Genomic DNA, 55,954 nt, shown 5'->3' with positions numbered 1-55,954 from the left:
AGGGCATCACGTCGGGGAACATCGCCAGGAAGAGCGAGGCGACTCCGAACGCGATCGCCGCCGCAGTGCCGGCGAAAGCCCAGCCTTCCCGCCCAACCCGATTGGCTACCAGCGCAGCGACAAGAGCGACAGCGGCAAACCCCGCGACAACTACGGATCCGGTGTCACCTTGCATCCCGTGCGCCCACACCAAGAAGCCGACCACCAGCACCGCCGCGGCCAGCCCCGTCGCTGCCGCCATCCGGTTCGCCCGCTCGCGCAGCTCGCCCGTCGTCTTCAGCGCCAGGAAGATCGCCCCGTGCGCCACGAACAACGCTGTGAAGGCGACTCCGCCCAACAACGCAAAGGGATTGAGCAGCGTCCCAAGACTGCCCACGAACTCGTGCGAGGCATCGATCGGCAACCCCCGGACCAGGTTGGCGAAGGTGATCCCCCACAGCAGCGCGGGCACCAACGACCCCACGGTGATGAGCGTGTCCATCCGGCTGCGCCACGGCAAGTCGTCGCGTTTGCCGCGGTACTCCAGCGCCACCCCGCGCAGGATCAGCGACACCAGCACCGCGAACAGCGGCAGGTAGAACCCGCTGAAGAGCGTCGCGTACCACTCCGGGAACGCCGCGAACGTCATCGCCCCGGCGACGATCAGCCAGACCTCGTTGCCGTCCCAGACCGGCCCGATGGTGGTGATCACCGCCCGCCGCTCCGGCTCGTCCCGGCCCAGCACGCGGAGCAGGATGCCCACCCCGAAGTCGAAGCCCTCGAGCACGAAGTACCCGATCCACAGCCCCGCGATGACGAGGAACCAGACCGTCGTGAGTTCCATTCAGTTCACCCCTAGTACGCGAAGGAGAGCGGCTTGGCGGCCTCGTCGTCCGGTGATTCCTCGGGCGGGTCACCCGGCGCCGGCGAGGTACCGGCGAGCCCGGCCCGGATCGACTTGAGCATCAACTTCACCTCGACCACCCCCAGTACGCCGTACAGGAGGGTGAAGCCGATCAGCGAGATGAGCACCTCGGTCATCGTGGTGCCGGGCGAGACCCCGGCCGAGGTGGGCAGCAGCCCGAACACCAGCCACGGTTGGCGTCCGGTCTCGGTGAAGACCCAGCCGAAGACGTTCGCGAGCAACGGCAGCAGGGGCAGCGGCACCGCCAGCCAGATCAGCAGCCGATGCGGCGCCCGCCCCTTCCTCGTTGCCCAGAGCAACAGGACGGCGATGGCGGCGGCCGACATGCCGACCCCGATCATCAGCCGGAAGGTCCAGTAGGTGAGCGGCACGTTCGGCTTGTACGAGCCGGGGCCGTAGAGCTTCTCGTACGACGCCTGCAGGTTGTCGATGCCCTGCACCTCGCCGTCGAAGTGCCCGGTGGCGAGGAAGGAGAGTAGGTAGGGCACCTTCACGGAGTACAGCTCGCGCGATCCGTCGAGGGTCCCGACGGTGAAGATCGAGAACGACGCCGGCTTCTCCGACTCGTACAGCGCCTCGGCCGCGGCCATCTTCATCGGCTGCACCTCGGTCATCACCTTGCCCTGCTGGTCACCGCTCAGCGCCACCCCGGCGCCGGCCACGATCACCATCACCGCGCCGAGGCGCAACGCGGTACGGAAGGCGCCGGTGTCGACGTCGGGCCGGCGGACCAGGTGCCAGATCGCCACCGCGGCGACGAACGCGCCGCCGACCATGAAGGCGGCGAAGATCGTGTGCGGGTAGGTGACCAGGACGACCTTGTTGGTCAGCACCGCCCCGATGTCGGTCAGCTCGGCGCGGCCGCGCTCGGCGTTGTAGCGGAAGCCGACCGGGTTCTGCATCCAGGAGTTGGCGGCCAGGATGAAGTACGCCGAGAGCTGGGTGCCGAGCACCACCATCCAGATGCAGGCCAGGTGCACCTTCTTCGGCAGCCGGTCCCAGCCGAAGATCCACAGCCCGATGAACGTCGACTCGAGGAAGAACGCGAGCAGTCCCTCCAGCGCCAGCGGGGCGCCGAAGACGTCGCCGACGAAGCGCGAGTAGTCGCTCCAGTTCATCCCGAACTGGAACTCCTGGACCAAGCCGGTGACCACGCCCATCGCGATGTTGATCAGGAACAACTTGCCGTAGAACTTGGTCAGCCGCAGGTATTTGTCCTTGCCGGTCCGGTACCAGGCGGTCTGCAGGCCGGCCGTCACGGCGACCAGCGACAGCGTCACCGGGACGAAGAAGAAGTGGTAGACGGTGGTGATGGCGAACTGCCAGCGGGCCAGGTCGAGCGTGTCCATCGGAGCCCTCCCGGGCGATCTACGACGTTACGTAGTAGATGCTAGCGCAGATCTACTACAACGCGTAGTTATACTGGCCACATGCCCCCCGACGAGAAGGCTCCCCGCCCCCTTGGAGACCTCGAGCGGCTGGTGATGGAGCAGCTCTGGGCCGCCGACGGCGCGCTCACCGTGCGCGAGGTGCACGAGCGGCTGTCCGGCACCCGGGAGCTCGCCTACACCACCGTGATGACCGTGCTGGACCGGCTGGCGAAGAAGCAGCTGACCGAGCGCGAGCGGGCCGGCAAGGCCTGGCAGTACAAGGCCGCCGCGCCGCGTGAGGAGATGGCTGCCGACCTGATGCGGGACGCGCTCGACCGGGCCGGCGACCGGCGCGAGGCGCTGGTCAGGTTCGTTGGGCAGGTCAGCGACGAGGAGGCCGCGCTGCTCCGCGACGCGCTGGCCCGGCTGGAGGAGCGGGAGGGGTGATCACTCCCCTGCTGCTCGCCGCCCTGGCTCTGGTGCTGGCCGGGCCGGTGCCGGCGTTCATGGCTCGGGCAGCCTGGCCCTACCTGATCCCCCGGGCGGCTGTTGCGTTGTGGCAGTCGATCTCGATCGCAGCGGTGCTGGCGGCCTTCGGGGCCGGACTCGCCTTGTCTTACTCGACCGCAGGTGAGCCAGGTGAGCCGCGGTTCGACCCGTCGTCGGCTCGCGACCTGGCGGCGGCGCTGGTGCTCGCTCTGACCGTCATCGTGGGCCTCCGGCTGGTGTGGTCGTTCGGGCGAGTCGCTATCGGGACCAGAGCGCGTAGGCGGCGACACCGGGACCTGGTCGACGTACTGGCGACACCCGATGGGCTGATCCCTGGTCTCCGGGTGCTGGCCGAGGAGACGCCACTTGCCTACTGCCTGCCAGCGATCCGGGGCTCCCGGGTGGTCGTGTCGGTGGGTGCTCTCGACAGACTCGACGACGGTGAGCTCCGCGCAGTACTGGCTCATGAGCAGGCGCATCTACGGGCGCGGCACGACCTGGTACTGGAGGCCTTCACCGCACTCCACCTGGCGTTCCCCCGGTTCGTGCGGAGCGATGTGGCGCTGGACCAGGCCCGCACGCTGGTGGAGCTACTCGCCGACGACGAGGCGCGTCGCCGCAACGGTCCGCTGCCGCTGGCCCGTGCACTGGTCGCTCTGGCCGGCTCCCCAGCCCCGGAAGCCGGCCTGGCCATGGCGAAGTCCGCCACGGTCCTCCGGGTCCAGCGCCTCGCCGACCCTGCTCCCAACGCGTCCCTGCTGTCTGCCGCGACCTATACCGCCGCCGTGCTGCTCCTGGTCGTCCCAACCTTCACCGTCGCCGCACCCATCGTGAAGGCCGTCGTCGACGCAGTCAGCTGACAGGCCGGTAGCGCAACAGGACCCCGTTGGTCGCCCACGGCCCGGCGTCGATCAGGTCCATCGCGAACTCCCCTTGGGGGAACACCGGCTTCCCCGCGCCGATCACAGTCGGGCAGACGCGCAACTGCACCTCGTCAACCAACCCAGCCGCCAGCAGCGTGTGGAAGAGCGAAATGCTCCCCCACAACACGATGTCCTTGCCGTCCTCGGCCTTGAGCGCGGTGACGTCGGCGACGGCATCGGTGACGACCTCGCCGGGCTCCCACTCACCCCACGGGGCAGCGTCCAGCGTCGACGAGACCACCACCTTGCGCAGCGCGTTCAGCCCCGGCGCCAGCGGATCGGTTGCCGTCGGCCAGTAATCGACGAAGATCCGGTACGTCGCCGCGCCGAGCAGCATGGTGTCGACACTCTCCAGCAACGCCAGGTTGTCCTGATCGTCCTGGTCGGTCACAGTGCCGAAGAAGTCGAGCGAGCCGTCCGCGGCGGCGGCGTACCCGTCGAGGGTGACGAATTCCTGGAAGATGAGTCGTCTCATCCCAACCAGGTTAGTGGCCTATCCCCTTACCTTCACCTCGTGCGACTGCCAGCAGGACGAGCCCTGACAGGACCAGCAGAATGACCATGGTGATGACGAACGTCAGCACTGAATTACTTCTCCCCGTTGCGTTGCCGTGCAAAGAACCTCACACCGGGTGCGACGAACTCAGGAGTCGAGAAGTTCCCCGAAGGCCTTGGCCACCTCGTCGACCCGCCACTGCAGCGTGCCGGGGGTGACGACCAACTCGGACCACGACCAGCCCGGGACGTCGGCGGCGCGCCACATCCAGCCGAGTGACTCGTGCGTCGCCTCCATCCGGCGTACTGCGGCGAGCTCCATCTCAGCGGCCGGTCGCGGCGCGAAGAGCCGGAACGAGTTGGTGTGCGGCGGCTCGGGGAAGACCCGGAACCCCTTGTCCTGCAAGGCTTTCGCCAGCTCGACAGCACGCTGGTGAAGGTCGCCCATCTGCGGCAGCACGGTCCGCAAACCTTCGCGCGCGGAGACGGCGTACGGGAAGAGCGTGTAGACGTTGCCACCGAGCCGCCGCTGCCAGCGGCGTACCTCGGCGATCACGTCCTCCGGTCCGGCGAGCGCAGCTCCACTCAGCCCGCCCAGGCCCTTGTAGAACGACACGTAGACCGTGGAAGCGAGGGCGGCGATCTCTGCCAGGCTGTGCTCCAGGTACGGCGTGCTCTCCCACAGGCGGGCGCCGTCCAGATGCAGCGGCACCCCACGCGCGTCGCAAGCCGCAGCGAACACCACCAGCTCGTCCCAGGTCGGCAGCACGAACCCACCGTCCCGCAGCGGCAGCTCCAACGTGACAGCCGCCAGCTTGCCCGGGATGGCCGCCAACTCGTCCGGCCGCGGCTGCCGCGGCTCGGACGTCATCCGCTCCAGCCGCAGGTGGTGCACCTCTTCCAGCGCGTTCAACTCGTGCACCAGCAAGTGCGACAGCCCGTGTACTGCGACGCGCTGCGTCCCGGCGCGGTCCGCGAAGACTCGGAGTACAGCCTGCTGAGCCAGGATCCCGGTGGGCACGAATACGGCTGCCGGCTTGCCGAGCAGCTCGGCAACCTCCTGCTCGAGCAGCGCGACCTCACCACCGTTGCCGTAGCCGTCCCGCTCGTCCTCGGTCGCCACGTCGGCGAGCGCCCGCAGCGCATCGGCCGACGGTAACCGGCGACCGGACAACCAGCGAGTGCACTCGGCGGCAGCTGCCTTGCGGCGCGCGCCGAGATCTTCGGTGGTGTCGGTGGTCGGGTAGTTCACGCTGTGCATCCTCAGACCGGAGTGGTGACCACGTGCTCGCCTTGGACAGTCTTGATCTCGACCGACTTCACCTGGTCGAGCGGCACCAGTACCCCGCCGCCGAACCGGCTACCCTCGCGAGCAGCCTTCTCCGAGATCACCCAGCTACCGGCAACGTAGACCTTGCCGGCCTTGTCGGTCACCAGCATTTCGCAGACGGCGCCGGCCTTCATGTTGGTCAGCTGCACGTTGACCCAGGCCCACCCGGCCCGCGGCTCGACAGTGGTCGCCATCGTCACGTTGGTGGCCTTGTCGGTCGCCGTCACCTGCTTGGAGCCGGCCGGCGGCGTAGTACTGGCTACTTCGACGTCGACGGACTGGCGGCCGATCACTACGCCGCCGCCCAGCGCTCCGGCGATCACCACGACGGCAGCGGCGACCAGTAGCCACGGCGCTCGCTTCCGGGAGCCACCGGCGGCATGCGCCGGACCAGTGTGAGTATCTGCGGGCGTCTCGACCGCTGCGACCGAGCGGACCTCGCGCAGCGTGCGCTGCAGCAGCAGGTCGCCGTCGACCGGCGGACCGTCCAGGAACGCCTCGGGCGGCACCTCGCCGAGGAACTCCTTCATCTCCTCGAGCTCGGCCAGTTCGTCGCGCGCCTCGACGCAACCGGCCAGGTGCTCTTCGACCTCGCGAACCTCGTCCGGCTCCAGCCCACCCAGCACGTAGGCGCCGAGCTGCGAGTGATCGTGCTCGCTCATCGGGACACCTCCGCTTCCGGTCCGGCCATCACCGTGCGGAGCGCTCGGAGGGCGTAATACGATCTCGATTTCACGGTACCCGGCGGGAGACCGAGCTCCTTCGCGGCCTCGGTCACGGTCCGGCCCCGGTAGTACAGCTGCACCAGGACCTCACGGTGCTCGGCCGACACCTGGTCGAGCGCGTCGAGCACCACCATCGTGTTCACCACCGACTCGGAGTGATCCCCCTCGACCGGCGGACGGTCCTCGACCTCGGCCACCTCGGCAGGCCGAACAGCGCGCGCCCGGGCCCGGTCGGTGACCAGGTTCCGCGCGACCGTGAGCAACCAGCCCCGGACCGATCCCTTGCCGGCGACCAGGTCATCGGCATGCTTCCACGCCCGGACCAGAGTCTCCTGTACTACGTCCTCCGCGGCCGCGCGGTCGCCGGTCAACCGGGTCGCGTAGGCGAGCAGAGCACGACCGTGCTCGGCGTACAGCGAACGGATCAACGCCTCGGCCGCGTCGGGCCGGCGGTCCGTGTCAGCCACCGCGGTCCTCCCGGCCTCGATCAACGTGGTCGATCGTACGATAGGGGATCTGCGCGCGACGGGCACGGCAGGGCCCCAGCCGGGACCTCGCAGTACGCCGGTCGCTTCCATTGGACGGATCAGTACCCGTAGCCGTCGCCGGAGCCCGACGAGACCTCGGCGGTGATCTTCTTGCCGTCCGCGCCGACCACCCACCAGATCCCGCCGACCGCCTGCCCCTTGGCGTCCCCGGCCTTGCTGTCCTGGGCGAACTGGTAGAGCGGCAGTCCTGCCAGCGTGACCTGCTTGCTGCCGTCGGCGCGCGCCACGGTGCCGACGAGAGAGGCGTCGACGCCGTCGAGTTTCGGCGTACCGGATCCGGCGAGTACCGGCGGCCACTTGGCGGCGCACTCACCGGCACAGTTGGACTTCGACGGGTCGGCGGTGTCCTTGTCGAACACGTAGAGCGTCCGACCGGTGCCGTCCACAACGACCTTGCCGAAGTTGCCGACCTGCGCCGTAGCCAGCTTGCCTTCCGCCGATTGACTGGCGTTGTTGACCGCAGCAGCAGGCTGCTCGTCGCCACCACCGCAAGCAGTGAGAGCAGACAGCCCGAGAACGGCCGTACCGACGACGACGGCGAAGCGCTTCATGATCGATCTCCCTTGACTGGTTGACGTTCGACACCACCCACACGGACGGCCGAACGAATCGGTTCAAGGAGAAACGCTGGTTATCTTTGCGTCATGAGCACTCAGGAAAACCTGCCCGCAGCTGTCCAGCGCGTACTGACCGCCGTCGACGACCTCGACGCCGGCGCCTTCGTCGCGGCATTCGCCCCGGACGGCTACGTCGACGACTGGGGCCGCCAGTTCCGCGGACCGGAGCAGCTCCGCTCCTGGAGCGACGCCGAGTTCATCGGCAAGAACGTCAAATTCACCGGCACCGAGGTCTCCACCCCGGGCAACCCGCTCACCATCGCCACCCAGGTAGGCGGCGACGGCTACAACGGCCCGTCCCACTTCACGTTCGACGTACAGAACGACCAGATCGCGTCGATGACCATCACAGCCTGAAGTAGGCTCCTCGACCGTGACTTATGGGTGGGGACCCGGCGAGGGTGACGAAGGATCCGGACAGTGGTGGTCCGACGAGGGTGTCAACCTGCTGATGGGCGTCGGCCAGTACGACAAGGCGAGGACGGCGATCTATCGGGTACTGGAGAAGGACCCGGCGGACGTCCGGGCCCTCTGCGTGCTGATGCGCTGCCAGTACGCCCTGGACGAGCCGTCGATGCAGACAGCGGCCGAGATCACCCGGCTCGACCCGGCCCACGGCTGCGCCTGGATCCATCGCTCGTTGCTCTACGAGGACGTCGAGCAGTGGGCCGAGGCGGAGTCGAACGCCCGCGAGGCGATCAGGCTCGACCCGCAGCGCGTCGACGCGGTGACCCGGCTCGCGGTGCTGCTCGTCGCTCAGCCGGATCGCCGGAAGGAAGCCCTCGAGGTCGCCCGCGAGGCGGTCCGGCTGGAGCCGGAGAACACGAAAGCGCTGTCCATCCTTTGCTATGCGGCTCTACCGCTCGGCAAAACCAAGGAAGCGGAGAAGGCGATCCGCGCCGTCCTCGCCCTCGAGCCCGAGAACGGCTGGGCGATGCAACGCCTCGCGGTGATCAAGGTCGAACGCGGCCAGTACGACGAGGCGCGCCGCCTGCTCAAGGCCGGGGTGGCCGCCGACCCGACGGACGAGGATCTCCGCGAGGCCTACGAAAGCTTCGAGCGGCAGTTCTACGGCTCCCCGGCACGGGAGGTGCTCACGACCGTCAGCGGACTCACCTGGTTCGGTCCGCTGTCCGATCCGGACTGGCGCAAGGCTAAGCAGGCTCGGATTCGCGGATTCGTTGAGAGATCACGGTTGATACTCCGTCGCCTCTCATCGTGACGCCGTAGAGCGCGTCGGCGACCTCCATGGTGCGCTTCTGGTGGGTGATGACCAGGAGCTGGCTGTTCTCGCGGAGCTCTTCGTAGATCTGCAGCAGCCGGCCGAGGTTGGTGTCGTCCAGGGCTGCCTCGACCTCGTCGAGGATGTAGAACGGCGACGGGCGCGCCTTGAACAGGGCCACCAGGAACGCCACCGCGACCAGGGAGCGCTCGCCGCCGGAGAGCAGCGACAGGCGCTTGACCTTCTTGCCGGGTGGGCGGGCCTCGACGTCGATGCCGGTGTTGAGCATGTCGCTGGGGTCGGTCAGCACCAGCCGGCCCTCACCGCCGGGGAACAGCCGGCTGAAGACGTGCTCGAAGGCGATCTCGACGTCGCGGTAGGCCTCGGTGAAGACCTGCTCGACCCGGTCGTCGACCTCCTTGACGATGTCCATCAGGTCACGCCGCGACTTCTTCAGGTCCTCGAGCTGCTCGGCGAGGAAGCGGTGCCGCTCCTCCATCGCGTCGAACTCCTCCAGCGCCAGCGGGTTGATCCGGCCCAGCTGGCCGAGGGCCCGCTCGGCGGCCTTCAGCCGCTTCTGCACCTTCACCCGATCGAACGGCTCACCCTCGAGCTCCAGGGTGTTCTCGTCGCCGTCCTTGACCAGCGGAGGCACCAACTGATCCGGCCCGTACTCCGCGACCAGCGCCTCCACCTCGGTGCCCAGCTCGCCGAGCGCCTTCTCGTACAGGGCCTCCAGGCGCATCTTCTGCTCGGCCCGGGCCAGCGCGTCGCGGTGCACGGTGTTGGTGAGCTGCTCCAGCTCGCTGCTCAGGTTGCGGGTGGCAGAGCGAGCCTGCGCCAGCCCCTGCTCGCGTTCGGCGCGCTGAGCCTGGATGGCCGACCGCTCGGTGGCTGCCGCCTGCAGCGAAGTCTCCAAGCGAGCCAGGACGTGCCCAGCCGCCAGGTGAACCGCCTGCGCGGCCTCGGACTGCCGAGCCCGCCGGGTCGCCCGGGCGATGGCACGAGCCCGCGCCTCCCGCTCCTGGCGAGCCGCACGCTCCAGCGAGTCTGCACGGCCGGACAGTGCCCGGGCCCGCTCCTCAGTGGTCCGCAGCGCGAGCCGCGCCTCCATCTCGCCCGCACGACCGGCCTTGGCCGCCTCGGCCAGGCGGTCACGCTCAGCCGGGTCGGGCTCGTCGCCGTCGTCATCGCCGTACTGCTCGACGTCGCTGAGCCGCTTCTCCAGGTCAGCAAGGCCGGACAGGTTCCGGTCGCGCTCCTCCTCGGCCGCAGCGATCGCCTCAGCCATCCGCTGCGCCTCACCACGGGATGCCTTCGCCAGCGACCCGAACTGGGCCAGCTGCTCAGCGACAGCCGCCATCGACGCATCCGACTCGTGCAGCCGGGCCAGCGCGATCTCGACGGACTGCTTCTGGCTCTCCCGCTCGCGCTCCATCTGCGCCAGCTCGAACCGCAGCCGCTCGCTGCGGGCCGTGGCCTCGATCAGCTTCTCGGAGGCCTCGTCGACCGCCGACTGCACCTCGATCAGGCTCGGCGCCGCGTCAGAACCGCCGTACGCGAAGTGCGCACCCAGTACGTCGCCCGCTCGGGTGGCCGTCGTGATGTCGGGCAGGTGCTGCACCAGGTCGCGGGCGGCCGGTACGTCCTCGACCACGGCGACCTTGCGGAGCAGCCGGCGCAGCGCCGGGCGCAGCGTCTCGGGGCAGTCGACCACATCGACCGCGTACGTCGCGCCGCCAGGCAGCGAGGGCCAGCTCGAGTAGTCGTCGGCTGGGGCGTCTCCGAGGAGCATGCCCGCGCGGCCGAGGTCGTGTTCCTTCAGGTGCCCAACAGCATTGAGCGCGGCCTGCGTGTGCGTCACCGCGACCGCGTCGGCAGCCTCACCGAGCGCTGCGGCGATAGCGGTCTCGTAGCCGGCGGGAACACTCAGCAGCGCGGCGACGGAGCCCATCAGACCGGTGATCTGTTCGGAGGCGGCCAGCAGCGCGCCGGCGCCGTCCTTGCGGTTGAGGCCCATCTCCAGAGCGTCCTTGCGAGCGGTCAGCCCGGCTCGCTCCCGCTCGGCGTCCCGCTCCTCGGCGCGCAGCTTGGTGAGGCGCTCCTCCAGCTCGTCCAGGACGCTCTGGGCCGCCTCGTACTCCTCGTCCAGCCCACGCTCACCGGCGTCGAGGCCGGCCACCTGGGTCTCGAGCGCGGTGAAGTCGTGCTGCGCCTTGGCTGCGCGCGCCTCGGCCTCGCTCCGGTTGCTGGCCAGCCGGCCGATCTCGGACTCGGCGGCGGACGCGCGGCTCTTCAGCGCGTTCACCTGGCCGGTCAGCCGGGCCATGCCCTCACGACGGTCGGCGGCAGCGCGGATCAGCGCCGCGATCCGGCGCTCCTCCTCGGCGTGCTGGGACTCCAGTTGCTGCCGGTGCTCGATCGCCTGCTGCAGCAGCTCGGAGTGCACCTCGACCTCGGCCTCGATCTGCGCCTCGGTCTCGCGGACCCGGGCCGCCTCCAGCTCGAGCTCGTCGGGGTCGCGCCCACTGCGGGACTCCTCGGCCTCGTCGGTCAGCGAGCGGATCCGGTCGGCGGCGATCCGGGCGGTGCCCTTGATCTTCTCGCCGAAGCCGGACAGCGAGTACCACGTGTCCTGCGCGGCCTGCAGAGCCGGTGCATCGGTCCGGAGCGCGTCCTCCAGCTCGGCTTCCATGTCCCGCGCCTCGCGCAGGGCCGCCTCGAGCTGGGACCGCTTCTCGGTCAGGGCCGCCTCGTCCTTGAGCTCGGCCTCGAGCGCGGACTGGGCCTGGACGATGTCGTCGGCGAGCAGCCGGGAGCGGCCGTCGCGTACTTCGGCCTGGATCGTCACCGCCCGGCGCGCCACCTCCGCCTGGCGTCCGAGCGGCTTCAGCTGGCGACGGATCTCGGCGATCAGGTCGCCAAGCCGGTGCACGTTGCCCTCGGTCGACTCCAGCTTGCGGAGCGCCTTCTCCTTGCGCTTGCGGTGCTTCAGAACACCGGCCGCCTCCTCGACGAAGCCGCGGCGGCCCTCGGGGGTGGCGCGCAGGATCGAGTCGAGCTGGCCCTGGCCGACGATGACGTGCATCTCGCGGCCGATTCCGGAGTCACTGAGCAGGTCCTGGACGTCGAGCAGCCGGCAGCTCTGGCCGTTGATCTGGTAGTCCGAGCCGCCGTTGCGGAACATCGTCCGCGAGATGGTGACCTCGGCGAACTCGATCGGCAGCGCGCCGTCGGTGTTGTCGATGGTCAGCACCACCTCGGCGCGGCCCAGCGGGGCCCGGCCGGAGGTGCCGGCGAAGATGACGTCCTCCATCTTGCCGCCGCGCAGGGACTTGACGCCCTGCTCGCCCATCACCCAGGACAGGCCGTCGACGACGTTGGACTTCCCGGAGCCGTTGGGCCCGACGATGCAGGTGATCCCCGGCTCGAAGTTCATCGTCGTGGCCGACGCGAAAGACTTGAAACCCTTCAGAGTCATGCTCTTCAGGTACAAGGCAAAGCTCCCAACCCGTGGAAAAGGACAGACGATACCGACGGAACCGTCGTAACTGCTCGTGACGCTGCCGCTACCCGGGGGAAGTAGTTCCGCGATCCACTGTACCTACAGGGACTCGCCATACCGACAAGAAACGCGGCGGAGGCCCGGACGGGGGCCGCCGCCGTGTGTGGTGCGGTGGGTGAAGGTAGTACGGCTTTGGTCGGTCAGACCGAAGCGGGCTCGCGCAAAGCCTCGTCCACTGTCAGTAGACGACCGTCGTGTACGGCTGCGACCAGATGGTCGTTCTCAGCCTGCAGGCGCATCACGTGCGCCTCCAGATCGGCGACACGCCGGTTGAGCAGACGTACCTGCTCGAGCATGCGCGGGTCAGTGCCTCCAAGATGCCCTAAAAGAGCCTTGGCCATTGTGCTGTCCTCCGGAAGGGTTCTGGCAATGGGCGCCCCTGGTCCGCGGAGCGCAATTTGTGTGCCGTCTTTCAGGGTGACACCGGGATCGGGTTGGGTCAACCTGGGCTACTTTAATTAACGATTTCGCGCTCACCACCGGGCGTGTCGCGGTACCGGCTGACACTTCGGGCAGCGGAACGAGGACCGGTTCATGAACGCCTCGCGACGGATCGGACGGCCGTCGCGCGGACACGGCGAGCCTTCCTGGCCGTAGACCGCGAGACCCCGCTCGAAATAGCCGGATTCCCCGTTCACGTTGACGTACAGGGCATCGAAGGAGGTCCCGCCGACGGCCAGCGCTTCCCCCATCACCGCCCTGGCATGACCGAGCAATTCCCTGGCCTGCAAGGGTTTCAGCGTCTCGGTCGCCTTCGCGTAGTGCAGCTTCGCACGCCACAGGGCCTCGTCGGCATAGATGTTCCCGACACCGCTGACCAGGGTCTGGTCGAGCAACGCGCGTTTGACACCGGTCTTCTTCCGCCGAATGGCGGTGACGAACAATTCGTCGTCGAACAAGGGATCGAACGGATCCCGGGCGATGTGCGCGATCTCCCCCGGCAGCTCGGCGCCGCCTTCGGAGTACGACAGACCGCCGAACATCCGCTGGTCGAGAAAACGAATCTCACCGCGGTCGTCGGCGAAGCGGATCCGGATTCTGAGGTGCTTGTCGTCCGGCGCTCCGACCGGCTGGACCCGGAACTGCCCACTCATGCCCAGATGGGCCAGTACGGCGTCCCCGGACTGCAACGGCAGCCACAGGTACTTCCCGCGCCTGGCCGGGGCAGCGAACGTCTGCCCCTTGAGGATGGCGGCGAAGTCGTCCGGGCCGGCCAGATGCCGGCGGACCGGCCGCGGGTGCAGCACCTCGACGGCGTCGATCGTCCGCCCGGTGGTGAAATCCGCGAGTCCGCGGCGAACGACCTCTACCTCAGGGAGCTCGGGCACCCCGGGCTCAGGGTTGCTGAGAGGGGTCGATGCTGTCCGGATGGGCTGCTCTGAGCGCCTTCCAGGCGGTCTCGGCGGCCTGCTGCTCGGCTTCCTTCTTGCTCCGGCCGATGCCGTGCCCGTAGGTGTCCGAGCCGATCCGCACCCGCGCCTCGAAGGTCTTGGCGTGGTCGGGACCGGACTCCGCGATGACGTACTCCGGCACGCCGACGCCCAGCTGCGCGACCAGCTCTTGCAAGCTGGTCTTCCAGTCCAGGCCGGCACCCAGCCGGGCCGACGACTCCATCAGCTCGTCGAACAGGGTGTGCACCACGGAGCCCGCGACCTCGAAGCCGCGGTCCAGGTAGACGGCGCCGATCAGGGCCTCGACACAGTCGGCCAGGATCGACGACTTGTCCCGTCCACCGGTGGCTTCCTCGCCACGGCCGAGCCGGAGGTACTTCCCGAGCTTCAGCTCGCGAGCAACCCCCGCCAGCGCGCGCATGTTGACCACAGCGGCGCGCAGCTTGGCGAGCCGGCCCTCGGAGAGGTCCGGATGGTTGCGGAACAACGACTCCGTGACGATGACGCCGAGCACGGAGTCCCCGAGGAACTCCAGTCGCTCATTGGTCGGCAACCCACCGTTCTCGTACGCGAACGAACGGTGGGTGAAGGCGTGCTCCAGCAAATTGTCAGCCAGCGATACACCGAGCCGCTGGTTCAGCTCGGTGTAGAGCCCCCCACTGGGGATTGACTCGGTGTTGGCAGAGTTCACTGGGTTGGTGCCGTTTAGCTCTCGACGACCTGGCGACGCTCACCCTTGGCGCCGTACTGGCCGCAGGTGGGGCACACGGTGTGCTGCAGGTGCTTGGCGCGGCAGGCGGGGTTCACGCAGGTGACCAGCGAGGGCGCAGTGGCCTTCCACTGGGCCCGGCGGTTCCGGGTGTTGCTGCGCGACATCTTCCGCTTCGGAACGGCCACGGTTATGACTCCTCGGTTCGGCCGGGGGCTTGCGACCCGGCCGGCTGGCTGGTGACTTGGTGAACAGCTTTCAGGTACTGCTATTTGGTGCAGGTACTGCGTACTACGGTCGTTCGTCCTGCGGAAGCAGGCCCTGCAGTGCCGACCAGCGCGAGTCCACATTGTCCTCGTGCTGGTGACCGGGCTCCTCCACCAGGCGCACCCCACACTCGGGGCACAGTCCCGGGCAGTCGTCCGTGCACAACGGCTGGAACGGTAGCGCGAGCACCACCTGATCCCGCAATGCCGGCTCGAGGTCGATCAGATCGCCCTCCATCCGGCTGGCCTCGTCCGGCTCGAACTCGCTCTCCGGGTAGACGTACAGCTCCTGGACGTCGGCGAGGAACTCGTCCTCGACATCGACCAGGCACCGTGCGCACTCCCCGACCAGCCGGCCACTGGCCGACCCGCTGACGAGAACCCCCTCGACCACCGCTTCCAGTCGCAGATCGAACTGGATCGGGTCGCCCTCGGGGACGCCGATCACGTCGATTCCGAGATCTTGCGGTGCCTTGGCCGTGAAGGAGACTTCGCGCTGGGACCCGGCGCGGCGAGACAGCTCGTGGGTATCGATCACGAGTGGGGACCGCGGGTCCAAGGTGCTCAGAACATCCCTTTCAGGCGTAGGCAGGCAAAAACTCGGTCTCAACAAGACCAGTGGACAACATTACCAACTCTCCAGCGTCTGACCCAATTCGGGGCAGCTCTGCGCGTCGTCAGGGTGTCGCTAGAGCGCGGCGAGCAACTTCGCGTGCACGGTCGGCGGCAGGAAATCGGCCACCGGCCCACCGAGTTTCGCGATCTCCTTGACCAAACTCGACGAGATGAAAGCGTTCTCCGGCGCGGTCGGCAGGAACACCGTGTCCACTCCGGACAGCCGGTGGTTCATCTGCGCCATCTGCAGCTCGTAGTCGTAGTCGGCCCCCGACCGCAGCCCCTTGACGATCACACCGGCGTTCTCGGCCCGGCAGTAGTCGACCAGCAGCCCGTCGAAGGTGCCGACCCGCACGTTCGCGTACGGCGTGACGATCTCGGTCAGCATCGCGATCCGATCCTCGACCCCGAACAACCGCTGCTTCGACTGGTTCACGCCGGTCGCGACGATCACCTCGTCGAAGGCGTCGGCGGCCCGCGCGATCACGTCCAGATGCCCGTTCGTGGGCGGGTCGAAGGTGCCGGGGAACACAGCCCTACTCATGCCGGTGACCGTACCAAAGCCGGGCCTCGCCGTACTTGCGATCGCGCAGCGCGGCGAAACCTTCGGGCCACTCCCACGGCTCGCGCTTGGCCCGCTCGACCACCACGATCGCGTCGGCGGCCAGCCAGTCGCCGGCCACCAGCGTGGTCAGCACATCCTGCAGGTCGGCGGTCTCCAGCTTGTACGGCGGGTCGGCGAAGACCAGATCCACCGACCCCTCCAACTTGGGGCCAGAGGCAACCTTCTCGACCAGCCGGGTGAGCAGGGTCGCGCCCGGCAGCCCGACCGCCTTGATATTGGCCGCGATCACCTCGGCCGCTGTGCGATCCGACTCGACCAGCACGACCTGCTTGGCCCCACGCGACAACGCCTCCAGCCCGACCGCACCGGACCCGGCGTACAGGTCGAGCACGCGGAGTCCGTCGAAGCTGCCGAACTCGGCTTCCAGGGAAGAGAAAAGCGCCTCCCGGACCCGGTCGGCGGTCGGCCTGGTTCCGATGCCAGGCGGTACGCCGATCCGCCGGCCGCCGGCCACTCCCCCGACGATTCTTGTCACGTTTTCTCCAAGTAGTCGGTGGCTTCGGATTCCAGCGCGCTGCGCACGAAGGAGCGCAGTACGGGGTACTCCGCGAGCTCCGCGTCGACCGAGATGATCGAGTTCGCGACGTGCCTGGCGGTGAGGATGATCTCCTCATCGCGCAGCACGCTGAGCAGCTTCAGACTGCTCCGGCGGCCGGACTGCGCCACCCCGAGGACGTCACCCTCACGCCGGTTCTCCAGGTCGATCCGGGACAGCTCGAAGCCGTCGCTGGTGCCTGCCACGGCATCGAGCCGGGCCCGCGACGGCGACGCCGGCCAGGTGTCGGTGACCAGCAGGCAGAGCCCGGGGACCTTGCCCCGGCCGACCCGGCCGCGCAGCTGGTGCAGCTGCGAGATGCCGAACCGGTCGGCGTCCATGATCACCATCGTCGAGGCGTTCGGCACGTCCACGCCGACCTCGATCACGGTGGTCGCGATCAGCACGTCGACCTCGCCGGCGGCGAACCGCGACATCACCGAGTCCTTCTCGTCGGCCGGCAGCCGGCCGTGCAGGATCTCCACCCGCAGGTCGCCGAGCACCTGCTCGAGCACCTCCGCGACCTGCGTCACCGAGATGGCCGGCCGCGGCTTGCCCTTCGCGCCGCCCTCGTCCTCGGCGCCGGCCGCGAACTCGCCTTCCTCGTCGCCGGCGTTCTTCACGTCGTCGCCGATCCGCGGGCAGACCACGTACGCCTGATGACCCTTCGCGACCTCCTCGCGGATCCGCTCCCAGGCGCGCTCCAGCCAGGCCGGCTTCTCCTTGGCCGGCACCACCGAGCTCGCGATCGGCGACCGGCCGGCCGGCAGCTCGGTCAGAGTGGAAACCGCCAGGTCGCCGAAGACCGTCATCGCGACGGTCCGCGGGATCGGCGTCGCGGTCATCACCAGCGTGTGTGGAGTCGCCTCGCCGGACTTCGCGCTCAGCGCCGCCCGCTGCTCGACCCCGAACCGGTGCTGCTCGTCGACCACGACCAGGCCGAGATCGGCGAACTGCACCTTGTCCTCGAGCAGCGCGTGGGTGCCGACCACGATCCCCGCGGCGCCGCTGGCCGCGTCCAACATCGCCGTACGCCGGGCTGCCGCGTTCAGCGAACCGGTCAGCAGCCCCACCCGGGTCGCATGCTCCGCGCCGCCGAGCATGCCCTGCTCGGCCAGCTCGCCGAGCATCTTCGTCAACGTCTTGTGGTGCTGGGTCGCCAGCACCTCGGTCGGGGCAAGCAGCACTGCCTGGCCGCCGGCGTCGACCACCGAGAGCATCGCCCGCAGCGCGACGACGGTCTTGCCGGAGCCGACCTCGCCCTGCAGCAGCCGGTGCATCGGGTGCGGCCGGGCGAGGTCGGCGAAGATCTCGTCGCAGATCTCGTCCTGGCCGTCGGTCAGCTTGAACGGCAACCGCTGGTCGAACTCGTCCAGCAGACCGCCGACGGTGCGCTGACGCGGTACGGCCTTCAGCGCGTCGGTGACGGCCCGGCGCTGGGCCAGGATCGTCTGCATCACCAGCGCCTCCTCGAACCGGAACCGCTTCTGCGCGACCTCCCAGTCCTTCTCGGTCTCCGGCAGGTGCACCTTCTGCAGCGCCTCGCGCAGGCCGATCAGCTTCTCCTGGCGCCGGATCAGCTCCGGGATCGGGTCGTCGACCTCCTCCAGGTTGTCCAGGACGATCTTCAGGCTGCGCTCGATGGTGGCCGTCGGCAACTTCCCGCTGGCCGGGTACAGCGGCCGGAACGGCTTGGCGCGGCGCTCGATCTCCTCCTCGCTGAGGTCCTCCTCGTCCAGGATCTCGGTGCCGGGGCCCTTGAGCTGCATGATGTCGCGGAACATCGTCACCTCGCCCCAGAACAGCGCGGCCGTCCCGGCGGTCAGCTTGTTCGCCAGCCAGGGCTGGTTGAAGAAGGCCAGCTCCAGGTCGTTGCGGCCGTCGGTGACCACCACCTTGGTGATCGTCTTGTGCCGGCGGAACTGCTGCACCTGGTCGGGGTGGATCTCCTGCTTGGAGTCCAGCGACCGGACGGTGACCTTCTTGACCCGCCCGCTGACGGTCGCCTGGTCGCCGACCTCCAGCTCGTCGAACGGGGTCAGCTCGCCCTTCTTCAGATACCGCCGGGGGTAGTGCCGCAGCAGCTCGCCGACGGTCTCGATCCCGAGCACGTCGGCGAAGGTCTTGGCCGTCTTCGCCCCGACGAAGTCGCGGAGCTTACGGTCGATGTCGGTCTTCATTCCACCCCGATCAGCAACGGGTACCTGGTCTGACCTCCGTCGTACACCACGACGTCGACATCTCGGCGAATCCGCCGCACGTGCCGCACCAGCGCCTCGACCAGTTCCGGGTCCGCGTCCTGGCCGGTGACCACCGTCATCAGCTCGCCCCCGCCGCCCAGCAGGCGGTCCACGACCCCGGTCGCGGCGGTCTCCAGGTCGTCGGTGATCAGGCTGAAGTCGCCGTCCACCACGCCCAGCGCGTCGCCGATCCGGCAGGTGCCGGCCATCGTCCAGGCGTCCTTCACGGCGATGGTGACAGCACCGTGCCTGGTCTGCCCAGCGGCGGCCGACAGCTGGACGACAGCGTCGTCGAAGCTTCGCTCAGGGTCGTGTACGGCGATCGCCGCGAGCCCCTGGACCTGGGCGCGGGTCGGGATCACTGCGACCCTGATCCCGTCCTGCCGGGCCGCCGCGGCCGCTGCCTCGGCGACACCGATGGAGTCGCTGTCATTGGGCAGCAGCACGATCTCGGGCGCGCCGGAGCGCTCTATCGCCTTCAGCAGCTCGCCAGTCGAGCACCGGCGACCCGGGCCGCCCTGGACGACTACTGCGCCCGCCTCGGTGAACAGCGCGGCCAGGCCGTCCCCTGCCGCTACTGCGATCACCGCTCGGTTCGGTACGGGTACGCGGTGGGCCATGTCGGCGAAGTGGGTGACACGGATCCGGTACGGCTTCCCGATCCCGATGCCGAGCTCGATGGTGGCGCCGACGTCGTCCGTGTGCACGTGGACGTTCCAGAGCTCGTCACCGCCCACTACGACCACCGAGTCGCCCAGGCCGGCCAGCTGCTTGCGGAAGTCGCCGATCTGCTCGTCCGGAGCATCCAGCAGATACATCACCTCGTACGCCGGTCCGTCGGGGTCCAGGTCGGTCCCGGCCTCCCCCGGCATTCCTGCTTCTGGCGGCGGCACCCGCGCCGGTACGCCGGTAGTCGCGGCCGGTGCTCGCCCGGACAGCACCGACTCCATGGCCCCCAGGATCACGACCAGCCCGGCGCCACCTGCGTCGACGACACCTGCGCGGCGCAGTACCTCCAGCTGCTCGGTCGTCTTGGTCAGTGCAACCCGGGCGGCCGCTACAGCTGCCAGGCACACCTCGGCGAGGCTCTTCCCCGCGTTAGCCGCCTCCAGAGCCGCATTGGCCGCCTGCCGGGCGACGGTCAGCATGGTGCCCTCAACCGGCTGGGCCACAGCGTTGTAGGCAGCGTCAGCCGCAAACCCGAGCGCATCCGCGAACGCCGCGGCCTCACTCATCCGCGCATCCGCGAGCACAGCTCGCGTCTCGCTAGCGCGAGCCGCCTCGCCCTCGGAGGTGGAGAGGCGGGCCAGCCGCTCCGGCGGGAGGTTCTCTGCCAGCCGCATGCCACAAGCGCGGACCAGCTGTGACGTGATCACTCCGGAGTTGCCTCTTGCGCCCAGCAGCGCCCCCCGACCGAACGCCTGGACTGCCTCAGCGAAGGTCAGCTCACCGTCAGGCAGCGCGTCGCAAGCTGCTTCCCAGGTCAGATAGAGATTGGTGCCGGTGTCACCGTCCGGCACCGGGTAGACGTTGAGCTCGTCGATCTCCGCCCGGGCCCGCCCGAGCTCGAACAGCGCAGTACGGGCCCAAGCTCGCAGTACCGCCGTCGTCAGCACCTCTCCGCGCACATCCACGCGGGGAAGGCTAACCGGTACGCCTACTATGTGGCGTGCTCGCTTCGCTCTTCTCGGTGGCTACCGACAGTTATGACCTGGCGGTCTGTGAGATTCGCGACGAGTTCGGCGCCCGGGTGAAGGTCGAGCGGGTCAGCGGTGATCTCGGGCGGGTCGTGGAGAACGGTCCCTCGATCGAGGAGCTGGCTGCCGCCTGCAACGACGGGCGGATCGCGTTCATCCGGCATCTGACCACCGAGCTCGGGAGCTTCGGCGTCAGCGAAGTACCTCCGGCGCATGAGCTGGTCGAGCTGATCCTGGCCGAGCTGCCGCGCCACCCGCAGGCGCTCGCAGTACAGACGTGGACGGACGGCGCCAGCAGCGGCGGGTCTTACTACCACCTGCTCGAGGGCCCGCTGAGTGAGCGCGGGATCGAGGTCGGCCGGGCGGGTCACGAGTACGTCGTGTCCTGCTTCGCCTCGAAGAAGAACGTGCTGATCGGCCTCAACCGCCTCGACCTCAGCCTGTCGGACTGGCCCGGCGGCCGGATGCGGCTGGCCCGCTCGGACGATCGGGTGTCGCGCTCGGAGTTCAAGCTGGAGGAGGCGATCGAGACCTTCGCGCTCGACCTGCCCTCCGGTGGCAAAGCCCTCGACCTCGGCGCCAGCCCCGGCGGCTGGACCCGCATCCTGCGCCAGCACGGCCAGGAGGTCTGGTCCGTCGACCCCGGCGATCTCGACCGCCGGGTCTCCGCCGACCGTGGCGTCCACCACGTCAACACCACCGCCGGCGAGTTCTTCCGCCGCAACCAGACCCGCTTCGACGTCGTCGTGAACGACATGCGGATGGACCAGATCCTCAGCGCCCGGGTGATGCTCGACGCCATCCCCCACCTGCACCGCGACGCCCTCGCCGTCGTCACCTTCAAGGGTGGCGGCCGCAACCCCCTCGACGCACCCCGCCGGGCGATGGACGTGCTCCGCAAGAACTACACCATCCAGGCCGCCCGCCAGCTCCACCACAACCGCAACGAACTGACCGTCATCGCCCGCGCCCGCTGACCTCGCCGGCCGCACAGCCAACGCCAGCGGGAACAGCAGTAGGCGGAACAGCAACAGATGGGTAACAGCAGTAGGCGCCCGGGATGATCCCGGGCGCCACTGGTCCCTACACGGAGGTCGGCCTACGAGAGGCCGGAAGCTCTAGCCGACGACGCGCTGAACCTTGCCCGCCTTGATGCAGGAGGTGCAGACCTTCAGCTTCGTGGGCGTGCCCTTGATGACCGCGCGGATCGGCTGGATGTTGGGGTTGAAGCGACGGTTCGTGCGAGCCTTGACCCGACGGATCATCGCGCCCTTGCCGAGGCGGGCAACGCTTTTGCCGAACATCGGCTTCTTGTCGCAGATATCGCAAACTTTAGACATGATTCTCCGTGTTTAGGGTCGAGACGCCGACGGACCATGTTACACAGCACGTGATGCGTCCACCAATTCGGTGTCAGCCGAGGTCGGCAGCTGTTAGCCAGGCCACATCTTGGGCCGACAACTCCACCGACAAGCCGGGCAACGAGGTCCGCGTCTCGCTGAGCTGACGCGGTCCGATCAACGGGAACACCGGGTACGGCTGGTTGAGCAGCCAGGCCAGCGCGATCGCCGTCGCACCCACACCATACTTGGCCGCCAGCTCCTCGGCACGCCGGAGTCGCTCGAAGTTCGCCTCGGAGTAGAAGCAGCGCGCCAGTTCCTCGTCCGAACGGTCCTCCGGACGAGCCCGTCCCGTGAAGAATCCACGCGCCTGACTCGACCACGGGAACAGCGCGACCTGCCGCTCCCGCAGCCATGCCTGCGACTCGTCGTCGCTGACATGCCGGCAACCGGCCCACGGTACGTCGTACGCCCGCGCCAGGCTGAGGTGGTTGCTCAGCAACGTCAACGGCTGCTTGCCCTCCGACGCCGCATACGCGTTGGCCTCGTCGAACCGCGCGGTCGACCAGTTGGACCCACCGAACGCCTTGATCCGCCCGGCCTGGAAGTGCGAGTCCAGCACGTCGACGAACTCGCCGACCGGAATCTCCTCGTTGTCCCGGTGCATCAGATAGAGGTCGACATGGTCGGTCTGCAACCGCTCCAGCGACTCGAACAGCTGCCGGGTGATCGACTCCGGATCGCAGTACGGCGTGTGCGCGCCCTTCCCGATCACGACCACGTCGTCGCGGTTGCCGCGCGTCTTCATCCACTGCCCGAGCAGCTTCTCGCCCCGCCCGCCGCCGTAGATGTACGCCGTGTCGAAGGTGGTCCCGCCGCGCTCGACGAAGTCGTCGAACATGGTCGCGGCGTGCGGCAACGTGTTCTGGTTGTCGACGCCCATCACCAGTCGCGACACCGGCTTGCCGAGGCCGGCCACCTCGCCGTACGTCATCGGCGCGTCGGTACGCCGTACCAGCGGCCGCCCGGTGATCGTCGGGATCACCGCGTCGTCGCGCTCGCTCGAGTACTGCTGGCCGATCAGCTTGCGCCACTCGTCCTGTACTTCGAGGTTGCCGAGCGTGTCGTCCCACGACATCTCCGGCGCCTGCCGCTGCTCGATCGCCGCCGCGACCGCATCGGCCTCGGCCGTGTAGATGAAAGCAGGCTCCGCCGAGATGTCCCGCGGCTCCTCCCCCACCTTGTGCAGCGTGACGTGGGTCGGCTTGCCGTCCCCGCCGAACCACGGGTCCTCGATGATCAGGTAGCCCTCGCTGCCCAGCACCCGGACCCGGTTCTCGTCGTCGAGCCGCACCCCCGTGCTGACCTGAGCGGTCATCCCGGAGTCGAAGAAGAGCGTCGCGACCGACCACTCGTCAGCCCCGGTCTCCCCGACCTGACCGACCGCGGTCACCGCCGCCGGATCGGCGTACGGCGCCCCGATGGCCGCGCCGGCGATCAGCCGCGCGTACGAGACCGGGTAGCCGCCGACGTCGAGGATGCCGCCGCCGGCCAAGTCGTCGGCGAAGATCCGGCTCTCCGGGTTGAACGCGGTCCGGAACCCGAACGACGCCTGGATCTGGTGCACCTTGCCGATCGCGCCGTCGCGGATCAGCTGGGTGACCAGCTTGGTCTGCGGCAGGCAGCGGTACATGTACGCCTCCATCAGGAAGACGTCGTTGCGGATCGCGGCCTCGATCATCGCCGCCGCCCAGGACCGGTTGATCGCCAGCGGCTTCTCGCAGAGCACGTGCTTGCCGGCCTCCGCGGCCTTGATCGCCCACTCCGGATGCAGCGGGTGCGGGGTGGCCAGGTAGACCGCGTCGACGGTGTCGTCGGCGAGCAGTGCGTCGTACGACGCGTGCCGATGCGGGATGTCGTACTTGTCACCGAAGGCGTCGGCCGAGTCCTGGCTGCGGCTGCCGACCGCGGCCAGCTCACCGGTCGCGGACGCGGGGATCTGGCTGGCGAACCGGGAGGCGATGTTTCCTGTCCCCAGGATTCCCCAGCGGAGTTTGCTGTTCTGCACAGAGGGTTCCCCTCATCGAGGTGCGGTCAATTGGGTCAGAACTTCATGGCGCCGGCGGCGATGTCGGCGATGAAGTGGCGGCCACCGATCAAGAAGACGCCGATCAACGGAATCACACTCATCAGGGCGCCCGCCATCACCATGCTGTAATCGGTGCCGTAGACGCCGTTCAGCTGCTGCAGGGCGACCTGCAGGGTGAGTTTGTTCGGGTCCGTCATCACGATCAACGGCCACAGGTAGTCGTTCCAGACGTTGATGAAGGTGAAGATGCCCAGGAACGCCAGCCCGGGCCGCAGGACCGGCAGGCCGACGGTCAGGTACTGCCGGAAGAAGCCGGCGCCGTCGACCTTCGCGGCCGAGATCAGCTCGTCGGGGATCGCGCCTTTGGCGTACTGGCGCATCCAGAAGATGCCGAACGCGTTCGCGGCGCCGGGGATGATGAGGGCCTTCAGCGAGCCGATCCAGCCGAACTCGGCCAGCGTCACGAACTGCGGCACCAGCGCCAGCTGGGACGGGATCATGAAGGTCGCCAGCAGGATCCCGAACAGCAGGTCACGCCCCGGGAACTCGTACTTCGCGAACGCGAACGCGGCCAGCGAGTCGAAGAACAGCACCAGCACGGTGACGCCCAGACTGGCGATCAGCGTGATCAGCATCGACCCGAAGAAGTCGATGTTGTCCAGCACGTTGCCCATGTTCTCGAACAGGTGCGAGCCGACCAGCAGCTTCGGCGGGTAGGTGAAGATGTCGGAGGTGGTGTTCGAGGCCATCACCAGCATCCAGTAGAACGGGAAGATCGAGACCGCGACGCCGAACATCAACACGACGTGACCGACGACGGTACGGATTCTCTCAGTGCGCATCGGTCAGCTCCCTCTGTTCCGTAGCCTTCTCCGCTGCCTTCTCCTGGGCGATCTTGGCGTCGATCCGGCGAGCGGCGCGTTTGGTGATCCGCTCGTCGTCCTTGCCGCCGATCAGCCGCCAGTTGATCACCGAGAACAGCACGATCAGGATGAACAGCGCCCAGCCGATCGCGGCGCCGTACCCGAACTGGTGCTGGCCGAACGCACTGTCGTACAGGTACGAGACGATCGTCAGGCCGCCGTCACCGGGACCGCCGATCGCGCCACTGCTGCCGAACAGCACCTGTGACTCGGTGAAGATCTGCAGCCCGCCGATGGTGGAGGTGACCGCGGTGAACAGGATCACCGGGCGCAGCAGCGGCACGGTGATCCGCCAGAACGTCTGCCGGGGCGAGGCGCCGTCCATCTTGGCGGCCTCGAAGACGTCGGTCGAGATCGCCTGCAGGCCGGCCAGGAAGATGATCGCGTTGTAGCCGGTCCAGCGCCACACCACGATGCTGGAGATCGCCACCTTGATCCCCCACGGCGCGCTCAGCCAGTCGATCTTGTCCACCCCGATCGACTGCAGGAAGGCGTTCAGCAGGCCGAAGTTGTTGCTGAAGACCGAGCCGAAGACCATCGTGACGGCGACCACCGAGGTGATGTTCGGGACGAAGTACGCGATCCGGTAGAAACTGCGGAACCGGGTCGCGTTGTGCAACGCGTTCGCGATCACCAGGGCCAGCAGCAACATCGGAACGGTCGAGATCACCCAGATCACCAGGGTGTTGGTGATGGACTTCCAGAAGCTCGGATCGCTGAGCAGATAGCTGTACTGCTCCAGCCCGACCCACTTCATCGTGCCGATGCCGTCCCAGGAGTGGAACGACAGCCAGATCGAGAAGAACACCGGGAACGCGCCGAAGATCGCGAACAGAACGAAGAACGGCGACACCGCGGCGTACTGCGGCAGCGCTCTGCGGTATCTGCTCGGCGGCCGCTCGGGCGCGTCGTCGGGGCGCGAAACCACGCCGGTACTGCGGATCGCGTCGCTGACGGCCATCTCAGATCGCCCCCGCCCGGGTGAGTTCGCGGTGGATCTGCGTCTGCGCGTCCCGCCAGGCCTGGTCGGACGACTTGCCGGCCACCTCGACGTTCACCAGTTCGGCGGCGATCGGCGACCGGATGATCGTGTCGTAGGGACTGAAGTAGGCGCCCGGGTACTTCTTCGCGGCGTCGGCGAAGACGTCGACGATCCGCTGACCGCCGAAGAACGGGTCCGGCGCGGTGAGCCGCGGATCGGTGTAGCTGGCCGGTGTCGACGGGAACAGCACCGGATCCTTGAACGCCTCGGCCTGGTTCTTGGCCGACTCCAGCCAACTGATGAAGGCGAACGCGGCCTGCGGATCCTTGCAGTACTTCGTGATCGCGAGGAACGAGCCGCCCCGGTTGCCGGCGCCGCCCGGGGTGGCGCACACCCGCCACTGCCCCTTCGTCTTGGGAGCAGCGTTCTTCGGACCTAGCTGCGCCCACCAGACCGCACCTACGTACGCGACAAGCTGACCGTTGGTGACCACGGCATTGGCATCAGTACTGCCCGACTGCGCGTTGGCCGACAACCCTTCCTTGACGACCCGGATGGACAGCTCCCAGGCCTGTTTGATGTGGTCGCCGTCGCCGAGGTACTGGCCCTCCGGCGACATGAAGCGCTTAGGGAGCTGGGCGATCGCGTAGTCGAAGACCGAGGTGATGTTGTCGGTGATCGCCGAGCCGGGCACCGCCTGCTTGACCTTCTTGCCGAGCTGGATGAAGCCGTCCCAATCGGGCGCAGCAGCCGCGACATCGGCGGGCTCGGTCGGTACTCCGGCCTTCTCGAAGAGGTCCCGGCGGTAGAACAACGCGGTCGGGCCGGTGTCCATCGGGTACGCCATCATCTTGCCGTCCGGCGTGATGCCGAGCTTCCACTTCCAGTCGAGGAAGTCGCCCTTGAGCTTGTCGGCGCCGAGCTCGTTGAGGTCGTGGAACTGGTCGGCGTTCGGGAAGTAGGTGGCGACGTCGTCGTTGATCGCGATGATGTCCGGCACCAGCGACTTGCCGGCCAGCGCGGTCAGCACCTTGGTCTTGTAGTCGCCGCCGATCCGGGTCATCGACAGCCGTTTGCCGATCGCTCCCGGGATCGCCTGCTCCGCTTGGCCGATCAGGGTGTCGTTCACCGAGCCGACCCAGGTCCACATGCTCAGCTGGTCGGCGGCGCCGAGCGAGCTGCGCGATCCACAACCGGTCAGTCCGGTCGCCCCGGCCGCTGCTCCGGCGCCGAGCACCAGGAGCTGCCTGCGTGTCACTGTCATGAACCGCCTCACCTACGCCTTCACTGGAAGGGGGAGTACTGATGTTCATTTCCGCGAGAAGTTGTCCACAAATGTTCGGACATGGCTAAGGTAAGCGCATACCAACTGAACCGGTCAAGGGCCTGGCCCCGCCCTGGACCCGGGCAGTTCGAGCGCGACGGCGGCTGACAGGATGGGTGGCATGCCGCTCGAGACGATCGATACCGTTCTGTTCGACGCCGATGGAGTGATCCAGCGGGGCACCGTGGACTGGCGACTGGCCCTGAGCAGCTACGTGCCGGTCGGTTCGGGCGACGACTTCGTGAACGACCTGATGGTCTCCGAGCGGCCGTCGATCGCCGGCAAGGGCGACTTCCGCGAGGCTGTCGCCGAGGTGCTACAGCGCTGGTCGGCGACCGGATCGCTGGAGAACGTGCTGCAGCTGTGGCGCGAGTTCGAGGCCGACCAGGTCGTCGTCGGGTGGATCCAGCAGCTGCGCGCCGCCGGGATCGGCTGTCACCTGGCCACCAACCAGCAGGCGTTCCGCCGGGCGATCATGCACGACGAGCGGCGCTACGGCGACTGGTTCGACCAGACCTTCTACTCCTGCGATCTCGGCCTGGCCAAGCCGGATCCGGCGTATTTCAAGGCGATTCTGACCGCGGTGGACCGGCCCGGCTCGTCGGTGCTCTTCATCGACGACAACGCGGACAACATCGAGGGCGCGCGGCAGGCCGGCGTACATGCCGAGCTGTACGACCTTGACCAGGGCCCCGAAGTACTGCGTGAACTGCTGGGGCGTTACGGGCTGACCGTCACCGGCTGAGGTCTGGCCGGACGCCGGATCAGTAGCAGAATCACCAGTAGCGGCAGGGGAATCAGGAAGGCGGCTCGCAGTTCGAGTACGCCGGCCAGCGCCGCCAAGGCAGCCGGAGCGAGCAGGATCGCGACACCCGACGCGCAGGCGCTGAGCGACGAGAGATGCGCCGGACTGACACCAGGGATGGAGATCAGGTCGGCGAGCACGATTGGGTACATCGTCGCCACGCCCAGACCTGCCACACCCAGCCCGATCGTCACCGGCACCGGGGTGTCGAACGCGGTCACCAGCACGGTCCCCGCGGCAGCCAGTACTGCGCCCGGCAGCAGAGCCGACACACGCTCGACCTTGACCGGGCCGATCACGCGACCGATCGCCATCCCGATCGGGAATGCGCTGGCCAGCAAGGCCGCCTTGCCGGCGGGGAGATCGGTCGCGAGCATCCGGGCCACTGCCCAGATGACGAAACAGAACTCCACTGCCACTGCCAGCACGACGCGCGACCAGCCGCCGAACACACTCCCCCACGGCCTGCGCGCGGTTCCGCCGGTCATCAGCGAAAGATCACCGGCGCCTCCGGCCACGACGATATTCACTGCTCTCTCATCCGTTGTCGGTGCTCGGTACGAGCGCGTCAGCGGGACCAGCAGCACCAGCGGGATCGCCGCCAGCAACATCGCCAGCCGACCAGTGGGCCCGATCGAGTCGAGCGTGCCGATCACCAGCGGCGCGAAAATCCCCGTAGTACTGGAGATCGCGTTGGCCCGCGCGATCCGGATCGCAGCGCGCGGACCCGACAGCATCAGCGGCACGACGAGGATCATCAGCGCGCCGCCGAGACCGACCAGCAGGCCGCCGACCAGCGCGACCACGAGGTTGTGGGCGACAGCGAGCAGGACCGTGCCGATCGCGCAGACGAGCGCGCCGGCTCGGAGTACGGGGAGTTTGGCGTCGGTCCGCAAGACGAACGATCCCGCCGCCGCGACGACCAGCAGGCCGACGGCGAAGGCGGATGGCAGTACCGCGAGTCGGTCTGTCGACTCGTCGAGATCGCGGGCCAGCAGCGCCACGCAGGCACCGAGCCCGGCGATCGCGAAGCCCAGCCCGGCCAGCGACAGCGCGCCCAGCACGTCGGCAGACGTACCGGTCCGCGGCTTGTCCTGCACCTGGGTCATCCCGGCGCGCCATCCAGCTGAGCCGATAGTTCGTGCAGGTCAGTCAGGCGGAGGTCACCGTCGAGGCCCTTCAGAGCAGCCGTCATCGCGCCCGCGGCCCGGCCCGCCTGCAGCCCGACCTCGGCATCCTCGACAACCAGGCAGTACCTCGGGTCGACCTTCAGCAGTTCGGCGGCGCGCAGATAGCCCTCGGGATCGGGCTTGCCGCGGCTGATGTCCTCGATCGTCACCAGCAGCGGCGGCTCGATCCCCGCAGCGCCGAGACGCACCTTCGCCAGCCGGTGATCCGCGCTTGTCACCACCGCCCAGGGAAGTCCGCGGCGCTCGATAGTCGCCAGCACCTCCGCAGCACCAGGCGCAGCGCTGACACCGACCAGGTCGTCGTACTGGAGCTCCAACTGGCGATCAGCGGCGACCCGACGTGCTGCCTCCGACAGTCCCGGCAGCATGCGGTCGGCAGTGGATTCCGCAGGCGCGCCATGAGCCTGGGAGAGCACCTCGTCGGCGTCCACGCCGTACTCGCCGGCCCAGGTGACCCAGGCCCGCTCGACAGCAGCGTCCGAAGTGACCAAAGTGCCGTCCATGTCGAACAACACGGCTCGCAGTTGCCGCAACTCCATCGCCGCCTCCATTAAACTCGTACTCCGAGCATAAACCCGAGGGGTCCCATGACGGCAAGACGTGGCCAGTGGCAGACCGCCGCCGACGTACTCGGCCAGGTGGCCCGCCGACCCGGCCTCACCCGCGCAGCGGTCGCCCGCGAGCTCGGGCTGAGCACCAGCTCGGCTACCGAGGTCACTGCGCGTCTCCGAGACCTGGAGCTGCTCACTGAGACTCCAGCGCCCAGCCAGGGCCGCGGCAGGCCGACGACCGTACTGCGCCCGCATCCGCGCGGGCCGGTGGTCCTGGTGATGGAGCTGCGGCAAGCCGACTGGCGAAGCGCTGTGGTGACGCTGGACGGCGTACTGGTTGATCAGGAGTCGAAGCGCCACCGGAGCCGTCGGCCGGACGCAGTACTGGCTGCGCTTCAGGCAGGTGTGGGGAGTGCTCAGGCGAAGTACGGGGATCGCTTGCTGGCTGTCAGCCTGGCAGTGGCAGGCACAGTCCGGGCGGACCATCTGATGCAGGCACCAGTCCTGGGGTGGAGCACTGTCGATCTGAACCCGGTCGTGGCCGGCACGGGTCTGCCGCTGCTGGTCGGGAACGACGCAACGCTCAGCGGGGTCGCCGAGGCGCGCATGGGGGCAGCGGCTGGAGCGGGGACTGCTCTGCACCTCATCGTCGAGGTAGGGATCGGCGGCACGCTGATCATCGACGGAAGCCCCGCCAGCGGAGCTACCGGCGCCGGCGGCGAGTACGGGCACATCCCCTTCGGCGACCGCAGCCGTCTGTGCCCCTGCGGAGCACACGGCTGCTGGGATCTCGAGATCGACGGCCGCGCTCTCGCAAGGCATCTACAGGAGCCCGAGCCGGATGACCCCTACAACTACGCCGAGGCCGTGCTCCAACGGATCGATGAGAGCCCGGTCGCCGCTGCCGTCGGCAAGGTAGCTGCAGCACTCGCCACCGGGATCGCAGGACTGGTCAACGCCCACGACCCCGAGGTGGTCACCCTGGGCGGCCTGGCCATCTCCCTGAGAGCCGCCGCCCCCGATGCCTTCGCGACCGCCTACTCCGAAGGCCTGATGACCTTCCACCGCGCCGCACCGCCCGCAGTACTCGACTCCACCCACCAGAAAACCGGCGTACTCCGCGGCGCCGCAGCCCTAGGCCTCGACCACATCACCACCGACACCGCCCTGGCGACCTGGGCAGAACGAACGACCCTCTAACCCGCTCGACAGCTCGCCCCACCCATACTCACGTCTCAGTTTGAGCGTTGTGCCCACCCAAACCACTCGCGGAGGGCGCAGGTTGCTAGCTGATCCACCTTTCTTCGGGGCCAGCGCCTCGCCCCACCCGTGCGCACATCCCGGGCTGGAGCGTTGTGCCCGCCCGAAACCACACCGGTGTCAGCCGCGACGCGTGTCCGAGCCACCTTGCGTCATCCTCGACGCGGCGCAGCGGCGCTCAGCCACCGCGACGGAGCTCGCCGCGATTGCGCCGACCTCACTCTCAGGCGAGCTCAGTCTCGACCACTCGCCGCCGGATCCTCAGCCTCGATCTCACTACCCTCGACGAGCTCTTCGGCCGTCTCCTCCACCACCGGCTTCGGGGCCGGAACGATCGGCGGCTCCAGCACCGCGAGGATCTTGATGATGTCGTGCCGATGATGCTGGATCTCATGCGCCGTATGCCGAATAACCCACCCCAGCGGCCGCGGCGCCACCACCGGGTAGTTGTACAACCCGAGCTTCCCCAGCTCCGGCGGCGTCAGCACCCGAGCAGCAGCACCGAACTCCCGCGCGAATCGCATCAACGCGGCAGCGACCTCCATCGGATCCTGGTCCTCGTACTTCGCCTGCTTCACCCGCCCGGTCCGGTCCATCGGCGCGTAGACCGGCCGATCCTCCGCCAGGCACTGGGCGATCCGGAAGCGCTGCACCTCCAGCACATCGCGCACATGGCACGCGTACTCGATCGCCGACCACACGTCCGGCTCCGGCCGGATCCGCACGACCTCGGACGCCTTGCCGGCGGCCGCCTTCGTCAGCGCCATGCTGCACTCGGCCGACTGCCGGATCAGCGTCGTCACCGTGCCCTGCAGGTCACCGGTGCTGTAGTTGAAGCCGCATTCGTCGCACAGCCCGTCCACCGGGGGGCGGCTCTTGTTCACCTGTCACTCACTCCTGTTTCGAAACTGCCATGCGTGATCCACCGGCCCGATCCCACCACCGAGCGCGAAACCCTGAGCCACCGCCCCGCTGATGTACTCCTTCGCGGCGCCGACAGCAGCCGGTACGTCGTACCCGCGGGCCAGGTACGACGCGATCGTGCTCGCCAGTGTGCACCCGGTGCCGTGCGTGTGCCGGTTGTCGGCCCGCGGCGCACTGAATTCCTGCCGCACCCCGTTTCCGTGCAGCACATCAACGGCCAGCGAACCAGAGTCATGCCCGCCCTTCACCAGCACCCACGAGGCTCCCGCGTCGAGCAGCACCTTCGCCGCCAGCTCACGATCCTCGACACTGCGCAGCTCCATGCCCGCCACCGGGCCGAGCTCGGTCAGGTTGGGCGTCAGCACGGTCGCCAACGGCACGATCTCCTCCCGCACCGCCACCATCGCATCCTCGGCCAGCAACGCGTCACCGTGCTTGGACACCGAGACAGGATCAACCACCACCGGTACGCCGTCCGGCAGCGTCCGCAGCAGCCCGGCCACCACCCGCACCATCGCGACCGACGCGAGCATCCCGGTCTTCACCGCGTCGACCCCGATGTCGTCCACCACGCTGCGGAACTGCGCCACCACCTGCTCGTGCGGCAGCTCCCAGGCGCCCTGCACGCCCAGGCTGTTCTGCGCGGTGATCGCCGTCAGCACACTCATCCCGTGCACCCCGTTGGCGAGCATCGCCTTCAGGTCGGCCTGGATCCCAGCCCCGCCGCCGGAGTCGGACCCGGCGATGGTGAGCACCCTCGGCGGGGCGGCGTTCATGAGGACTCCTGCGTGATCAGTTGCGGAAATGGGCATGCCCGGTGCCACCTGAGTAGCTCTCCCCGTCCACGGTGACGGTCCCGGCCGGCCACTTGTCGTTGCCTACAGCAACAGTGCCGACGACGGTCCAGCCGTCCGGGACGTCAGCCGGTTCGAAGGTCGCGACCAGGGCGTGGTCGTCGCCGCCGCTCAGCACGAAGGCGAGGGCATCCACCCCGGTCGCCGAAGCGACCGCTTGCAGCGGCTCCGGGATCGTCAGGGCGGCCGAGCGAACATCGATCAGCACGTCGCTCGCGACCGCGATGTGGCTCAGGTCGGCGATCAGCCCGTCGCTCACGTCGCACATCGCCGAGGCGCCCGCGAGCGCGGCCCGCACCCCTTCGGCGTACGGCGGTTGCGGCCGGCGATGTGCCTCCACCACCGAGCGCGGCGACCGGAAGCCCCGGTTGAGCACGGCGACGCCGGCCTCGGCCCAGCCCAGCCGCCCGGCCACGGCCACCTCGTCGCCGGGGCGCGCGCCGGAGCGCAGTACCGGCGGGCGGCCGTCGAGGGAGCCGAAGGCGGTGACACAGACGACGATCTTGTCCGACTGCACGGTGTCGCCGCCGACGATGCTGACGCCGAGCAGCTCGCACTCGTCGGCCAGACCCTGGTTGAGCTCGAGCGCCCAGGCGGTGGGCAGGTCGGCCGGCCCGCCGAAGCCGACCACGATCGAGGTCGGCCGGGCGCCCATCGCGACGATGTCGGCCAGGTTCTGCGCGGCGGCCTTGCGGCCCACGTCGTACGCCGAGGACCAGTCCTGGCGGAAGTGCCGGCCCTCGACCAGCAGGTCGGTGGTGATCACCATCCGGCCGTCCGGCACCGCCACCACGGCCGCGTCGTCGCCCGGTCCGACCAGGACGTCCTCGCCCTGCGGAAAGCTCTTGGTGACGGCTTCGATCAGGCCGAACTCACCGGTGCTTCCCAACGTCTCTGTCACGTCAACAGACCTCCCATATGCCTCGGTGGAGTCTAGGCGGTACGGTGACCGAGCAACGAAGAGTACGCCCGGCCGCGCTGCAGTACTGTGGCCTGACCAGCTGAGGACGACTGAGTGGAGAACGACGTGGTGGTCCAGGCCTACATCCTGATCCAGACCGAGGTCGGCAAGGCCGCCGATGTCGCAGCACAGATCGCCGAGGTCCAGGGCGTGACCCTGGCCGAGGACGTCACCGGTCCGTACGACGTGATCGTCCGCGCGGAGGCCCGGAACGTCGACGAACTGGGCAAGCTGGTGGTTGCCCGGGTGCAGAACGTCCCCGGCATCACCCGCACGCTGACGTGCCCCGTAGTTCACATCTGAGCCCGATCGCCGCAGCCGACGGCCGGCGCGCCCGCACCCGGGTCGCGCTGGCCGTCGCTGCGCTCGTTGTCTCAGCGGCCGCCCTGGCCGGCTGCAGTCCCGGGCCGGCCAAGCTCGCCGTACCGTCACCTGCGCCTGAGGTCGCCGACGCCTGCACGCAGCTGATCCAGGCGCTGCCGGCCGAGGTGCTCGACGCCGAGCGCCGCAAGACCGAGCCGGTCAGCGCGCTCACCACGGCGTACGGCGATCCGCCGATCGAGATCACCTGTGGGGTGGCGCCACCCGCCGGGATGGCCCAGGCCCAGTCCCAGTGCTTCGAGGTGAACGGCGTCGGCTGGTTCGCCCAGGAGGTGACCAACGGCGCGATCTTCACCACGATCGGCCGCAAGGTCTACCTGGAGATCGCCGTCCCGAAGAAGTACGCCCCGGAGGCGAACGCCCTGACCGACGTCTCCGACACCGTCAAGGCCCACAACACCCTCATCACACCCTGCACCTGACTCTGTTCGAGAGTTCCTGGTGAGTGCATGTCCGGTTCCTGTTGAGGGCATCGACGTATCCCGTGAGAGGCACCAGAGTTGGTGCCAGACGACGGGAGACCCAGATGAAGTACATGATCCTGACCTACGCCTCGCAGCAGGACTACGACGGCATGGCAGGCAAGGACAACGACAAACCTGCCTGGACCGGCGAGGACTTCGCCGCGATGGGCGCCTTCATGGAGAAGTTCAACAACGACCTCGCCGCCTCGGGTGAGCTGGTCGAGACCCGCGCCCTGGCCGCGCCGGTGCTGACCCGCCGACTCGGCTCGAAGGAAGGCGCCGCGGTGGTCACCGACGGCCCGTACGCCGAGACCCAAGAGGTGCTGGCCGGCTACTGGATCGTCGAGTGCGACAGTTTCGACCGCGCCACCGAGATCGCCGCACGCCTGGCGGACACCCCTGCCCCGGAGCACGTGCGAGCCACCGCGTACGCCGACGTCCGGCCGATCGTCGAAGGCCAGGAAGACCTGGTCGGCTGACCCACCACCGGTCCGTCGGTCCGCCGGTCCGCTGACGCGGCTGACCTAGCTGACCTAGCTGACCCGGCTGACACGCCGACCCGCCTGTCCGCCGACCCGCGACGTGCTGACCCGCTGACCCGCTGACCCGCTGACCCGCTGACCCGCTGACCCGCTGAAGGAGAGTCTGATGGCCGAGTCCGTCCCCGAGGAGCTGCTGCGCGAACTGGCGCCGCAGGTCCTCGGGGCGCTCGTCCGCCGGTACGGTCACTTCGACACCGCCGAGGACGCCGTCCAGGAAGCCCTGCTCGCCGCCAGCCAACAATGGCCGGCCCAAGGCACACCGGACAACCCGCGCGCTTGGCTGATCACGGTGGCCTCTCGCCGACTGACCGACCTGCTCCGCAACGAGCAGGCCCGGCAGCGACGCGAAGACACCGTCGCCCAGTGGATTCTCCCGAGCGACTGGCTTGCCCCACCGGCAGACACCTCCACCACGGCCTCCGCAACACCCTCCGCCGAGCAGCTCATACCCAGCGAGGGAGGTGTCGCCGGCAGCCGTACGGCGGATGCCGACGACACCCTGATCCTGCTCTTCCTCTGCTGCCACCCCGCGCTGTCACCTGCCTCGCAGATCGCACTCACTCTCCGCGCAGTGGGTGGTCTGACGACCTCCGAGATCGCCCGTGCCTTCCTCGTCCCCGAGGCGACGATGACCCGGCGAATCACCCGCGCCAAGCAGAGCGTCAAGGAGGCCGGCGCCCGCTTCTCCCTCCCACCCGACCGCGCCGAGCGCCTGGACGCAGTCCTCAAAGTCATTTACCTGATCTTCAACGAGGGCTACGCCAGTACGGCCGGCCCGACCCTGCAACGCGTCGAGCTGGCCGCCGAGGGCATCCGGCTGGCCCGGCTGATCCACGCGTTGCTCCCCGCCGACAGCGAGGTCGCCGGACTGCTCGCCCTGATGCTCCTCACCGACGCCCGCCGCCCGGCCCGCTCCGGCCCGACCGGCGAGCTGATCCCGATGGCAGCTCAAGACCGCTCCCGCTGGCTCAGCACCTCGATCGCCGAAGGCGTGGCCCTCATCACCGAGGCGCTCCCCCGCGGGCCGGTCGGCGCCTACCAACTACAAGCCGCCATCGCCGCCGTCCACGACGAGGCCCCCTCCTGGGAAGACACCGACTGGCCCCAGATCGTCGCGCTCTACGAGGTCCTGCTCCAACTCACCGACAACCCCATGGTCTCGCTCAACCACGTAGTCGCAGTCGCGATGGCCCACGGTCCCCACCAAGGCTTGAAGCTTCTGGCCGGCATCGAAGACGAGGGAAGCCTCGCCAACGATCACCGGCTCCACGCGGTCCGAGCCCATCTCCTGGAGCAATCCGGCGATCCAGCCGGCGCGCGGACGGCGTACGAGCTGGCCGCGACACTGACCACCAGCCTTCCGCACCAGCGATACCTCAACACCAAGGCCGCCGCCTGCCAGTAAGTCAGGCGTCAGACCACCCAGGGCCCGGCGGTGAAGTCGGCCAGTCGCGCCCGCATCCGTTCCCGCGACACACCCTCCTGACCGCGCAGACCGCGCTGACCGCGCTGACCGGCAAGGTCGTTAAGGTCGGCGGCGGGCTGCTCGATCAGAGCAAACCCATGCCCCTACTCGATTGCCGCTCAGTCACGACGAGGATCCAAGGATCGCGTCACCGACAGCGCTGCGCGCTCACTGACCGACCACCGCGGGCCTTCCGCACTCTCCTGCACACCAGCCCGCGAGCGATCACCACGCCCGCTGCCCAGGAGAGTGCCTCCCACAAGTCAGCGAAGCCCGGTCGGGCGGGTCATCGCCAGGGTCAGCAACCGGTCGACCAGGCCCTTGTAGTCGACGCCGGTCTCGGCCCACAGCCGCGGGAACATGCTGGTCGGGGTGAACCCGGGCATGGTGTTGATCTCGTTGATGATCACCTGCTGGTCCGCGTCCAGGAAGAAGTCGACCCGGGCCAGCCCCTCGCCCTCGATCGCGTCGAACGCGACCAGCGCCTTCTCCCGGATCTCGGCCGCGATGTGCTCCGGCAGCTCGGCCGGCACCGACAGCGCGGTGTACTCCTCGCCCTCCGGCAGGTACTTCGCCTCGAAGTCGTAGAAGTCGTGTCCGCCACCGGAGACCGAGATCTCACCGCAGACACTGACCTCGGCCGGACCGCCGTTGAGACCGCCCAGGACGCCGACCTCGATCTCGCGCGGGCTCTTCGCGGACGCCTCGACGATTACCTTCGGGTCGTGCGCCCGCGCCTCGGCGACGGCCGCGTCGATCTCCTCGAAGCTGTTCACCTTGCTGATCCCCAGGCTGGAACCACCGCGGGCCGGCTTCACGAAGACCGGGTAGCCGAGCTTGTCGACCGCGTCCCGGCAGGCCCGCGGGTCGCGGGTCCAGTCGCGGTCGCGGATCACGACGTACGGCGTGACCCCGAGCCCGGCGGCCTCGAAGACGACCTTCATGTAGTGCTTGTCCATGCCGACGGCGCTGGCCAGCACACCGGAGCCGACGTACCGGATGTCGGACATCTCCAGCAGTCCCTGCAGCGTGCCGTCCTCGCCCCACGGGCCGTGCAGCAGCGGGAAGACGACGTCGACCTCGCCCAGCGTGCTCGGCACCTCGCCCGGCTCGCTGACGATCAGCTCACGGTCGGCGCCGAACAGCACCGGCAGCGCGGTCACGTCGACCTCCGGCAGCTTGCCGTCGGTGATCGACAGCCGCTCCGGGTCACCGCTCTCCAGCACCCAGTGGCCGCTGGTGGTGATCCCGACGGGTACGACGTCGTACTTGTCCCGGTCGATCACCTGCAGCACGTTGGCCGCGGTGACGCAGGAGATCGCGTGCTCGCTCGACCGGCCGCCGAAAACAACCGCGACCCGGGGCTTGCTTTTTTCTTCTTTCGAGTACTGACTCACCGACTCGACGATAGCGGCAGTTCAGGGCGGCTTTGACCAGGGTTTAGTTAAGACCTCTTCAGATCTCGGTGAGTGATGCCTGGTTCACCGCCTCATTCGGTCAGGTGGATCGCCCGGGCCGGACAGAGCAACGCCGCCTCCCGAGTGGCGTCGTACTGGGCGGCCGCCGGGGGCTGCAGCAGGATCGCGACGCCGTCCGCGTCGCGCTGATCGAACACGTCGGGGGCCGCCAGCACGCACTGGCCGGCCGCGACGCAACTGTCCTCGTCGATCTTCACATCCATCATCGAGCTCCCCTTCCGCTCAGCGGTCCCAGGTGACGGGCAGCGCCGTCACGCCGTACACGAGGGTGTTGTCCTTGAACTTGATCTCCTCGAACGGCACCGCCAGCCGCAGCGACGGGATCCGCCGGTAGAGGCGGGTGTAGACCTCCTGCAGCTCGATCCGGGCGAGCTGTTGCCCGAGGCATTGATGCGGACCGAAGCCGAAGGCCAGGTGCGCGGACGCCTTGCGGGACAGGTCGATCTGGTCCGGATCCGGGAAGGCCACCGCGTCGCGGTTGCCGGCCGACAGCGCGGCGACCAGGTACTCCCCCGCCTTGAGCGTCTCGTCGCCGATCGGGATGTCCTCCATCACCTGCCGGAACAGGCCGAACTGGATGACGGTCAGGTAGCGCAGCATCTCCTCGACCGCCGTCGGAGCCAGCTCCGGGTTGGCTCGCAGTTCGTCGAGCTGGTCGGGGTTGCGCAGCAGCGCCAGGGTGCTGAGGCCGATCATGTTCGCGGTGGTCTCGTGACCGGCGATCAGCAGCGTGATGCCGATCGAGACCAGCTCGGGCACGGTCAGCGGGTTGCCCTGGTCCTCGGCGCGAGTGATCAGCCGGGAGAGCAGATCGTCGTCGCGCTGCGCCGTTTTGGCGAGCACCAGCCCGGCCATGTACTGGTTGATCTCGTCGCTGACCCGCAGCACCTCCTCCTCGGGCCGATCGACCGAGACGAGTACGGCGGAACGCTCCTGGAACTCGGCGCGATCGGCGTACGGGACACCGAGCAGTTCGCAGATCACCAGCGACGGGATCGGCAGCGCGAACGCCTGGACCAGGTCGACCGGGCCCTCGCTGGCCAGCATCGCGTCGATGTGGTCCTCGATCAGCTCCTGGATCCGCGGCCGGAGCGCCTGCACCCGCTTGACCGTGAACTCGCTGGTGAGCAGCCGACGCAGGTGCGCGTGCCGATCACCGTCGTTCTGCAACACCGACCCCGAATCGACCTGCCGCTCCAGATCCGCCTCCGGTACGACGTGCGTCGACGGTGCCAGCCGCGAGCTCAACCGCCGATCGGCGAGCACCGACCGCACGTCGTCGTACCGGCTGAAGACCCAGGCGTCGACACCGGCTGGAGTGGAGACCTTCGCCAGGCCCTCGGTCTCCCGCAGCGTGGTGTAGCCGGTGGCCGGGTCGAACGGGCAGCCGGTCGGACGGGCCACGGGGAAAGACATCTCGGTGGTGTCGGTCATTGACCAGGTCCTCGTTTCGGTGGTTTGAGCAGGAGAAGAAATTGGTAGTAACTACCATATGGCTGCATGAGCCATTTGAACTCGCCTGTCGGCGCGTCGCGGGGCGTGTACGCTGCCCGCACGTACTGGACCGGCGTACGAGCAAGGGGCACGGCCATGGGGCTTCGCGAGCTGAAGCGGGAACGCACCCGCCGGCTGATCTCGGACAAGGCGTTCGAGCTGTTCACCGACCACGGCTTCGGCCGGACCACGGTCGAGCAGATCGCCGCGGCGGCCGAGGTGGGGCCGAGTACGCTCTACCGGTACTACCCGACCAAGGAGACGCTGGTCCTGGAGTTCGTCGAGGACAGCATGTTCGGGGCGCTGAACTGGTTCCGCGAGCAGCCCGCCGAGCTCGACCTGCCGGACGGCCTGCAGAGCGTGATCGAGCTGGTGCTCGACCAGCTGGAGCGCAATCCTGACCGGGTCCGGGCGGTGTACGAGCTGGCCGGGCAGACGCCGTCGGTGGGCGCGCGACTGGCTGAGGTGACCTGGCGCTGGCGCAACGAGCTGACCGTCGAGCTGACCCAGCGACTCGCGGGCGACTCGGTCGAGTTCACCGCCGCGCTGGCCGCCGGCACGGTGATGAACATCATCGAGATCGTTGTGCAGACCTGGGTCGACAACCCGGACGGCACCCAGGTCAAGGACCTGGCGCACGAGGCGATGGGGCTGTTGCGCGGCGGCGGCATCCCGCTCCCGACGGCGTAGTACTCGGCAGGGACAATCAGGGGCATGACCCCTGACCTGGATCCCTCGACCGTCGTCGTGCACGCCGGCCGCCCCGCCCGAGTGCCTGACGCGCCGCTGGGCGAGTCGCCTGTCTTCAGCTCGACGTACATCGCCGGCGGGAACAGGGGTTACGGCCGATTCGACAACGACGCCTGGGCCGCACTGGAGACGACACTCGGCGCCCTCGAAGGCGGCCGGGGCTTGAGCTTCGCCTCTGGCATGGCGGCCGCTGCCGCGGTCTGCGATCTAGTGCCGGTCGGTGGACGCGTTGTCGCGCCGCAGCACGCCTACAGCGGAGTACTGGCCCTACTGGACCAGCAGGCGGCAGCGGGTCGCCTCACTGTCGATCGGGTCGACATCGCCGACACTGCCGCCGTGTCGGCCGCAGTGGTCGGCGCAGACATGCTGTGGGTCGAGTCGCCGACCAACCCGGCCATGGAGGTCGCCGACATCCCAGCGGTCGCCGCAGCAGGCCGTACTGCGGGCGCCACGGTCGTGGTCGACAACACCTTCGCCACTCCCCTGCTGCAGCAGCCGCTGTCGATGGGCGCGGACATCGTGATGCACTCCGCGACGAAGTTCATTGCCGGCCACTCGGACGTAGTACTGGGTGCTGTCATCACTGACTCCGACGAGCTGTGGTCAGCCCTGGAGCTCCGCCGCCGAAGCCTCGGCGCGATCCCCGGCCCGATGGAAGCCTTCCTGGCCCTCCGCGGCCTCCGCACCCTGGCCCTACGCCTCGAACGGGCCCAGTCCAACGCAGCGTTCCTCGCCGCCCGCCTCCTGGACCATCCCCGCGTCTCCCTGGTCCGCTACCCCGGCCTCCCCACCGACCCCGGCCACACCCGAGCCGCTGCCCAGATGTCCGGCTTCGGCGCCATCCTCGCCTTCGAACTAGGCGGCGACGCGACCGGCGCCCAACGAGTCTGCGAATCCACCAGCCTCTGGGTCCACGCCACCAGCCTCGGCGGCGTCGAATCCATGCTCGAACGCCGCCGCCGCTGGCCGATCGAGGTCCCCACCATCCCCGAAGACCTGATCCGCCTCTCGGTAGGCATCGAACACCCCACCGACCTCTGGGCCGACCTGGAGCAGGCGCTCAAGGCCTGAATACCCCGCGGCTAAAATCACTGAGATGTTGACCATCTGGCAGCAACCCTTCGCCCTGGCCTGGGAAGCCTTGCAGGCCAAGAGCTTCCCCGTAGGCGCAGTACTGCTGAACCCAGCCGGCAACATCGCCCTCACCGGCCGCAACCGCAGCAAAGAACCCGCCGCCCCGGCCAGCCAACTGGCAAACACAGCCCTCGCCCACGCCGAGGTCAACGTCCTGGCCCAACTGCCTCCCGGCAGCCACAGCGACTGGACGATGCTCACCTCGCTCCAGCCCTGCCTGCTCTGCCTCAGCGCCCTCCGCCTCGCCCAGGTCGGCAATGTCACCTACGCCGGCGCCGACCCGCTCTGGGACGGCTGCGCTCAGGTCCCTTCCCTGCTGCCAGACCTGCTGTCCTCCAAGTGGCCGGTGTCGACCGGCCCAGCGGACGGCATGGACGGCGTCTGGGGCATCCTCCTCCCCGCAATCTGGTACGTCGCCTACAAACCCGCCGTCGTCGCGGCACCGAGCGACCTGTTGCCCTGGGCAACAGTCGAGCTCGCCCGCGAGTGTGTCACCGCGGGCATCCTCGACTCACCCTCCGGCGCCGCGGCCTACGACCTCGCGTCAGCGCTTCTTCATCACCGAAGCTGAGCCAACCGTGATCAGGCAAAGCACCACCGGAAGAACGAACGCGAGGTTCAGCGGCATGAAGTGAGCCAGCGCACCGATCACCGCCGGCCCAGCCAGCAGGCCGACGTACCCGAGCCCGACCACCTTCGCCATCAACGCCCCCGACGCCCGCGGATCGAGATTCCCCGCCGCAGTGAACAGCTGCGGCACCCCGCCCGACAAGCCAAGCCCGAAGATCGCCCAGCCAACCAGCGACACCGGCACCCACGGCACCACGATGACCGTGGTCAGACCGATCGCAGCCAGTAGAGCGCCGTACCGGACGATCGCCACCGGCCCCACAACCGCCGCGACCCGATCAGTGGCGAACCGCCCGATCGTCATCGCGACAGCAAAGGCGCCGTACGCGTACGCCGCAGTACTGGTCGACGTCTCGAGCACATCGCGAAACTGCAGTGCCGCCCAGTCATTCGCGACCCCCTCCGCCAGCATCAGCGCGAACGCCAAAGCACCAAGCTGCCAAACCAGCTTCCTCGGCGGCGCGACCCGCTCCGGCTCGTCAACGGAAGGCGTCGTCTCCACCTCCGGCTCCAGCAAGAAGCGGCTGACAGCCAACGAAACAACGATGACCAGCACCCCGGCCGCGCTCAACGACACAGCAGTCGGCACCTCGGCCTTCAACAACGCAGCCCCGATCAGCGCAGCGATCGCCCCGCCGATCGACCACATCGCGTGGAACGCAGCCATGATCGGCCGCGGATACGCCCGCTCGACCACCACCGCCTGCGAGTTCATCGCCACATCGATCGACCCGTTGCCGAATCCGACCGCGACCAACGCAAGACCCAGCGTCCACCAACTGTCAGCCAGCCCCGGCCCGAACAACGACAGGCCGAGCAGTACTCCGGCCGCCGGCACCAGCCGCCGTTGCCCGACCCGGTCAGCCAGCGGCCCCGCGACCTGCATCCCGATGAAGGCCGCGCCGCCCAGCACGAGCAGCAGGAAACCGAGCGTGCTGTGCGAGATCCCCGTCGCGTGCTCGATGTTGGGGATGTGCACGACCCACATGCCGACCGAGAAGCCGTTCAGGCCGAAGTACGTCCAGGTAGCCACCCGGGCCGCGCGAGGCGGCGCGCCGGCGGTGGTGTCGATGCTCAAGAAAGCCCTTCCAGGGTTGGTTCCACGACCTCGACCAGTACTCCGCGCTGCGCGAGCAGCGTGCGGGACTCTTCGGGCGCGGCGGAGTCGGTGATGATCAGGTCGGCACGGTCGGCCGGGCAGACGTAGGCGAGCGCGGCGCGATCCCACTTGGCGCCGTCGGCGAGCACCATCGACCGGGTCGCCACCGCCATCGCCTGCTGCTTCACCTCGGCGTCACCCAGATCGAACGCGGTCATCCCCGCGTCCAGACTGAACGCGCACGGACTCAGCACCGCCACGTCGAACCGCAACGCCTTGAGCGAGGCCAGCGCGAGCGGCCCGACCAGCGCCAACTCCCCCGCTCGCGGCTCGCCACCCGGCAGCAGCAACCGGACGCGCGGAGCATCGATCAACTCCTGGGCGACCTGCAACGACAGCGGCATCACCGTGACGGCCCGATCGCGGAGCAGCTTGGCGACCTCGAGGGCCGTCGTACCGCTGTCCAGAACGATCGTCTCGCCGTCCTTCAGGTGCTCGACGGCAGCCCGCGCGATGGCCCGCTTCGGCCCCAACTCCGATGTCGCCCGGGCGGCGAACGGCGGCTCGATCCCGGTCGGCATCGCGGCCACCGCACCGCCGTGAACGCGCTTCAGCACGCCCTGCGCGGCGAGGTAGTCGAGGTCGCGCCGGACCGTCATGTCCGAGGCGCCGGTCGCCGTCACCAACTCGGCGACCCCGACCCGCGGAGCAGCCATCAGCCGCTCGACAATGACCCGCTGCCGTTCCGTACTCTTCACAAGGAAAAGTTATCACCGAAATGTTCATTCAAACAATCAAGATGTTTGAATGATGGAACCCGATGTGGGGTTGACGTAGTGATCGAGCTCCGCCAAGCCCGGTACGCCGTGGCCACGGTCTTCTGTGTGCACGGCGCGGTGACAGGGTCGTTCGCGACCCGGGTGCCGTGGATCCAGGACCACGCGTCGGTGAGCCCCGGGCAACTCGGCCTGGCCCTCGCCTTCCCGGCGATCGGCGCCTCGCTGTCGATGCCGCTGGCCGCGCGCATCAGCCATCGCTTCGGCAGCCGCACAGCCCTCCGCGGACTGATCGCACTCTGGACGCTCGCCTTGGTCCTGCCGTCGCTCGCGCCCAGCCTCGGGACTCTCTGCGCCGCGCTCTTCGTGTACGGCGCGACTGCGGGCATGGCCGACGTCGCGATGAACGCACTCGGCGTCGAGGTCGAGCAGCGGCTCGGCAAGTCGATCATGTCCGGCCTGCACGGCCTGTGGAGTGTCGGAGCGCTGATCGGATCCGGCCTCGGCACGATCGCCGCCCACCTCGACGTGAGCGCCCAGCTCCACCACGCGGTAGTGGCCGCAGTACTGACTCTGGCCGGGATCACCGCCTGCCACTGGGTGCTGAACCTCTACCCCACCGAGGACGAGGAAGCCCCACCACGCTTCGCCCTGCCGCCGAAGTCCGCCTGGCTGATAGGCGCCGTCGGCTTCTGCGCGGTCTTCGCCGAAGGCGCCAGCCTCGACTGGTCCGCGGTCTACCTACGCGACGTCCTGACCACCTCGGCCGGAGTCGCCGCAGCCGCCACCACCGGCTTCGCGCTGACCATGGCCGTAGCCCGCATCGCCGGTGACGCGGTCGTCGACCGCTTTGGCGCGGTACGAACAGTACGAGTCAGCGGAGCAGTAGCTACCCTCGGCGGCGTGCTAGTGGTGATGGCTGGCCACCCCTGGTCGCCATGGCCGGCTTCGGCCTACTGGGCCTGGGCATAGCCGTAGTAGTCCCCCTCGCCTTCGCCGCCGCCGGCCGCACCGGCCCCAACCCCAGCCAGGCCATCGCCGGTGTAGCAACCGTCACCTACACTTCCGGCCTGATCGCCCCGTCTGTCATCGGCGGCATAGCCCAAGCCAGCAACCTCACGGTCTCGTTCATCCTGGTCACCGTGCTCACCGTCGGCATAGCCGCGTTCTCTGCAGTACTACGCCCTGCTCCGGCCCACTAGCTTCCGCCCGCCTACTAGGTTCTGCGACATGTCCCTCTCCGGCACCAATAGCTACCGAGACGCAGGTCCGCTACCACCCCTCGTCTCGGCGGCAGTGGCCCTAGCCGAGGAATTGGGCTTCCCCCAGTCTTGCCGCGTCGAACAAGGCCGCCTACTGACAGCCCTCGCAGCAGGAGCAACCACCACGATCGGCGAAACCGGGACGGGTTGCGGAGTCGGGTTGGCTTGGCTGATCAGCGGACGGCGTACCGGCGTACGAGTGGTCAGCGTCGAGCGAGATGCCCATCGTGCCGAACAGGTTGCCCAGTTGTTCACCGACGTACCGGACGTCGAGATCCTGCACGGCGACTGGACCTTGATCGCCGAGCACGCACCCTTCGACCTCCTGATCGTCGACGGCGGCGGCAACGGCAAACAAGGCCCGGCAGCCAACCCCGAGCAACTCCTGCATCCCGCCGGCACCATCGTCATCGACGACTTCACCCCACTAAAGGAATGGCCGCCGCTACACGCAGGCCAACCCGACCAAGCCCGACTCCACTGGCTCGAACACCCCGCACTCCTGGCCACCGAAGTCCGCCTGGCACCAGACCTGTCGACGATCGTCGCCACTCGCCGCCCCAGCTAGTACTACGGCCTCCCGGCGTGCGGGACCGCCACCTCAACCGTGGAAACCACACCAGTCCGCTCAGGACTCAACATGTGCTCAAAGCCGCGCCACTGCGCGCTGAGCATGAAGAGCGTGGTGCCGTCGGGCCCTCCGAGCATGCAAGAGAAGGCCCCTCGATCCAGGTCGACCTTCTCAAGCACCTCGCCGCCCTCCCGCACCCGAACGCACCGCTGAGCCGGCACATCGGCGTACCAGATTGCGCCCTTGGCATCGAGACAGATCCCATCGGGATGCCCCTCCCCGAGGTCGGCCCACACCCGGCGATGGCCAAGACTGCCGTCAGACGCGATGTCGAACGCAGTAAGACAACGGCCCTGCGACTCCGCAACGATCAAGGTCGAGTCATCCGGCGTGATCGCCATCCCGTTCCCGAACACGATGCCATCGGCAACCTGTCGGACCTGCCCGTCAGGCGTCACCACAGCAATCACTCCAGGCCGCGAGAAGTCGAACCACCCGCCGTCCACGAACACGTTCCCGCGAGAGTCGACCACGATCTCGTTGAAGATCTCGGCGATCCCGCCCAGCTCAGCCGCAGCGACGAGTTGACCATCGACGTGGCGGAACAGCGTCGTACCGGCAATCACCAGCAGCGTCCCGTCAGGCGTCCAATCGATCGAGAACGGAATCGTCTCCGCCGGCACGCTGACCACCACCTCGCGACGACCATCCGCGCCGACCGCGAGCACCTCACCGGTCCCCCAGTTCGCCAGCCACAACCGCCCGTCATGCCAACGCGCCGATTCGCCGTACGCCAGCCCGTCCACCACAACCTGCACCATGTCGATCTCCTTTTATCTTCTGTACGAAGACGCCCGGCGCTTTTCGACATCACCCACGACGAGCGGTCACGATCGCGTAGTCGTTGGAGACCTGGAAAGCCTCCCGATCCTCGTTGATCTCCCGTACCGCGGCCAGCAACCGCCCCTGCAGCTCAGCCTGCAACTCAGCGCCATCGGGCCTCGATGCCAGCGCCTGCGCCGCACTCACTGCCATCGGATGCCGCGCCGATTTCGCCAGATACTCCTCAGCCGACTTCGCCGTGAGCCGCATCGACCGCCGCTCGACCTCCACCATCAGCCCGTACTTCGCGAAGGCCTCCCGCAGCGCCGCCTCGTCATGCCAAGCCAGCGGCTTCGGCGCCCCAGGCTCCGGCGCCGGCCCACCACCGAAAACCTCACCCATGAACCGCCCCGCGACATTGTTGATCGTCATCATCGACCCACCAGGCACCCACGACGTCAGCCGAATCACCCCGTCGGGCGCAGTCACCCGAGCCATCTCCGCGATCGCCGCATCGGCATCCGGCGCAAAGATCACCGCAAACACCGACACCAGCAGATCCGCAGTACCGTCCTCAACCGGAATCGCCCCCGCATCACCAGCCAAGAACTCCGCCTGCACCCCACGCTCGGCAGCCCGCTCCCGCGCAACCTCCACCAACCTGGCCGCCGGATCAACCCCCGTCACCACAGCACCACGCGCGGCAGCCAGCAGCGCAGCGTTCCCCGTCCCACACCCCAGGTCGACAACCCGCTTCCCCGCCAACGGCTCCGACATCGCCACCACAACCTCAGAGACCGGCAGCAACGCCTCCCCCGTCGACTCGTACTCCCCAAGACTCCAGTCAAGCTCCACAACCACTCCCTACCCTGCACTCCGTACCCGGCACTTCTTTGCGCCCAGCAACCAGGCAGAACCAGTAGACCACCACGCCGCCACACATCTCCTGCCCTCCAGCGCTTGCAGTTGACACTGTGTGAAGTCGGACAGTGAAGAGGACATGATGAACATCGGAGAATTCGCCCGGCTCGGCGGTGTCTCGACGCGCATGCTGCGCCACTACGACGCCCTCGACCTCCTCGTCCCCGCCCACGTCAACACTCACACCGGCCGACGCTCGTACTCCGTGACGCAGCTGACCACACTCAACCAGCTGCTCGCCCTCAAAGGCCTCGGCTTCACCCTCGACGAGGTGCGAACCCTGCTCCACGAAGGCATCGCCCCCGCGGAACTCCACGGCATGCTCCGCCTCCGCGAAGCCGAACTCGAACGCCAGGTCCGCCATAAACGCCACACCCTCGACCGCGTCCAGGCAAGACTCCGACTGATCGAGCAGGAGACCCCCATGACCGTCACCCTCAAACACCTCGAACCAGTCACCCTCGCCGCCCTCTCAGCAGAAGCCCAAGACGCCAGCCGCCAACAAACCGGCGCCGTGGTGCAAACCCTGTTCGACCAGGTCATCACCCAGATGGAAGCAGCCCACGCAGACCGCACCACCCCAATAGCCCGCTACCACCCAACCCCCAAGGCCGCCACCCACCCAGACACCCCCACCCCCGGCACCACCCCCAACCCCGGCACCAGCAGCGCCAGCGCCAGCGGCGACGACAGCGGCAGCCGCAGCGGCAGCGGCAGCGGCAGCGGCAGCGGCAGCGGCAACCACAACAGCCGCGGCGACGGCGACGGCAGCAGCGACAGCAACGGCGTGACCGTTAAAGTCACCGCCGGCTACGCACTCTCAGGCGAACCAATCCCCGGCCTCACCAACCACGTCCTGCCCGCGACCGAGGTGGCAGCCGTCATCCACCACGGCCCGATGACCACCATCTCCACCGCCTACCAGGAACTCGCCCGCTGGGCAGAAACCACCGGCCGAGCAACCTCGACCTACATCTGGCGTGAGCACTACCTCGAAGCCGACGGCGAGGACCAGACCAACTGGATCGTCGAAGTCCAACTGGAACTCACCTGACTCCACCATCGAAAGAACCTCGATCCGTACCCCGACCTGCGCACCCATCCCCACCACGGGCAGGATCTGCCCCATGGGATGGGAAGCACTCAAGCAATGGGGTGACGACGTCGCCAGGATCGAACCGCTCGCCGGCGGAGTCGTCAACGAGGTGTGGAGCGTGCATCTCAACGGCCAGCGAGCAGTCGCCCGTCTCGGCGCCCGCAGTGATGCTGATCTCGCCTGGGAGGCCGACCTGCTGCAGCACCTAGACCGTCAAGGCCTGACGGTGCCGGTGCCGATCGCCACCACAACTGGCCAACTGTTCGTTGACGGTCTGATGGTCATGTCCTACGTGGAAGGCGAACCACCCGAGACAGAGACCGACTGGCGTCGCGTCGCCGACACACTGCGCCAGTTGCACCGGTTGACGCAGCACTGGCCGCAGCGCCCAGGCTGGCGTTCGTCGACCGACCTGCTCCACGCAGACACCGGTACAAAGATCGACCTCAACGCGATGCCTGCTGAGGGCGTCGCCCGCTGCCGAGCAGCCTGGGCACGACTCGCCGGCCACCAGACCTGCGTCGTCCACAGCGACCCGACACCAGGAAACATCCGCCTGACCGCCGATCATGTCGGCATCATCGACTGGGACGAGTCCCACGTCGACGTCGCGGACCTCGACCTGCTGCTGCCCTACAACGCCGCCGCCCTCAGCGAGACCGCACACGACATCGCCACCCAAGCCTTCACCGCCTGGGACGCCGCCCGCTGCTGGGGCCACGAGTTCGCCCTGCAACAACTCGCCGAAGTCAGAGCGGTCTGATCGGCCCTCCACCGCGTAAGAGGCAGCACGCTGCCTCGGCCCGAGCCCGCGGCCGAGCAACGCGCACCGAAGTCAGAGCAGTCTGTTCACTCGACCGGTCAAGCTGATGAGGTCCGGGACTGTTCAGCCTGGCTCTGACGACGAGTCCGGCTTAAGCCTGGCTCTGACGACGAGTCCGGCTTCAGCCTGGCTCTGGCAACGACGTTCGGCTTAAGCCTGGCTCTGGCAACGACGTTCGGCTTAAGCCTGGCTCTGGCAACGACGTTCGGCTTAAGCCTGGCTCTGGCAACGACGTTCGACTTGAACATGGCTCTGGCAACGACGTTCGACTTGAGCATGGCTCTGGCAACGACGTTCGACTTGAGCATGGCTCTGGCGACGACGTTCGACTTGAGCATGGCCTCAGCCGGCAACGCCGCTGGGGGAAAGTTCAGTCCTTCTTCACGGCGGAGATGTCGACGCAGACGATGCCCTTGTTGCCGTCCTGGTCAGCGATGACAGTCATCGAAGGCGCATTGCTGTCATCGACGACGGTGCCGCCCGCGGCAACGGCGGCGGCGATCCGCCGCTCGGCTGTTTCGGGTGCCACGTAGACCTCGATATGGAACCGCTGACGCGAGGTCTCAAAATCGTCGCCGTCGCCGTCGCCGAACCACAGGTTCGGGACTCGTCCCAGGGCGTCCCGGATCTCGTCACCGGGTGTCCCTCGACCCTGGGCGTCGGCGTTCCCGGTCAGCAGGGCGGCCCACACCGGGGCGATGGTGGCGGAGCTGACCGTGTCGAGACCGAGCTCGAGGTCGCTGACCGAAGCCGGGTCGGCGGCGAGCTCGTGGTCGGCGGCGATCTCGGCAATCCGGCGGGCTAGGTCGACGTCCTGCTGAGTCACCCATTCGATGACGTACTCGGTACCGTCGTCGTCGCGGTAGATGGCGTCGTCCGTGACCAGCTTGAGGTCGACGTACCCGTTGCCGATCGCCACGCGCGGATGGTGGCCGAGCAGGTCGCCCGCCTCGGCCACTGCGGCGACGAACCGTGCGCCGGCACTGAAGTCATCGATCACGTACCGGGCATGCAAGCCCTGGGCGAGCTTGCGCCAGTCCGTCAGGTTCTCGGCCGCGATCTGCTCGCCCCTCAGCATGTCCATGAACGCGGACCCTACCCGTGATTCAGGCCCCCGATGAGTAGCTGAGCTCTCCCGCACGATCTTCACCTCGGCCACCGTCGCTGGGCGGCTTCCTGATCGACTCGCCCCGGCCACCGTCGGTGGACCGTTGCTGGGCGGCTCTCTGGGCGACTCGCCACTGAGCTAGCGGGCCTGCGTCCTGGTCGGCTTTCCGCCGAGTGCTCGGTATCACGGAACAGCAACCGCCGCCACAACCCGGCCGCGCCGCCGTCCTCGTTCGCCCCGGACCTACCGCCGGTCTCGAACTCCACCACACAGCCCGGCTCGCCAAACGACATCCGCACGGCGGCTGAGGAGCCGGAGGACTCGATGACCAGGTCGGCGGCCTGTCCTGTACGTCGACCAACGCAACAACCGGCGCGCAGAAGAGTCCAATCACCTAGTCGGTCAGGGTGCGCATCTCGTTGGACCGGAAACCGGCGACTCGATTCACCGGGTGGGAGGCAGCCCGCGACCGAGGCACCGAGCTTGCAAGCAAGCAGCTCACCGGGATCCGGCGCGCGCCCTAGCCCGAAGGCATCCGCGTCTTCTCCGCCACTCCAGCTGACAACTACCAGCTAGAGCGCGAGCCTTACCTGCACGGTGCGGCACTTCGTGGAGTGCCGCACCGCCAGAACTACCACCTGCGATACCACGCGAAGCTACAACCCGAGGCCGTCGCATGGAGCCAAGACCCGGGACGGCTGCACGGAGCTACCACTCTGCATTGCCGCGCGGAGCTACCACCCGCGACGGCTGCGCGGAGCTATCACCCTGAGCTGCCGCGCGGAGTACTACCCGAGGCCGCCGTGTGGAGTGCTACTTGTCGGTGGCGAAGGCGTCGTCGAAGGAACCTTCCGGCTTGTCGAAGGCGAGCTTGCGGATGACGTCGACTGCCTCGGCGGCGCCGACCTTGCGCTCCATCCCGGCGTCTTCCCACTCGACCGAGATCGGGCCTTCGTAGCCGATCGAGTTCAGGACCCGGAAGCAGTCCTCCCAGTTCACGTCGCCGTGGCCGGTCGAGTAGAAGTCCCAGCCGCGGCGCGGGTCGCCCCAGGGCAGGTGCGAACCGAGGCGGCCGTTGCGGCCGCCGCCGACCCGCATCCGGGTGTCCTTGCAGTCGACGTGGTAGATCCGGTCCTTGAAGTCCCACAGGAACGCGGCCGGGTCGATGTCCTGCCAGACCATGTGGCTCGGGTCCCAGTTCAGCCCGAACGCCTCGCGGTGACCGATCGCCTCCAGGGTCAGCGTGGTGGTCCAGTAGTCGTAGGCGATCTCCGACGGGTGCACCTCGTGCGCGAACCGCACGCCGACCTCGTCGAAGACGTCGAGGATCGGGTTCCACCGGTCGGCGAAGTCCTGGTACCCGGCGGCGATCCGCTCGGCCGGGACCGGCGGGAACATCGCGACGTACTGCCAGATCGACGATCCGGTGAAGCCGATCACCGTTTTCACGCCGAGCTTGGCCGCGGCGCGCGCGGTGTTCTTCATGTCCTCGGCCGCCCGTTGCCGGACGCCCTCGGGATCGCCGTCGCCCCAGACGCGGGCCGGCAGGATCGCCTGGTGCCGGAAGTCGATCGGGTCGTCGCAGATCGCTTGCCCGACCAGGTGGTTGGAGATCGCGAAGACCTGCAGACCGTGCCGCTCGAGGATCTCGTGGCGGCCGGCGATGTAGTCCGGGTCGTCGATGGCTTGCTGGACGTCGAAGTGATCGCCGGAGCAGGCGATCTCGACACCGTCGTAGCCCCAGGACGAGGCCAGGGTGCAGACCTCTTCGAAGGGCAGGTCGGCCCACTGACCGGTGAACAGGGTGATCGGGCGTGGCATGTGCAGGCTCCTCGGTTCAGTTTTCGACAGTGGTCCAGGCGCCGTCCGCGGCAGCGGACCGCAGTACGGCGTCGACGAGATGGGCAGAGCGGGCACCGGCCGCGAAGTCCGGCAGGCCGTCCGGTTGATCGCCGTCCAGCGCGGCGGCATAGGTATCGGCGACGAAGGAATCGAAGGCGTCCTGATAGCCCTGGGCGTGACCGGCAGGCAGCCGGTTGACCCGGGCAGCCGGCGGGCTGAGGGTGTCCGGATCGCGGGTCAGCAACTGGCTCGCCGCGCGACGCCCCACCCACAGGCGATCCGGGTCCTCCTGGTCGAACCCGAAGCTCGACTCCGTCCCGGAAACCTCCAGATACAAGCGGTTCTTGCGACCGGCCGCGACCTGGCTGACGACCACCGTACCGACGACACCAGCCGCAGTACGGAACTGCGCCGTCGCCAGATCCTCGGTCCGTACTTCGACGCCGCCGCGGTTCGCGCGAATCGTCCGCGTCTGGGCGCTGACATCGGCGATCTTGTCGCCGGTCACGAACTCGGTCAGGTCACACCAGTGCGAGCCGATGTCGCCGAACGCGCGCGACGGACCGCCGGCGGCATCGTCCACCCGCCAGTTCTGATCGTTCTCACCGGCCAGCCAATCCTGCAGGTAGCTGCCGTGCAGGCTGGTGATCTGCCCGGCCTCCCCCTCGGCGATCTTGGTCCGCAGCTCGCGCACCATCGGGTGGTAGCGGTAGACGAACGGCACAGCGGCGACCCGATCGGCCTCCAGCGCCGCAGCGAGCAACCCAGTCGCGTCCTTGGCCGAGGTGGCCAGCGGCTTCTCGCAGATCACGTGCTTGCCCGCCTCGAGGGCTTGCAGGGTGACCGGCAGGTGGGTGTTGTTCGGCGTGCAGACGTGGACGAGATCGATGTCCGCGGCAAGCAATTCGTCCAGGGTCGCGAAGCCGCGCTCGGCGCCAGACGCCTCGGCCGCGGCCTCCGCTCGCTCGGGGCTGGACCCGACCGCGCCGACGATCTGGGCCCCCGCCACGAGGGCGGACCGGCCGTGCACGCGACCCATGAAGCCGCCACCGACGATCCCGACTCTGAGCTTGCGCGCTGCGTTGGACATGGCCGCAACGTTATGTGAAACTTTTGTCTCCCGTCAAACAAAAGTCCACCACCGAACGGCGGAAGTCTCATGGCCGACGATCTCAGCACCACGGCAGCGGAGCCGGATCCCCTGCTGCAGTTGCTGCTGGACGGCGAGCCCCGGACCCGCAACCAACTGATGGATCTGACCGGACTGGCGCGATCCACCGTGACCGGGCGGCTCGAGATGCTGGTCGCGCAGGAGTTCGTGGTGCCGCACGACGCAGCCGAGTCGACCGGCGGCCGCCCACCGGCGCGCTTCCGGCTCAACCCGGCTGCTCGACTGGTGCTGGCCGCGGACGTGGGCGCGACACATCTGAGTGTCGCGCTCGCCGACCTGACCGGCGACATCCTCGACAGCACCACCAGCGCGCAGAACATTGCCGCCGGCCCCGAAGCTGTCCTGAGCGCCCTGGCAGATCAAGCACGCGTCCTGCTGGACCGCCACCCGACCGGCAAGCTGGCTGGTATCGGCGTCGGTCTGCCCGGCCCGGTCGAGCACCTCACCGGCCGCCCGATCCACCCGCCGATCATGCCCGGCTGGGACTCGTACGACGTCGTCGGCCGACTCACGCAGGAGTTCGGCCACCCGGTCCTGGTCGACAACGACGTGAACCTGATGGCCCTCGGCGAGCACGCCAAGCAGTACCCCGACGTCGAACACCTCCTGTTCGTCAAGGTCGCCACCGGGATCGGCGCCGGAGTGATCAGCGGCGGTCGTCTCCATCGCGGTGCCCAAGGCGCGGCCGGCGACATCGGCCACATCCAGGCCCCCGGCCACACCGAGCTCTGTCGCTGCGGCAACACCGGCTGCCTGGAAGCCGTCGCCTCAGCCGCCGCGATCGCCGCTCGGCTCAGAGCGGCCGGCCTACCTGCCGAGACCAGCCAGCAGATCGTGGACCTGGTCCGCGCCGGCAACCCCGTCGCCATCCAAGCCGTCCGCCAGGCAGGCCGCGAAATCGGTACCGTCCTGGCCGCCTGCGTCAGCCTGCTCAACCCATCGGTCCTGGTGATCGGCGGCTCCCTGTCCCAAGCAGGCGACCACCTCCTGGCCGGTATCCGCGAAACGATCTATGCCAGATCGTTGCCCCTGGCCACCACGCACTTGGAGGTATCTCTCTCCCACACCGCGCACCAAGCAGCCCTCCACGGAGCAGCCGCCTTGGTCCTTCAGCACTCGCTGGGCTTGCGATGAGCACCCCAGACCGCTCCGCGCGTACAGCGAAAGCGACGACCCTCGCGCGAGGAGCAGCTGACTGGCTGCTCGACAGCGTCCGCCACCTGGGCGGAAACGGGCTGCAGCGCGTGTACGGCGTGGTCGGCGGTCCGGACGGTCACTCGGACGGCGGCACTCTCGACCTCGAAGACCTGTCGCTCTATCACGGGCTGACCGGCATAGTGCTCGCGCTGCAAGAAGCTGCACAGCACTTCGATGACGATCGCTATCACCAGGCAGTCACGGTCGGCGCCGACGAACTGGTGGCCCGCATAGACACCATCGAGGACTCGTCGCTGTACTTCGGTCTGGCAGGCGTCGCCGCCGCTCTGCACTCCCTTGGCCGGCACGACGCGGCATGCCAAGCGCTCGACCGGGTCCGGGATCGCTTCGACGGTCAACGCTGGGGACCGATGTTCGAACTCTTCGCCGGCAACGCGGGCATCGGGCTCGGCGCATTGTCCGCCGGCGACCTGGATCTTGCGGTCGCTGCCGTGACGCCGTACCTGACAACGGCCGATCGGACCGAAGGCGGCGTGAACTGGCCGGTGCGTCCGTCCCCGCCCCGGTCCCACCACATCGCGCACGGCACGCTGGGCATCGTCTACGCACTGGCCGCCATCGGTGACGCGGCAAGCCGCCAAGACCTGATCGACCTCGCGCTCGCCGGAGCAGCGGATGTCGTGAGCCGCAACGAGGCCGGTCCTGACGGCTTCCTCGTCCCGCACTCCGACCCACCGCACCGGCCTGACCTGATCGAGCGATACAGCATCGGCTGGTGCAACGGTCCTGCAGGCGACGCGCAGGTCTTCAGGCTGCTCGCGCGAGTGACCGGCGACCCGGCGTGGATTCAGCTCGATGACTCTTGCTGGCAGACGGTCACACAGTCTGGTGTACCGCGCCGGATCCGGCCGGGCTTCTGGGACAACCATGGGCGCTGCTGTGGAACCGCAGGCGTGCTCGCCCTGGCCTGCGACCGAATCGTCGAGCGTGCTGACAGCTTCGCCTTCGCCGACCTCCTCGTCGACGACCTCGCGGCTCACGCGATCGTCGACGAAACCGGCGTGCGCTGGTCGAACCACGAACACCGGGCGGTTCCACCGGACCTCGAGCCACGCCCCGGCTGGGCGATGGGCAACGCGGGCATCCTTCCCGAGTTGCTGCGCTACCTACGGCTGAGCGCAGACGACGATTCCAGCAGACGCGGCCGACCTGGTGCATCAGGTCGTCCAGATCGAGATCCTCTCCTCGACCGTCGCGGGGTCGGAGTGGATGTGACCTGGCTGCACCATCACGACTTCCTTGGCCGCGACTGAGTAGCCGGCCGTGTCGAGCTTCTGCTCAGCCGTGATGTCCTGCTTCGGGTCGTACAAGGCGTCCCGGTCGCGGGATCAGCCCCAGCGCTCCCGGGGTGGGACGGGGTGCCGTTCGGTGCGCTGCTCGCAGCCCGGCGCACAAGCCGTCCCGGATCGCGACATCAACCCCAGGGCTCCCGGCACAC

The 55,954-nt window shown here is 68.3% G+C and carries 59 protein-coding genes (1 of these 59 running past the window's edge); 21 read left to right on the top strand and 38 right to left on the bottom strand.

Going from position 1 to position 55,954, the window contains the following annotated elements:
- Positions 1-823, bottom strand: the 5' portion of a protein-coding gene (cydB, locus tag AB0P21_RS36200; RefSeq protein ID WP_363703032.1) for a cytochrome d ubiquinol oxidase subunit II. 161 nt of this gene lie to the left of the window's left edge; only the first 823 of its 984 coding nucleotides appear in the window; its start codon is at positions 821-823; its stop codon lies beyond the left edge, outside the window.
- Positions 824-834: 11 nt separating this feature from the next.
- Complete coding sequence (locus AB0P21_RS36195) at positions 835-2,253, bottom strand: cytochrome ubiquinol oxidase subunit I (protein WP_363703030.1); 1,419 nt, start codon at positions 2,251-2,253, stop codon at positions 835-837.
- Between the two features lie 81 nt (positions 2,254-2,334).
- Between AB0P21_RS36195 and AB0P21_RS36190 the strand changes: the two genes are divergently transcribed.
- Together AB0P21_RS36190 and AB0P21_RS36185 are read left to right on the top strand one after the other, a co-directional pair.
- On the top strand, positions 2,335-2,721 hold the full coding sequence (locus tag AB0P21_RS36190; RefSeq protein WP_363703028.1) for a BlaI/MecI/CopY family transcriptional regulator: 387 nt from the start codon (positions 2,335-2,337) through the stop codon (positions 2,719-2,721).
- Positions 2,718-3,623, top strand: a complete 906-nt coding sequence (locus tag AB0P21_RS36185; RefSeq protein ID WP_363703026.1) for a M56 family metallopeptidase — start codon at positions 2,718-2,720, stop codon at positions 3,621-3,623. The genes AB0P21_RS36190 and AB0P21_RS36185 overlap by 4 nt, the downstream gene beginning before the upstream one ends.
- Here the strand turns inward: AB0P21_RS36185 and AB0P21_RS36180 are convergent.
- The 5 genes from AB0P21_RS36180 to AB0P21_RS36160 all read right to left on the bottom strand — a co-directional run bounded on the left by AB0P21_RS36180 (position 3,616) and on the right by AB0P21_RS36160 (position 7,335).
- Positions 3,616-4,161 (bottom strand): dihydrofolate reductase family protein, encoded by a 546-nt coding sequence (locus AB0P21_RS36180; protein WP_363703024.1) that lies wholly within the window; start codon positions 4,159-4,161, stop codon positions 3,616-3,618. The genes AB0P21_RS36185 and AB0P21_RS36180 overlap by 8 nt on opposite strands.
- 168 nt (positions 4,162-4,329) lie before the next feature.
- A complete protein-coding gene (locus tag AB0P21_RS36175; protein ID WP_363703022.1) occupies positions 4,330-5,433 on the bottom strand; it encodes a beta-eliminating lyase-related protein in 1,104 nt (367 codons plus the stop codon).
- A gap of 11 nt (positions 5,434-5,444) precedes the next feature.
- Positions 5,445-6,173 (bottom strand): zf-HC2 domain-containing protein, encoded by a 729-nt coding sequence (locus tag AB0P21_RS36170; RefSeq protein WP_363703020.1) that lies wholly within the window; start codon positions 6,171-6,173, stop codon positions 5,445-5,447.
- On the bottom strand, positions 6,170-6,703 hold the full coding sequence (locus tag AB0P21_RS36165; protein ID WP_363703018.1) for a sigma-70 family RNA polymerase sigma factor: 534 nt from the start codon (positions 6,701-6,703) through the stop codon (positions 6,170-6,172). The genes AB0P21_RS36170 and AB0P21_RS36165 overlap by 4 nt, the downstream gene beginning before the upstream one ends.
- A 119-nt stretch (positions 6,704-6,822) precedes the next feature.
- Complete coding sequence (locus AB0P21_RS36160) at positions 6,823-7,335, bottom strand: hypothetical protein (RefSeq protein ID WP_363703016.1); 513 nt, start codon at positions 7,333-7,335, stop codon at positions 6,823-6,825.
- A gap of 93 nt (positions 7,336-7,428) precedes the next feature.
- On the opposite strand from AB0P21_RS36160, the gene AB0P21_RS36155 reads away from it, so the two are divergent.
- Both AB0P21_RS36155 and AB0P21_RS36150 read left to right on the top strand, forming a co-directional pair.
- Entirely contained in the window at positions 7,429-7,758 is a 330-nt protein-coding gene (locus tag AB0P21_RS36155; RefSeq protein WP_363703014.1) for a nuclear transport factor 2 family protein, read from the top strand.
- A gap of 16 nt (positions 7,759-7,774) precedes the next feature.
- Positions 7,775-8,623: a tetratricopeptide repeat protein gene (locus AB0P21_RS36150; RefSeq protein WP_363703012.1), complete on the top strand. Its 849-nt coding sequence runs from the start codon at positions 7,775-7,777 to the stop codon at positions 8,621-8,623.
- On the opposite strand, the gene smc is transcribed toward AB0P21_RS36150, so the two are convergent.
- The 10 genes from smc to AB0P21_RS36100 form a co-directional block, all read right to left on the bottom strand.
- On the bottom strand, positions 8,556-12,104 hold the full coding sequence (smc, locus tag AB0P21_RS36145; protein ID WP_363703010.1) for a chromosome segregation protein SMC: 3,549 nt from the start codon (positions 12,102-12,104) through the stop codon (positions 8,556-8,558). The genes AB0P21_RS36150 and smc overlap by 68 nt on opposite strands.
- A gap of 224 nt (positions 12,105-12,328) precedes the next feature.
- A complete protein-coding gene (locus AB0P21_RS36140) occupies positions 12,329-12,529 on the bottom strand; it encodes a hypothetical protein (RefSeq protein ID WP_270137533.1) in 201 nt (66 codons plus the stop codon).
- Positions 12,530-12,661: 132 nt separating this feature from the next.
- Positions 12,662-13,516: a bifunctional DNA-formamidopyrimidine glycosylase/DNA-(apurinic or apyrimidinic site) lyase gene (mutM, locus tag AB0P21_RS36135; protein WP_363703008.1), complete on the bottom strand. Its 855-nt coding sequence runs from the start codon at positions 13,514-13,516 to the stop codon at positions 12,662-12,664.
- Between the two features lie 7 nt (positions 13,517-13,523).
- The gene (gene rnc, locus AB0P21_RS36130; protein ID WP_363703305.1) at positions 13,524-14,219 is read right to left on the bottom strand and encodes a ribonuclease III; all 696 of its coding nucleotides are present in this window, start codon (positions 14,217-14,219) and stop codon (positions 13,524-13,526) included.
- A gap of 65 nt (positions 14,220-14,284) precedes the next feature.
- Entirely contained in the window at positions 14,285-14,476 is a 192-nt protein-coding gene (rpmF, locus tag AB0P21_RS36125) for a 50S ribosomal protein L32 (protein ID WP_270137530.1), read from the bottom strand.
- A 103-nt stretch (positions 14,477-14,579) separates the two neighbouring features.
- The gene (locus AB0P21_RS36120; protein ID WP_363703006.1) at positions 14,580-15,092 is read right to left on the bottom strand and encodes a DUF177 domain-containing protein; all 513 of its coding nucleotides are present in this window, start codon (positions 15,090-15,092) and stop codon (positions 14,580-14,582) included.
- Between the two features lie 150 nt (positions 15,093-15,242).
- Positions 15,243-15,713, bottom strand: a complete 471-nt coding sequence (gene coaD, locus AB0P21_RS36115) for a pantetheine-phosphate adenylyltransferase (RefSeq protein WP_363703004.1) — start codon at positions 15,711-15,713, stop codon at positions 15,243-15,245.
- Complete coding sequence (gene rsmD, locus AB0P21_RS36110) at positions 15,706-16,269, bottom strand: 16S rRNA (guanine(966)-N(2))-methyltransferase RsmD (protein WP_363703002.1); 564 nt, start codon at positions 16,267-16,269, stop codon at positions 15,706-15,708. The genes coaD and rsmD overlap by 8 nt, the downstream gene beginning before the upstream one ends.
- On the bottom strand, positions 16,266-18,509 hold the full coding sequence (gene recG, locus AB0P21_RS36105) for an ATP-dependent DNA helicase RecG (RefSeq protein ID WP_363703000.1): 2,244 nt from the start codon (positions 18,507-18,509) through the stop codon (positions 16,266-16,268). Before recG ends, rsmD begins: the two co-directional genes overlap by 4 nt.
- Positions 18,506-20,203 carry a DAK2 domain-containing protein gene (locus AB0P21_RS36100; protein WP_363702999.1) on the bottom strand — a complete coding sequence of 566 codons (1,698 nt, stop codon included), beginning with the start codon at positions 20,201-20,203 and terminating at the stop codon, positions 18,506-18,508. The genes recG and AB0P21_RS36100 overlap by 4 nt, the downstream gene beginning before the upstream one ends.
- A 56-nt stretch (positions 20,204-20,259) precedes the next feature.
- Between AB0P21_RS36100 and AB0P21_RS36095 the strand changes: the two genes are divergently transcribed.
- On the top strand, positions 20,260-21,243 hold the full coding sequence (locus tag AB0P21_RS36095; protein ID WP_363702997.1) for an SAM-dependent methyltransferase: 984 nt from the start codon (positions 20,260-20,262) through the stop codon (positions 21,241-21,243).
- 141 nt (positions 21,244-21,384) lie between these two features.
- Here AB0P21_RS36095 and rpmB read toward each other — a convergent pair whose 3' ends face one another.
- From rpmB to AB0P21_RS36070, 5 genes are all read right to left on the bottom strand, one after another.
- Positions 21,385-21,606, bottom strand: coding sequence for a 50S ribosomal protein L28 (gene rpmB, locus AB0P21_RS36090; protein ID WP_363702995.1), 222 nt, complete (start codon positions 21,604-21,606; stop codon positions 21,385-21,387).
- A gap of 73 nt (positions 21,607-21,679) precedes the next feature.
- Positions 21,680-23,674 (bottom strand): aldo/keto reductase, encoded by a 1,995-nt coding sequence (locus tag AB0P21_RS36085; protein ID WP_363702993.1) that lies wholly within the window; start codon positions 23,672-23,674, stop codon positions 21,680-21,682.
- Positions 23,675-23,709: 35 nt separating this feature from the next.
- Positions 23,710-24,537, bottom strand: coding sequence for a carbohydrate ABC transporter permease (locus tag AB0P21_RS36080; protein WP_363702991.1), 828 nt, complete (start codon positions 24,535-24,537; stop codon positions 23,710-23,712).
- A complete protein-coding gene (locus tag AB0P21_RS36075; protein WP_363702989.1) occupies positions 24,527-25,579 on the bottom strand; it encodes a sugar ABC transporter permease in 1,053 nt (350 codons plus the stop codon). The genes AB0P21_RS36080 and AB0P21_RS36075 overlap by 11 nt, the downstream gene beginning before the upstream one ends.
- Before the next feature lies 1 nt (position 25,580).
- Positions 25,581-26,864: an extracellular solute-binding protein gene (locus AB0P21_RS36070; protein WP_363702987.1), complete on the bottom strand. Its 1,284-nt coding sequence runs from the start codon at positions 26,862-26,864 to the stop codon at positions 25,581-25,583.
- Between the two features lie 181 nt (positions 26,865-27,045).
- Here AB0P21_RS36070 and AB0P21_RS36065 point away from each other — a divergent pair, with 181 nt between their 5' ends.
- Positions 27,046-27,669 (top strand): HAD-IA family hydrolase, encoded by a 624-nt coding sequence (locus tag AB0P21_RS36065; RefSeq protein ID WP_363702985.1) that lies wholly within the window; start codon positions 27,046-27,048, stop codon positions 27,667-27,669.
- On the opposite strand, the gene AB0P21_RS36060 is transcribed toward AB0P21_RS36065, so the two are convergent.
- Positions 27,645-28,838, bottom strand: coding sequence for an MFS transporter (locus AB0P21_RS36060; RefSeq protein WP_363702983.1), 1,194 nt, complete (start codon positions 28,836-28,838; stop codon positions 27,645-27,647). The genes AB0P21_RS36065 and AB0P21_RS36060 overlap by 25 nt on opposite strands.
- Entirely contained in the window at positions 28,835-29,458 is a 624-nt protein-coding gene (locus AB0P21_RS36055; protein WP_363702981.1) for an HAD-IA family hydrolase, read from the bottom strand. The genes AB0P21_RS36060 and AB0P21_RS36055 overlap by 4 nt, the downstream gene beginning before the upstream one ends.
- 48 nt (positions 29,459-29,506) lie before the next feature.
- Here AB0P21_RS36055 and AB0P21_RS36050 point away from each other — a divergent pair, with 48 nt between their 5' ends.
- Positions 29,507-30,670 carry an ROK family transcriptional regulator gene (locus AB0P21_RS36050; protein ID WP_363702979.1) on the top strand — a complete coding sequence of 388 codons (1,164 nt, stop codon included), beginning with the start codon at positions 29,507-29,509 and terminating at the stop codon, positions 30,668-30,670.
- 293 nt (positions 30,671-30,963) lie between these two features.
- Here AB0P21_RS36050 and AB0P21_RS36045 read toward each other — a convergent pair whose 3' ends face one another.
- Genes AB0P21_RS36045 through AB0P21_RS36035 form a run of 3 tightly spaced genes read right to left on the bottom strand, consistent with a single transcriptional unit; the run spans position 30,964 to position 33,409 of the window.
- The gene (locus tag AB0P21_RS36045) at positions 30,964-31,614 is read right to left on the bottom strand and encodes a DinB family protein (protein ID WP_363702977.1); all 651 of its coding nucleotides are present in this window, start codon (positions 31,612-31,614) and stop codon (positions 30,964-30,966) included.
- A 3-nt stretch (positions 31,615-31,617) separates the two neighbouring features.
- Positions 31,618-32,430, bottom strand: coding sequence for a bifunctional hydroxymethylpyrimidine kinase/phosphomethylpyrimidine kinase (gene thiD / locus AB0P21_RS36040; protein WP_363702975.1), 813 nt, complete (start codon positions 32,428-32,430; stop codon positions 31,618-31,620).
- 16 nt (positions 32,431-32,446) lie between these two features.
- A complete protein-coding gene (locus AB0P21_RS36035) occupies positions 32,447-33,409 on the bottom strand; it encodes a thiamine-phosphate kinase (protein ID WP_363702973.1) in 963 nt (320 codons plus the stop codon).
- 129 nt (positions 33,410-33,538) lie between these two features.
- Here AB0P21_RS36035 and AB0P21_RS36030 point away from each other — a divergent pair, with 129 nt between their 5' ends.
- From AB0P21_RS36030 to AB0P21_RS36015, 4 genes are all read left to right on the top strand, one after another.
- A complete protein-coding gene (locus tag AB0P21_RS36030) occupies positions 33,539-33,772 on the top strand; it encodes an Lrp/AsnC ligand binding domain-containing protein (protein WP_041290445.1) in 234 nt (77 codons plus the stop codon).
- Complete coding sequence (locus AB0P21_RS36025) at positions 33,751-34,272, top strand: DUF3515 domain-containing protein (protein ID WP_363702971.1); 522 nt, start codon at positions 33,751-33,753, stop codon at positions 34,270-34,272. The genes AB0P21_RS36030 and AB0P21_RS36025 overlap by 22 nt, the downstream gene beginning before the upstream one ends.
- Before the next feature lie 104 nt (positions 34,273-34,376).
- Positions 34,377-34,793: a YciI family protein gene (locus AB0P21_RS36020; protein ID WP_363702969.1), complete on the top strand. Its 417-nt coding sequence runs from the start codon at positions 34,377-34,379 to the stop codon at positions 34,791-34,793.
- 169 nt (positions 34,794-34,962) lie between these two features.
- Positions 34,963-36,261, top strand: coding sequence for a sigma-70 family RNA polymerase sigma factor (locus AB0P21_RS36015; protein ID WP_363702967.1), 1,299 nt, complete (start codon positions 34,963-34,965; stop codon positions 36,259-36,261).
- A 323-nt stretch (positions 36,262-36,584) separates the two neighbouring features.
- On the opposite strand, the gene AB0P21_RS36010 is transcribed toward AB0P21_RS36015, so the two are convergent.
- The 3 genes from AB0P21_RS36010 to AB0P21_RS36000 all read right to left on the bottom strand — a co-directional run bounded on the left by AB0P21_RS36010 (position 36,585) and on the right by AB0P21_RS36000 (position 39,233).
- A complete protein-coding gene (locus AB0P21_RS36010) occupies positions 36,585-37,718 on the bottom strand; it encodes a D-alanine--D-alanine ligase family protein (RefSeq protein WP_363702965.1) in 1,134 nt (377 codons plus the stop codon).
- 92 nt (positions 37,719-37,810) lie between these two features.
- On the bottom strand, positions 37,811-38,005 hold the full coding sequence (locus AB0P21_RS36005; RefSeq protein WP_363702963.1) for a ferredoxin: 195 nt from the start codon (positions 38,003-38,005) through the stop codon (positions 37,811-37,813).
- A gap of 16 nt (positions 38,006-38,021) precedes the next feature.
- Positions 38,022-39,233, bottom strand: a complete 1,212-nt coding sequence (locus AB0P21_RS36000; RefSeq protein WP_363702961.1) for a cytochrome P450 — start codon at positions 39,231-39,233, stop codon at positions 38,022-38,024.
- 66 nt (positions 39,234-39,299) lie between these two features.
- Between AB0P21_RS36000 and AB0P21_RS35995 the strand changes: the two genes are divergently transcribed.
- From AB0P21_RS35995 to AB0P21_RS35985, 3 genes are read left to right on the top strand one after another with little or no spacing between them, the layout of a single operon-like run.
- On the top strand, positions 39,300-39,983 hold the full coding sequence (locus tag AB0P21_RS35995) for a TetR/AcrR family transcriptional regulator (protein ID WP_363702959.1): 684 nt from the start codon (positions 39,300-39,302) through the stop codon (positions 39,981-39,983).
- 24 nt (positions 39,984-40,007) lie between these two features.
- On the top strand, positions 40,008-41,114 hold the full coding sequence (locus AB0P21_RS35990; protein WP_363702957.1) for a PLP-dependent transferase: 1,107 nt from the start codon (positions 40,008-40,010) through the stop codon (positions 41,112-41,114).
- A gap of 25 nt (positions 41,115-41,139) precedes the next feature.
- Positions 41,140-41,748, top strand: coding sequence for a nucleoside deaminase (locus AB0P21_RS35985; RefSeq protein WP_363702955.1), 609 nt, complete (start codon positions 41,140-41,142; stop codon positions 41,746-41,748).
- On the opposite strand, the gene AB0P21_RS35980 is transcribed toward AB0P21_RS35985, so the two are convergent.
- Both AB0P21_RS35980 and AB0P21_RS35975 read right to left on the bottom strand, forming a co-directional pair.
- Complete coding sequence (locus AB0P21_RS35980) at positions 41,722-42,885, bottom strand: MFS transporter (RefSeq protein ID WP_363702953.1); 1,164 nt, start codon at positions 42,883-42,885, stop codon at positions 41,722-41,724. The two genes, AB0P21_RS35985 and AB0P21_RS35980, sit on opposite strands and share 27 nt — an antisense overlap.
- Positions 42,882-43,664 carry a DeoR/GlpR family DNA-binding transcription regulator gene (locus AB0P21_RS35975; RefSeq protein ID WP_363702951.1) on the bottom strand — a complete coding sequence of 261 codons (783 nt, stop codon included), beginning with the start codon at positions 43,662-43,664 and terminating at the stop codon, positions 42,882-42,884. The genes AB0P21_RS35980 and AB0P21_RS35975 overlap by 4 nt, the downstream gene beginning before the upstream one ends.
- 78 nt (positions 43,665-43,742) lie before the next feature.
- Between AB0P21_RS35975 and AB0P21_RS35970 the strand changes: the two genes are divergently transcribed.
- From AB0P21_RS35970 to AB0P21_RS35960, 3 genes are all read left to right on the top strand, one after another.
- Positions 43,743-44,654 (top strand): MFS transporter, encoded by a 912-nt coding sequence (locus AB0P21_RS35970; protein ID WP_363702949.1) that lies wholly within the window; start codon positions 43,743-43,745, stop codon positions 44,652-44,654.
- Positions 44,621-44,884, top strand: a complete 264-nt coding sequence (locus tag AB0P21_RS35965; RefSeq protein ID WP_363702947.1) for a hypothetical protein — start codon at positions 44,621-44,623, stop codon at positions 44,882-44,884. The genes AB0P21_RS35970 and AB0P21_RS35965 overlap by 34 nt, the downstream gene beginning before the upstream one ends.
- A gap of 220 nt (positions 44,885-45,104) precedes the next feature.
- Positions 45,105-45,512 (top strand): hypothetical protein, encoded by a 408-nt coding sequence (locus tag AB0P21_RS35960; RefSeq protein ID WP_363702945.1) that lies wholly within the window; start codon positions 45,105-45,107, stop codon positions 45,510-45,512.
- Between the two features lie 2 nt (positions 45,513-45,514).
- On the opposite strand, the gene AB0P21_RS35955 is transcribed toward AB0P21_RS35960, so the two are convergent.
- Both AB0P21_RS35955 and AB0P21_RS35950 read right to left on the bottom strand, forming a co-directional pair.
- On the bottom strand, positions 45,515-46,336 hold the full coding sequence (locus AB0P21_RS35955) for an SMP-30/gluconolactonase/LRE family protein (RefSeq protein WP_363702943.1): 822 nt from the start codon (positions 46,334-46,336) through the stop codon (positions 45,515-45,517).
- 49 nt (positions 46,337-46,385) lie between these two features.
- Positions 46,386-47,192 carry a class I SAM-dependent methyltransferase gene (locus AB0P21_RS35950; protein WP_363702941.1) on the bottom strand — a complete coding sequence of 269 codons (807 nt, stop codon included), beginning with the start codon at positions 47,190-47,192 and terminating at the stop codon, positions 46,386-46,388.
- Positions 47,193-47,337: 145 nt separating this feature from the next.
- On the opposite strand from AB0P21_RS35950, the gene AB0P21_RS35945 reads away from it, so the two are divergent.
- Together AB0P21_RS35945 and AB0P21_RS35940 are read left to right on the top strand one after the other, a co-directional pair.
- A complete protein-coding gene (locus AB0P21_RS35945; RefSeq protein ID WP_363702939.1) occupies positions 47,338-48,312 on the top strand; it encodes a MerR family transcriptional regulator in 975 nt (324 codons plus the stop codon).
- 73 nt (positions 48,313-48,385) lie between these two features.
- A complete protein-coding gene (locus tag AB0P21_RS35940) occupies positions 48,386-49,117 on the top strand; it encodes a phosphotransferase (RefSeq protein WP_363702937.1) in 732 nt (243 codons plus the stop codon).
- A gap of 98 nt (positions 49,118-49,215) precedes the next feature.
- Here the strand turns inward: AB0P21_RS35940 and AB0P21_RS35935 are convergent, their stop codons facing one another.
- The 4 genes from AB0P21_RS35935 to AB0P21_RS35920 all read right to left on the bottom strand — a co-directional run bounded on the left by AB0P21_RS35935 (position 49,216) and on the right by AB0P21_RS35920 (position 53,217).
- Positions 49,216-49,515, bottom strand: coding sequence for a hypothetical protein (locus AB0P21_RS35935; protein WP_363702935.1), 300 nt, complete (start codon positions 49,513-49,515; stop codon positions 49,216-49,218).
- A gap of 32 nt (positions 49,516-49,547) precedes the next feature.
- A complete protein-coding gene (locus AB0P21_RS35930; RefSeq protein WP_363702933.1) occupies positions 49,548-50,261 on the bottom strand; it encodes a 4a-hydroxytetrahydrobiopterin dehydratase in 714 nt (237 codons plus the stop codon).
- 837 nt (positions 50,262-51,098) lie between these two features.
- On the bottom strand, positions 51,099-52,106 hold the full coding sequence (locus AB0P21_RS35925) for a sugar phosphate isomerase/epimerase family protein (protein ID WP_363702931.1): 1,008 nt from the start codon (positions 52,104-52,106) through the stop codon (positions 51,099-51,101).
- A 16-nt stretch (positions 52,107-52,122) separates the two neighbouring features.
- Complete coding sequence (locus tag AB0P21_RS35920; protein ID WP_363702929.1) at positions 52,123-53,217, bottom strand: Gfo/Idh/MocA family oxidoreductase; 1,095 nt, start codon at positions 53,215-53,217, stop codon at positions 52,123-52,125.
- A gap of 69 nt (positions 53,218-53,286) precedes the next feature.
- On the opposite strand from AB0P21_RS35920, the gene AB0P21_RS35915 reads away from it, so the two are divergent.
- Positions 53,287-54,432 (top strand): ROK family protein, encoded by a 1,146-nt coding sequence (locus AB0P21_RS35915; RefSeq protein ID WP_363702927.1) that lies wholly within the window; start codon positions 53,287-53,289, stop codon positions 54,430-54,432.
- Positions 54,429-55,769, top strand: a complete 1,341-nt coding sequence (locus tag AB0P21_RS35910; protein WP_363702925.1) for a lanthionine synthetase LanC family protein — start codon at positions 54,429-54,431, stop codon at positions 55,767-55,769. Before AB0P21_RS35915 ends, AB0P21_RS35910 begins: the two co-directional genes overlap by 4 nt.
- The last annotated feature ends 185 nt before the right edge of the window (positions 55,770-55,954 follow it).

The organism is Kribbella sp. NPDC056861, assembly GCF_040687575.1.
Lineage (GTDB): Bacteria > Actinomycetota > Actinomycetes > Propionibacteriales > Kribbellaceae > Kribbella.
This window is presented reverse-complemented; position numbering and strand designations above follow the sequence as displayed.

Bases quoted from the DNA above. Each gene is read 5' to 3' on its own strand.
- AB0P21_RS36065 (WP_363702985.1), top strand. From the start codon at position 27,046: ATGCCGCTCGAGACGATCGATACCGTTCTGTTCGACGCCGATGGAGTG.
- AB0P21_RS36060 (WP_363702983.1), bottom strand. From the start codon at position 28,838: ATGACCCAGGTGCAGGACAAGCCGCGGACCGGTACGTCTGCCGACGTG.
- AB0P21_RS36160 (WP_363703016.1), bottom strand. From the start codon at position 7,335: ATGAAGCGCTTCGCCGTCGTCGTCGGTACGGCCGTTCTCGGGCTGTCT.
- AB0P21_RS36020 (WP_363702969.1), top strand. From the start codon at position 34,377: ATGAAGTACATGATCCTGACCTACGCCTCGCAGCAGGACTACGACGGC.
- AB0P21_RS36000 (WP_363702961.1), bottom strand. From the start codon at position 39,233: ATGACCGACACCACCGAGATGTCTTTCCCCGTGGCCCGTCCGACCGGC.
- AB0P21_RS35925 (WP_363702931.1), bottom strand. From the start codon at position 52,106: ATGCCACGCCCGATCACCCTGTTCACCGGTCAGTGGGCCGACCTGCCC.
- AB0P21_RS35940 (WP_363702937.1), top strand. From the start codon at position 48,386: ATGGGATGGGAAGCACTCAAGCAATGGGGTGACGACGTCGCCAGGATC.
- AB0P21_RS35930 (WP_363702933.1), bottom strand. From the start codon at position 50,261: ATGGACATGCTGAGGGGCGAGCAGATCGCGGCCGAGAACCTGACGGAC.
- AB0P21_RS36155 (WP_363703014.1), top strand. From the start codon at position 7,429: ATGAGCACTCAGGAAAACCTGCCCGCAGCTGTCCAGCGCGTACTGACC.
- AB0P21_RS35985 (WP_363702955.1), top strand. From the start codon at position 41,140: ATGTTGACCATCTGGCAGCAACCCTTCGCCCTGGCCTGGGAAGCCTTG.
- AB0P21_RS35910 (WP_363702925.1), top strand. From the start codon at position 54,429: ATGAGCACCCCAGACCGCTCCGCGCGTACAGCGAAAGCGACGACCCTC.
- AB0P21_RS36005 (WP_363702963.1), bottom strand. From the start codon at position 38,005: ATGATGGATGTGAAGATCGACGAGGACAGTTGCGTCGCGGCCGGCCAG.
- AB0P21_RS36075 (WP_363702989.1), bottom strand. From the start codon at position 25,579: ATGGCCGTCAGCGACGCGATCCGCAGTACCGGCGTGGTTTCGCGCCCC.
- AB0P21_RS36080 (WP_363702991.1), bottom strand. From the start codon at position 24,537: ATGCGCACTGAGAGAATCCGTACCGTCGTCGGTCACGTCGTGTTGATG.
- AB0P21_RS36050 (WP_363702979.1), top strand. From the start codon at position 29,507: ATGACGGCAAGACGTGGCCAGTGGCAGACCGCCGCCGACGTACTCGGC.
- coaD (WP_363703004.1), bottom strand. From the start codon at position 15,713: ATGAGTAGGGCTGTGTTCCCCGGCACCTTCGACCCGCCCACGAACGGG.
- AB0P21_RS36180 (WP_363703024.1), bottom strand. From the start codon at position 4,161: ATGAGACGACTCATCTTCCAGGAATTCGTCACCCTCGACGGGTACGCC.
- AB0P21_RS35965 (WP_363702947.1), top strand. From the start codon at position 44,621: ATGGCCGGCTTCGGCCTACTGGGCCTGGGCATAGCCGTAGTAGTCCCC.
- AB0P21_RS36015 (WP_363702967.1), top strand. From the start codon at position 34,963: ATGGCCGAGTCCGTCCCCGAGGAGCTGCTGCGCGAACTGGCGCCGCAG.
- thiD (WP_363702975.1), bottom strand. From the start codon at position 32,430: ATGAACGCCGCCCCGCCGAGGGTGCTCACCATCGCCGGGTCCGACTCC.
- AB0P21_RS36055 (WP_363702981.1), bottom strand. From the start codon at position 29,458: ATGGAGTTGCGGCAACTGCGAGCCGTGTTGTTCGACATGGACGGCACT.
- AB0P21_RS35955 (WP_363702943.1), bottom strand. From the start codon at position 46,336: ATGGTGCAGGTTGTGGTGGACGGGCTGGCGTACGGCGAATCGGCGCGT.
- AB0P21_RS36070 (WP_363702987.1), bottom strand. From the start codon at position 26,864: ATGACAGTGACACGCAGGCAGCTCCTGGTGCTCGGCGCCGGAGCAGCG.
- AB0P21_RS35990 (WP_363702957.1), top strand. From the start codon at position 40,008: ATGACCCCTGACCTGGATCCCTCGACCGTCGTCGTGCACGCCGGCCGC.
- AB0P21_RS35920 (WP_363702929.1), bottom strand. From the start codon at position 53,217: ATGTCCAACGCAGCGCGCAAGCTCAGAGTCGGGATCGTCGGTGGCGGC.
- AB0P21_RS35935 (WP_363702935.1), bottom strand. From the start codon at position 49,515: ATGCTCAAGTCGAACGTCGTCGCCAGAGCCATGCTCAAGTCGAACGTC.
- smc (WP_363703010.1), bottom strand. From the start codon at position 12,104: ATGACTCTGAAGGGTTTCAAGTCTTTCGCGTCGGCCACGACGATGAAC.
- AB0P21_RS35995 (WP_363702959.1), top strand. From the start codon at position 39,300: ATGAGCCATTTGAACTCGCCTGTCGGCGCGTCGCGGGGCGTGTACGCT.
- recG (WP_363703000.1), bottom strand. From the start codon at position 18,509: ATGAAGACCGACATCGACCGTAAGCTCCGCGACTTCGTCGGGGCGAAG.
- AB0P21_RS35915 (WP_363702927.1), top strand. From the start codon at position 53,287: ATGGCCGACGATCTCAGCACCACGGCAGCGGAGCCGGATCCCCTGCTG.
- AB0P21_RS36170 (WP_363703020.1), bottom strand. From the start codon at position 6,173: ATGAGCGAGCACGATCACTCGCAGCTCGGCGCCTACGTGCTGGGTGGG.
- AB0P21_RS36140 (WP_270137533.1), bottom strand. From the start codon at position 12,529: ATGGCCAAGGCTCTTTTAGGGCATCTTGGAGGCACTGACCCGCGCATG.
- rpmB (WP_363702995.1), bottom strand. From the start codon at position 21,606: ATGTCTAAAGTTTGCGATATCTGCGACAAGAAGCCGATGTTCGGCAAA.
- AB0P21_RS36190 (WP_363703028.1), top strand. From the start codon at position 2,335: ATGCCCCCCGACGAGAAGGCTCCCCGCCCCCTTGGAGACCTCGAGCGG.
- AB0P21_RS36195 (WP_363703030.1), bottom strand. From the start codon at position 2,253: ATGGACACGCTCGACCTGGCCCGCTGGCAGTTCGCCATCACCACCGTC.
- AB0P21_RS35945 (WP_363702939.1), top strand. From the start codon at position 47,338: ATGATGAACATCGGAGAATTCGCCCGGCTCGGCGGTGTCTCGACGCGC.